Origin of the sequence: Pseudonocardia kunmingensis (genome assembly GCF_006716445.1) — a bacterium.
Classification (GTDB): Bacteria; Actinomycetota; Actinomycetes; order Mycobacteriales; family Pseudonocardiaceae; genus Pseudonocardia; species Pseudonocardia kunmingensis.
In genome coordinates this window covers 2,723,833-2,780,446 of sequence record NZ_VFPA01000001.1, presented here as the reverse complement: position 1 = coordinate 2,780,446, position 56,614 = coordinate 2,723,833, and the positions used below count along the sequence as shown (strand labels likewise).

General features: G+C 74.8%; 51 protein-coding genes (1 of these 51 cut by a window edge). 24 read left to right on the top strand and 27 right to left on the bottom strand.

Annotated features, from left to right (window positions below):
- Positions 1-1,008 (bottom strand): LacI family DNA-binding transcriptional regulator, encoded by a 1,008-nt coding sequence (locus FB558_RS13235; protein WP_142052347.1) that lies wholly within the window; start codon positions 1,006-1,008, stop codon positions 1-3.
- 134 nt (positions 1,009-1,142) lie between these two features.
- Here FB558_RS13235 and FB558_RS13230 point away from each other — a divergent pair, with 134 nt between their 5' ends.
- Positions 1,143-3,467 carry a beta-xylosidase/alpha-l-arabinosidase gene (locus FB558_RS13230; protein WP_142052345.1) on the top strand — a complete coding sequence of 775 codons (2,325 nt, stop codon included), beginning with the start codon at positions 1,143-1,145 and terminating at the stop codon, positions 3,465-3,467.
- 24 nt (positions 3,468-3,491) lie between these two features.
- On the opposite strand, the gene FB558_RS13225 is transcribed toward FB558_RS13230, so the two are convergent.
- Positions 3,492-5,414, bottom strand: a complete 1,923-nt coding sequence (locus tag FB558_RS13225) for a TPM domain-containing protein (RefSeq protein WP_211366358.1) — start codon at positions 5,412-5,414, stop codon at positions 3,492-3,494.
- Positions 5,415-5,519: 105 nt separating this feature from the next.
- Between FB558_RS13225 and yczE the strand changes: the two genes are divergently transcribed.
- Positions 5,520-6,143, top strand: coding sequence for a membrane protein YczE (yczE, locus tag FB558_RS13220; protein WP_142052342.1), 624 nt, complete (start codon positions 5,520-5,522; stop codon positions 6,141-6,143).
- A gap of 179 nt (positions 6,144-6,322) precedes the next feature.
- Here yczE and FB558_RS13215 read toward each other — a convergent pair whose 3' ends face one another.
- Positions 6,323-7,594 carry a multidrug effflux MFS transporter gene (locus FB558_RS13215; protein ID WP_281288596.1) on the bottom strand — a complete coding sequence of 424 codons (1,272 nt, stop codon included), beginning with the start codon at positions 7,592-7,594 and terminating at the stop codon, positions 6,323-6,325.
- 93 nt (positions 7,595-7,687) lie between these two features.
- Between FB558_RS13215 and FB558_RS13210 the strand changes: the two genes are divergently transcribed.
- On the top strand, positions 7,688-8,680 hold the full coding sequence (locus tag FB558_RS13210) for an alanine racemase (protein ID WP_142052339.1): 993 nt from the start codon (positions 7,688-7,690) through the stop codon (positions 8,678-8,680).
- A 10-nt stretch (positions 8,681-8,690) separates the two neighbouring features.
- On the opposite strand, the gene FB558_RS13205 is transcribed toward FB558_RS13210, so the two are convergent.
- Positions 8,691-9,116 (bottom strand): pyridoxamine 5'-phosphate oxidase family protein, encoded by a 426-nt coding sequence (locus FB558_RS13205; RefSeq protein ID WP_142052336.1) that lies wholly within the window; start codon positions 9,114-9,116, stop codon positions 8,691-8,693.
- A 50-nt stretch (positions 9,117-9,166) separates the two neighbouring features.
- Here FB558_RS13205 and FB558_RS13200 point away from each other — a divergent pair, with 50 nt between their 5' ends.
- Positions 9,167-10,318, top strand: coding sequence for a pyridoxal phosphate-dependent aminotransferase (locus tag FB558_RS13200; RefSeq protein WP_142052333.1), 1,152 nt, complete (start codon positions 9,167-9,169; stop codon positions 10,316-10,318).
- Between the two features lie 102 nt (positions 10,319-10,420).
- Here the strand turns inward: FB558_RS13200 and FB558_RS13195 are convergent, their stop codons facing one another.
- Positions 10,421-11,398, bottom strand: a complete 978-nt coding sequence (locus FB558_RS13195) for a zinc-binding dehydrogenase (protein WP_142052330.1) — start codon at positions 11,396-11,398, stop codon at positions 10,421-10,423.
- Between the two features lie 146 nt (positions 11,399-11,544).
- Positions 11,545-11,799: a helix-turn-helix domain-containing protein gene (locus tag FB558_RS13190; protein WP_142052327.1), complete on the bottom strand. Its 255-nt coding sequence runs from the start codon at positions 11,797-11,799 to the stop codon at positions 11,545-11,547.
- 33 nt (positions 11,800-11,832) lie between these two features.
- Between FB558_RS13190 and map the strand changes: the two genes are divergently transcribed.
- Both map and FB558_RS13180 read left to right on the top strand, forming a co-directional pair.
- Positions 11,833-12,612, top strand: coding sequence for a type I methionyl aminopeptidase (gene map / locus FB558_RS13185; protein WP_142052325.1), 780 nt, complete (start codon positions 11,833-11,835; stop codon positions 12,610-12,612).
- A 39-nt stretch (positions 12,613-12,651) separates the two neighbouring features.
- Positions 12,652-13,530: an MOSC domain-containing protein gene (locus FB558_RS13180; protein WP_142052322.1), complete on the top strand. Its 879-nt coding sequence runs from the start codon at positions 12,652-12,654 to the stop codon at positions 13,528-13,530.
- A gap of 49 nt (positions 13,531-13,579) precedes the next feature.
- On the opposite strand, the gene FB558_RS13175 is transcribed toward FB558_RS13180, so the two are convergent.
- Entirely contained in the window at positions 13,580-14,842 is a 1,263-nt protein-coding gene (locus FB558_RS13175; RefSeq protein WP_211366355.1) for an amidase, read from the bottom strand.
- A gap of 321 nt (positions 14,843-15,163) precedes the next feature.
- Here FB558_RS13175 and FB558_RS13170 point away from each other — a divergent pair, with 321 nt between their 5' ends.
- Positions 15,164-16,759, top strand: a complete 1,596-nt coding sequence (locus tag FB558_RS13170; RefSeq protein ID WP_142052319.1) for an acyl-CoA synthetase — start codon at positions 15,164-15,166, stop codon at positions 16,757-16,759.
- A gap of 203 nt (positions 16,760-16,962) precedes the next feature.
- On the opposite strand, the gene FB558_RS13165 is transcribed toward FB558_RS13170, so the two are convergent.
- The gene (locus FB558_RS13165; RefSeq protein WP_142052316.1) at positions 16,963-17,778 is read right to left on the bottom strand and encodes an NAD(P)H-binding protein; all 816 of its coding nucleotides are present in this window, start codon (positions 17,776-17,778) and stop codon (positions 16,963-16,965) included.
- A gap of 159 nt (positions 17,779-17,937) precedes the next feature.
- Between FB558_RS13165 and FB558_RS13160 the strand changes: the two genes are divergently transcribed.
- Positions 17,938-18,246 carry a winged helix-turn-helix transcriptional regulator gene (locus FB558_RS13160; RefSeq protein ID WP_142054126.1) on the top strand — a complete coding sequence of 103 codons (309 nt, stop codon included), beginning with the start codon at positions 17,938-17,940 and terminating at the stop codon, positions 18,244-18,246.
- Positions 18,247-18,269: 23 nt separating this feature from the next.
- Here the strand turns inward: FB558_RS13160 and FB558_RS45500 are convergent, their stop codons facing one another.
- On the bottom strand, positions 18,270-18,671 hold the full coding sequence (locus FB558_RS45500) for a VOC family protein (protein WP_342787305.1): 402 nt from the start codon (positions 18,669-18,671) through the stop codon (positions 18,270-18,272).
- Between the two features lie 135 nt (positions 18,672-18,806).
- On the opposite strand from FB558_RS45500, the gene FB558_RS13150 reads away from it, so the two are divergent.
- Positions 18,807-19,406 (top strand): hypothetical protein, encoded by a 600-nt coding sequence (locus tag FB558_RS13150; RefSeq protein WP_246106399.1) that lies wholly within the window; start codon positions 18,807-18,809, stop codon positions 19,404-19,406.
- Entirely contained in the window at positions 19,406-22,540 is a 3,135-nt protein-coding gene (locus tag FB558_RS13145; RefSeq protein WP_142052311.1) for an ATP-binding protein, read from the top strand. The genes FB558_RS13150 and FB558_RS13145 overlap by 1 nt, the downstream gene beginning before the upstream one ends.
- 43 nt (positions 22,541-22,583) lie before the next feature.
- On the opposite strand, the gene FB558_RS13140 is transcribed toward FB558_RS13145, so the two are convergent.
- The gene (locus FB558_RS13140) at positions 22,584-24,533 is read right to left on the bottom strand and encodes an acyl-CoA dehydrogenase family protein (RefSeq protein ID WP_142052309.1); all 1,950 of its coding nucleotides are present in this window, start codon (positions 24,531-24,533) and stop codon (positions 22,584-22,586) included.
- Complete coding sequence (locus FB558_RS13135; RefSeq protein ID WP_142052307.1) at positions 24,530-25,171, bottom strand: TetR/AcrR family transcriptional regulator; 642 nt, start codon at positions 25,169-25,171, stop codon at positions 24,530-24,532. Before FB558_RS13135 ends, FB558_RS13140 begins: the two co-directional genes overlap by 4 nt.
- A gap of 56 nt (positions 25,172-25,227) precedes the next feature.
- Here FB558_RS13135 and FB558_RS13130 point away from each other — a divergent pair, with 56 nt between their 5' ends.
- The 4 genes from FB558_RS13130 to FB558_RS13115 all read left to right on the top strand — a co-directional run bounded on the left by FB558_RS13130 (position 25,228) and on the right by FB558_RS13115 (position 30,457).
- Positions 25,228-26,511, top strand: coding sequence for an acetyl-CoA C-acetyltransferase (locus tag FB558_RS13130; RefSeq protein ID WP_142052306.1), 1,284 nt, complete (start codon positions 25,228-25,230; stop codon positions 26,509-26,511).
- Positions 26,512-26,647: 136 nt separating this feature from the next.
- The gene (locus tag FB558_RS13125) at positions 26,648-27,973 is read left to right on the top strand and encodes a 3-oxoacyl-ACP reductase (RefSeq protein WP_142052303.1); all 1,326 of its coding nucleotides are present in this window, start codon (positions 26,648-26,650) and stop codon (positions 27,971-27,973) included.
- Entirely contained in the window at positions 27,973-28,800 is an 828-nt protein-coding gene (locus tag FB558_RS13120; RefSeq protein ID WP_142052301.1) for a MaoC family dehydratase, read from the top strand. Before FB558_RS13125 ends, FB558_RS13120 begins: the two co-directional genes overlap by 1 nt.
- A gap of 76 nt (positions 28,801-28,876) precedes the next feature.
- A complete protein-coding gene (locus FB558_RS13115; RefSeq protein ID WP_142052299.1) occupies positions 28,877-30,457 on the top strand; it encodes an adenylate/guanylate cyclase domain-containing protein in 1,581 nt (526 codons plus the stop codon).
- A 51-nt stretch (positions 30,458-30,508) separates the two neighbouring features.
- Here the strand turns inward: FB558_RS13115 and FB558_RS13110 are convergent, their stop codons facing one another.
- Positions 30,509-31,240 carry an alpha/beta hydrolase gene (locus FB558_RS13110; RefSeq protein ID WP_142052297.1) on the bottom strand — a complete coding sequence of 244 codons (732 nt, stop codon included), beginning with the start codon at positions 31,238-31,240 and terminating at the stop codon, positions 30,509-30,511.
- Positions 31,241-31,520: 280 nt separating this feature from the next.
- Between FB558_RS13110 and FB558_RS13100 the strand changes: the two genes are divergently transcribed.
- Positions 31,521-32,420, top strand: a complete 900-nt coding sequence (locus tag FB558_RS13100) for a DMT family transporter (RefSeq protein ID WP_142052293.1) — start codon at positions 31,521-31,523, stop codon at positions 32,418-32,420.
- 7 nt (positions 32,421-32,427) lie between these two features.
- Here the strand turns inward: FB558_RS13100 and FB558_RS13095 are convergent, their stop codons facing one another.
- The 8 genes from FB558_RS13095 to FB558_RS13060 form a co-directional block, all read right to left on the bottom strand.
- Entirely contained in the window at positions 32,428-33,576 is a 1,149-nt protein-coding gene (locus FB558_RS13095) for an epoxide hydrolase family protein (protein ID WP_142052291.1), read from the bottom strand.
- Between the two features lie 37 nt (positions 33,577-33,613).
- A complete protein-coding gene (locus FB558_RS13090) occupies positions 33,614-34,384 on the bottom strand; it encodes a putative hydro-lyase (protein ID WP_142052289.1) in 771 nt (256 codons plus the stop codon).
- The gene (locus FB558_RS13085) at positions 34,381-35,259 is read right to left on the bottom strand and encodes a 5-oxoprolinase subunit C family protein (protein WP_142052287.1); all 879 of its coding nucleotides are present in this window, start codon (positions 35,257-35,259) and stop codon (positions 34,381-34,383) included. Before FB558_RS13085 ends, FB558_RS13090 begins: the two co-directional genes overlap by 4 nt.
- Positions 35,260-35,272: 13 nt before the next feature.
- On the bottom strand, positions 35,273-35,878 hold the full coding sequence (locus tag FB558_RS13080; RefSeq protein WP_142052284.1) for a 5-oxoprolinase subunit B family protein: 606 nt from the start codon (positions 35,876-35,878) through the stop codon (positions 35,273-35,275).
- Positions 35,875-36,651, bottom strand: a complete 777-nt coding sequence (locus FB558_RS13075; RefSeq protein WP_142052281.1) for a LamB/YcsF family protein — start codon at positions 36,649-36,651, stop codon at positions 35,875-35,877. The genes FB558_RS13080 and FB558_RS13075 overlap by 4 nt, the downstream gene beginning before the upstream one ends.
- 11 nt (positions 36,652-36,662) lie before the next feature.
- Positions 36,663-37,874 carry an NRAMP family divalent metal transporter gene (locus tag FB558_RS13070; RefSeq protein WP_142052278.1) on the bottom strand — a complete coding sequence of 404 codons (1,212 nt, stop codon included), beginning with the start codon at positions 37,872-37,874 and terminating at the stop codon, positions 36,663-36,665.
- Positions 37,875-38,194: 320 nt separating this feature from the next.
- Positions 38,195-39,313 carry a serine hydrolase domain-containing protein gene (locus FB558_RS13065; RefSeq protein ID WP_211366350.1) on the bottom strand — a complete coding sequence of 373 codons (1,119 nt, stop codon included), beginning with the start codon at positions 39,311-39,313 and terminating at the stop codon, positions 38,195-38,197.
- 97 nt (positions 39,314-39,410) lie between these two features.
- On the bottom strand, positions 39,411-39,983 hold the full coding sequence (locus tag FB558_RS13060) for an SACE_7040 family transcriptional regulator (RefSeq protein WP_142052275.1): 573 nt from the start codon (positions 39,981-39,983) through the stop codon (positions 39,411-39,413).
- A gap of 132 nt (positions 39,984-40,115) precedes the next feature.
- Here FB558_RS13060 and FB558_RS13055 point away from each other — a divergent pair, with 132 nt between their 5' ends.
- Entirely contained in the window at positions 40,116-42,689 is a 2,574-nt protein-coding gene (locus FB558_RS13055; protein WP_142052272.1) for an ATP-binding protein, read from the top strand.
- On the opposite strand, the gene FB558_RS13050 is transcribed toward FB558_RS13055, so the two are convergent.
- From FB558_RS13050 to FB558_RS13040, 3 genes are read right to left on the bottom strand one after another with little or no spacing between them, the layout of a single operon-like run.
- Positions 42,665-43,339, bottom strand: coding sequence for a response regulator transcription factor (locus tag FB558_RS13050; protein ID WP_142052269.1), 675 nt, complete (start codon positions 43,337-43,339; stop codon positions 42,665-42,667). The two genes, FB558_RS13055 and FB558_RS13050, sit on opposite strands and share 25 nt — an antisense overlap.
- Positions 43,340-43,341: 2 nt before the next feature.
- Complete coding sequence (locus FB558_RS13045; RefSeq protein WP_170231287.1) at positions 43,342-44,169, bottom strand: amidohydrolase family protein; 828 nt, start codon at positions 44,167-44,169, stop codon at positions 43,342-43,344.
- Complete coding sequence (locus FB558_RS13040) at positions 44,166-45,422, bottom strand: MFS transporter (RefSeq protein WP_142052263.1); 1,257 nt, start codon at positions 45,420-45,422, stop codon at positions 44,166-44,168. Before FB558_RS13040 ends, FB558_RS13045 begins: the two co-directional genes overlap by 4 nt.
- Positions 45,423-45,528: 106 nt before the next feature.
- Here FB558_RS13040 and FB558_RS13035 point away from each other — a divergent pair, with 106 nt between their 5' ends.
- Positions 45,529-45,960, top strand: a complete 432-nt coding sequence (locus FB558_RS13035; RefSeq protein ID WP_142052260.1) for a hypothetical protein — start codon at positions 45,529-45,531, stop codon at positions 45,958-45,960.
- 13 nt (positions 45,961-45,973) lie between these two features.
- On the opposite strand, the gene FB558_RS13030 is transcribed toward FB558_RS13035, so the two are convergent.
- The gene (locus FB558_RS13030) at positions 45,974-46,519 is read right to left on the bottom strand and encodes a three-helix bundle dimerization domain-containing protein (RefSeq protein ID WP_142052257.1); all 546 of its coding nucleotides are present in this window, start codon (positions 46,517-46,519) and stop codon (positions 45,974-45,976) included.
- Between the two features lie 169 nt (positions 46,520-46,688).
- Here FB558_RS13030 and FB558_RS13025 point away from each other — a divergent pair, with 169 nt between their 5' ends.
- The 5 genes from FB558_RS13025 to FB558_RS13005 all read left to right on the top strand — a co-directional run bounded on the left by FB558_RS13025 (position 46,689) and on the right by FB558_RS13005 (position 53,432).
- Positions 46,689-48,269 carry a carboxyl transferase domain-containing protein gene (locus FB558_RS13025; RefSeq protein ID WP_142052254.1) on the top strand — a complete coding sequence of 527 codons (1,581 nt, stop codon included), beginning with the start codon at positions 46,689-46,691 and terminating at the stop codon, positions 48,267-48,269.
- Positions 48,270-48,371: 102 nt separating this feature from the next.
- Entirely contained in the window at positions 48,372-50,354 is a 1,983-nt protein-coding gene (locus FB558_RS13020; RefSeq protein WP_142052251.1) for an ATP-binding protein, read from the top strand.
- On the top strand, positions 50,354-51,502 hold the full coding sequence (locus tag FB558_RS13015; protein WP_211366347.1) for an acyl-CoA dehydrogenase family protein: 1,149 nt from the start codon (positions 50,354-50,356) through the stop codon (positions 51,500-51,502). The genes FB558_RS13020 and FB558_RS13015 overlap by 1 nt, the downstream gene beginning before the upstream one ends.
- 58 nt (positions 51,503-51,560) lie before the next feature.
- Positions 51,561-53,009: a fused MFS/spermidine synthase gene (locus tag FB558_RS13010; RefSeq protein WP_142052248.1), complete on the top strand. Its 1,449-nt coding sequence runs from the start codon at positions 51,561-51,563 to the stop codon at positions 53,007-53,009.
- Positions 53,010-53,042: 33 nt separating this feature from the next.
- Positions 53,043-53,432: a hypothetical protein gene (locus tag FB558_RS13005; protein WP_142052245.1), complete on the top strand. Its 390-nt coding sequence runs from the start codon at positions 53,043-53,045 to the stop codon at positions 53,430-53,432.
- Positions 53,433-53,444: 12 nt separating this feature from the next.
- Here the strand turns inward: FB558_RS13005 and FB558_RS43235 are convergent, their stop codons facing one another.
- Both FB558_RS43235 and surE read right to left on the bottom strand, forming a co-directional pair.
- Positions 53,445-53,615: a hypothetical protein gene (locus FB558_RS43235; RefSeq protein ID WP_170231286.1), complete on the bottom strand. Its 171-nt coding sequence runs from the start codon at positions 53,613-53,615 to the stop codon at positions 53,445-53,447.
- A 63-nt stretch (positions 53,616-53,678) separates the two neighbouring features.
- On the bottom strand, positions 53,679-54,491 hold the full coding sequence (gene surE / locus FB558_RS13000) for a 5'/3'-nucleotidase SurE (RefSeq protein WP_142052243.1): 813 nt from the start codon (positions 54,489-54,491) through the stop codon (positions 53,679-53,681).
- Positions 54,492-54,636: 145 nt separating this feature from the next.
- Between surE and FB558_RS12995 the strand changes: the two genes are divergently transcribed.
- On the top strand, positions 54,637-55,605 hold the full coding sequence (locus tag FB558_RS12995; RefSeq protein WP_211366344.1) for a ferritin family protein: 969 nt from the start codon (positions 54,637-54,639) through the stop codon (positions 55,603-55,605).
- Positions 55,602-56,039, top strand: a complete 438-nt coding sequence (locus FB558_RS12990; RefSeq protein ID WP_142052241.1) for a hypothetical protein — start codon at positions 55,602-55,604, stop codon at positions 56,037-56,039. Before FB558_RS12995 ends, FB558_RS12990 begins: the two co-directional genes overlap by 4 nt.
- Positions 56,040-56,072: 33 nt before the next feature.
- Here FB558_RS12990 and FB558_RS12985 read toward each other — a convergent pair whose 3' ends face one another.
- Positions 56,073-56,614, bottom strand: partial view of an MFS transporter gene (locus FB558_RS12985; RefSeq protein ID WP_142052239.1) — the 3' portion only. 769 nt of this gene lie beyond the right edge of the window; the window shows 542 of its 1,311 coding nt (coding positions 770-1,311); the start codon falls outside the window, past its right edge; it ends in the stop codon at positions 56,073-56,075.

The following is a 56,614-nucleotide window of genomic DNA, read 5'->3' as shown; positions in this document are numbered from 1 at the left end:
TCACGCCGGGCCGGTGCTCCCCCGCACGACGAGGTGGGTGGCCAGCTCCAGGCGCGGCGGCGGGTCGGGGATGCCGTCCTCGCCCGCGGCCAGCAGCAGCCGCACGGACTCGGCCGCCATCCGGGCCAGCGGCTGGCGCACGGTGGTGAGCTGCGGGGCCATCAGCTCGCTGAAGGCGATGTCGTCGAAGCCGACGACGCTGAGGTCCTCCGGGATGCGCAGCCCTCGCTCGGCGGCCTCCTGGTAGACGCCGAACGCCTGCATGTCGGAGCCCGCGAAGATCGCGGTCGGCGGGTCGGGCAGGTCGAGCACCGCGCGGGTGCCCGCCCGGCCGCCGCTGGGCCGGAAGTCGCCGAAGTGCACGAGCCGCTCGTCGACCGCGATGCCGGCGCGGCCCAGTGCGGCGCGGTATCCCTCGACGCGCTCCTGGCTGCACACGAGCTGCGGTCGTCCGGAGAGGACGGCGATCCGCCGGTGCCCGAGCGCGACGAGGTGCTCCACCGCGCTCACCCCACCCGCCCAGTTCGTGGCGCCCACCGTGGCGAACTCGGGTGCGCTCCCGCCGACCGGGTCGAGCAGCACGACCGGTGTGTGCAGCGCGGCCAGCTGCTCGACGGCCTCCGGCGCGGCCTCGCTGACCACCAGGACCAGGCCGTCGGAGCGGCGCGTGGCCAGCCGGTCCAACCACCGGCGCTCGCCCGCGGGCTCCCCGTCCGCCGAGGTCACCGCGATCTGCGTGCCCGACCGGCGGGCCTCGGCCTCGGCGCCGCGCAGCACCTCGACCACCCACGGCGAGTCGAGGCTCGGCAGCACCATGTCGACCAGGCCGACCCGACGGCTGCCGCCCGATGCACGGCGGCGGTAGCCCCGCTCGGCCATGATCTGCTGCACGCGCTTGCGGGTGGCCTCCGCGACGTCCGAGCGACCGTTGAGGACCTTGGACACGGTCGGCACCGAGACGCCTGCGGAAGCGGCGATCTCCGCGATCGTCACGCGACGGCTGGGCATGGGCCCTCCTCCGACCGAAAGTTTCGGGAGCGATGAGCTTCAGGCGGACGTGCTTGACGGGCGTTTGGGCCGCAACTTACCGTCAGCGCCGCAAGTCGCAAGTATTCGAAACTTTCGACCACCGGAAGGGCTCCATGAGCACCGACGCGTCCCCGCGTGCCACCGTCGGCGAGCCGTCGCGGATCGACCGGCTCATCGCGGGCATGAGCCTGGAGGAGAAGCTCGCTCAGCTCGTCGGGCTGTGGGAGGGCCGCGGCGGCTCGGGCGAGGGCGGTGACGTCGCGCCGATGCAGGACGCGATGCAGGCGGAGGAGAGCGGGTTCGCGGCGTTCGCCGCGCACGGGCTCGGGCAGCTCACCCGCCCCTTCGGCACCGCCCCGGTCGACCCCGTCGAGGGGGTGAGGGCGCTGGCCGAGAAGCAGCGCCTGCTCACCGCGGACACCCGGCTCGGGATCCCCGCCCTCGTCCACGAGGAATGCCTCACCGGCCTCGCCGCGTGGAAGGCGACGACCTTCCCCGCGCCGCTCGCCTGGGGCGCGAGCTTCGACCCGGCGCTCGTCGAGGCGATGGGCGCGGCGATCGGCGCGTCGATGCGCAGCCTCGGCGTCCACCAGGGCCTCGCCCCGGTGCTCGACGTCGTGCGCGACGCCCGCTGGGGCCGGGTGGAGGAGTGCATCTCCGAGGACCCCTACGTCGTCGGCACCATCGCCACCGCCTACGTCCGGGGCGTGCAGTCCAGCGGCGTCCTGGCCACGTTGAAGCACTTCGTGGGCTACTCGAACTCGCGGGCCGGGCGCAACCTCGCCCCGGTGCACGCCGGACCCCGCGAGGTGGCCGACGTGCTCCTGCCGCCGTTCGAGATGGCCGTGCTGGACGGTGGCGTCGCCTCGGTCATGAACTCCTACGCCGAGATCGACGGCCTCCCGGTCGCGGCCGACGCCGCCCTGCTGACCGGCGTGCTGCGGGACCGGTGGGGCTTCACCGGCACCGTCGTGGCCGACTACTTCTCCGTCGCGTTCCTGCACACCCTGCACCGGGTCGCCACCGACCTCGGCGACGCCGCCGCGCAGGCGCTCGCGGCCGGGATCGACGTGGAGCTGCCCACCGGCACCGCCTACCTCGAGCCGCTGGCCGAGCGGGTGCGCTCGGGCGCGCTGCCGGAGGAGGTCGTCGACCGCGCGTGCGCCCGGGTGCTGGCGCAGAAGGAGCAGCTCGGACTGCTCGACCGGACACCGCAGGACTACACGGGAGTCGACGCCGAGGCCATCGACCTGGACCCGCCCGCCCACCGGGCGCTGGCCGCCCGGTTGGCGCAGGAGTCGGTCGTGCTGCTCTCCAACGACGGCGTCCTGCCGCTCGCGGCACCGGCCCGCGTGGCGGTGGTGGGGCCGAACGCCGACGACACCGCCGCCTTGTTCGGTTGCTACAGCTTCGCCAACCACGTGCTGCCCCAGCACCCCGGCGTCGAGCTGGGCCTCGACGTGGCCAGCGTGCTCGGCGCGCTCCGCGCTGAGCTGCCCGCCGCCGCCGTGACGCACGCGCGCGGTGCGGACGTCGACACCGACGACACCACCGGCTTCGCCGCCGCCGTCGCCGCGGCCCGGGAGGCGCAGGTGTGCGTGGCGGTCGTCGGCGACCGGGCCGGGCTGTTCGGCCGCGGTACCTCCGGTGAGGGCTGCGACGCCGACTCGCTCGACCTGCCCGGTGTGCAGCGCGGCCTCGTCGAGGCCGTGCTGGAGACCGGCACGCCCGTCGTGCTCGTGCTGCTCACCGGCCGTCCCTACGTGCTGGACTGGGCACTGGCCCGCTGCGCCGCGGTCGTGCAGGCCTTCTTCCCCGGCCAGGAGGGCGCGGCCGCGGTGGCCGGCGTGCTCTCCGGGCGGATCAACCCCTCGGGCCGGCTGCCGGTCAGCCTGCCGCGCTCGGTCGGCGCCCAGCCCTACAGCTACCTGCACCCGGCACTGGGCGGGGCGAGCTCGGTGAGCAACCTCGACACCGCGCCCGTGCGCCCGTTCGGGCACGGGCTGTCCTACACCACGGTCGCCCTCGACGACCTGCGCATCGACCGGGCCCGCGTGCCCACCGACGGCGCGATCGTGGCCCGCTGCCGCGTCACCAACACCGGCGACCGCGCGGGCGCCGAGGTCGTCCAGCTCTACGCCCGCGACGTCGTCGCCTCCGTGACGCGCCCGGTCGTGCAGCTGCTCGGCTACGCCCGCGTGGACCTCGAGCCCGGCCAGAGCGCCGAGGTGGTGCTCGACGTGCCGACCCACCGGCTGGCCTTCACCGACCGGCGCATGATCCGGGTGGTCGAGCCGGGCAGGGTGCCGCTGTTCGTCGGCCGCAGCTGCGCCGACCCCGTGCTCACGGCCGAGGTGGAGCTGACGGGCCCGGTGCACGAGATCTCGACGGCGGACCGGCGCGTGGTGCGGGTGCAGGTCATCCCCGCACGACCATGATCTCGGTACTTCGGATCTTCGCGCTCAGAAGCGGCCGCCGCCGCCCCGCCGCCCGCGCCGGGAGGAGCCGCCGAAGCTGCCCGGCGAGCGGTGGAACCCGCCGCCCCGCCGATGCCCGCCACTGCGGTACCCGCCTGCTGCGCCGGAGAGGATCCCGCCGAGGACCAGGCTGCCCAGGTCCACCCCGGTGCTCGACGCCGGGCGCGACCACTGCGTCACGTCCGTGCGGGCGAGCCGCAGGGCCTCCTGGGCGAGCGCGTCGGCCTGCTGCGCCTCGCGCAGCGCGACGACGGGGTCCGGCCCGCCGGCCCGCTGGAGGTGGCGGCGGGCCTCGGCCAGCCGGGTGCGGGCCTGCGGGCCGACGGCCCCGCGGCGCGTGGCGACGAAGTCCTCCGCGGCCGCGACCGTCGAACGGGCGGTGAGCAACGCCTCCTCGAGCGCGGCGGCCGCGCGGCGTTCGCGGTCGGCGGCGGCCCGGGCCTCCGCGATGCCCGCGTCGAGGGCGCTGCCGGCCTCGACGAGCAGCCGCAGGGCCGCGATCGGGTCCGGCTGCGTACCGCCCGCGGCCTCGCCTGCCGCGGTGATCGCGGCGGTCGCCCGCGCCACCACCGGGGCGAGCGCGTCGCCGCCGGTCGCGCGCGCCTCCGCGAGGTCCTGCTCGGCCTCGGCCTTCGCGGCCGGGATCCGGGCGGCGGCGTCGGCCAGCTCGGACTCGCGGCGGGCGATGCCGTCGAGCAGGGTCTCGGCCTGCGTGAGCGCGTCCTCGGCGGCCCTTCCGTCGACGACGGCGGCCGTCGTCCCCGGAACCACGCCCGCAGGTGAGGTGGCCGAGCCGGCGACACCCAGCTCGCGCCGTGCCTCCCCGAGCTCGGCGTCCGCCGCGGCGAGCAGCTCCCGTGCCTGGTCGAGGTCGCCGTCCACGGGTTCCAGCGCGGTGGCCGCGTATTGGGCGCGCAACGCCGCCCACGCCGTCTCGACCTGCGGGAGCCGCGCCACGACCGCGTCGAGCCGGGTCTGCAGCCCGGCGACGTACTCGGGCGCCCGCGCCTCCAGGCCGCGCATGGCGTCGAACGCGTCGACGTGCGCGTCCAGCCGGTCGTCGGCCGCCGCGGCGATCGCGATGATCTCGCCGTGCAGCGCCCGCCGTGCCCCCTCGTCCTCGGGCTCGTCGTCGTCGAGCCGCTGGCGCAGCGCGAACGCGCGCAGCATGTCGGCCCGCGACTGCTCCAGAGCCGCCGCGAACTCCGCCACCGCCTCGTCGCCGAAGTGGGCACGGGCGGCGGCGAGCTCCTGTTCCGACGTGCGGACGGCGTCGTCGACCTCGATCAGCGCGGCGCTGGCGCGGTAGGCGAGGTCCTCGCCTGCCCGGTCACCGGGCTCGTCGGGCGGCGCGCTCGCCCCCGCACGCCTGCGCCGGCGCAGCACGTAGGCGCCCGCGGCGACCACGACCACGCCCCCGACCACCACCAGCCCCGTCGGGAACCCGCTTCCGCCGCCGGTGCGCAGCCCGTCGGCCATCGCGACGGCGGCGCCGGCCCAGTCGTCCGCGCCGAGCCGCGGTTCCACCTGCTCCGTGCGGATGTCGTCAAGGGCGGCGTCGGAGAGCGGGAAGCCCTCCGCGACCGAGACGCCGTACGCGCGGTCGCGCACCGCCACCGCGAGCAGGGCGTCCTCGTCGCCGAGCTGGGACGCCACCGCGGTGTCGTCGGCCCACTCCTGACCGCCGGCCCCGTCGAAGGACTCGACGAAGACCACGAAGAGGTCCACGCCGTCCTCGGCGCGCAACCGCTGGATCGCCGCCTCGATCTCCGCCGCCTGGCCGGGCGTCAGCACGCCGGCCCGGTCCGTGACGTGGTCGTCGAGGCGGGTGGGCGGCTCCGCGGTCGCGGTGTCGGCGGACAGCACCAGCGCGGCCAGCACCCCGAGCAGCACGGACGAGCAGCGCACCAGGACCTCCGGTGATCGGCGACGTGCGCCCATCATCGCGCCTGAGGGGCCAGGCTTCCCCGATTGGCCATCGGCACCCGCGCGTCGGGGGCCGAGGATGGTGGCATGGCCGCCGTCGATCTCCGTCCCATCCCCGTCACCCGCGACCCCGGCAGGCGGCTCGCCCAGCTGATCGGCGGCCTCGCGCTGTACGGGGTGAGCATGGCGATGCAGATCCGCAGCGGCCTGGGCCTCAACCCGTGGGACGTGCTGCACGAGGGCATCGCCGTCCAGACGCCGCTCACCTTCGGCACGATCACCGCGATCACCGGGATCGTGGTGCTGCTGCTGTGGATCCCGCTGCGGCAGCGTCCCGGGATCGGCACGGTGGCCAACGTCGCGGTGATCGCGGTGGTCGTCGACCTCGCGCTCGCGGCCTTCCCCGCACCCGATGCGCTGCCGGCGCGGATCGCGCTGCTCGTCGGCGGCGTCGCGCTGAACGGGCTCGCGACGGCGGCCTACGTCGGTGCGCGCCTCGGCCCCGGCCCGCGGGACGGGCTGATGACCGGCTTCGCGGCCCGGACCGGCCGCTCGGTGCGGCTGGTCCGGACCGTCATCGAGGTGGTGGTGCTCTCCACCGGGTGGCTGCTGGGCGGCACAGTCGGCGTGGGCACCGTGCTCTACGCGGTGGCGATCGGGCCGCTCACGCAGGCGTTCCTCCCGCTGGTCGCCGTGCGCGAGCGCAGCTAGTGTCCCCCACCGGAAGTCCGCCGAATAATTCGGCGGCCCAGCTCCACGCTGCGCGCACCGGTCGACGAGCCGAGTACGCCCGGTACGAGGCCCGCCGCCCGGCACACGCAGCGAGAACCTGGATCCACCGACTTACCCAGCGAACTTCCGGCGGGGGACACTAGCGATCCACCAGCCGCTCAGTCCGCGACGGCGGCCACGAGCGCGGCGGGCGCCGGTTCGAGGTCGGCGAGCCGCCACGGCCGCACGACCAGGACGAGCACGAGCAGCGACAGCACGACGCCGCCCGCCATCGTGGTCGCCATCGCGGTGGCGTCGTTGCCCAGCACGCCGACCAGCGGCGAGACGAGCGCGCCGACGCCGAACTGCACCGCGCCGAGCAGTGCGGCCGCCGTACCCGCGGTCTCGCCGTGGCGGGAGAGGGCGAGCGCGGGCGCGTTCGGCAGCGCGAGCCCGACCGAGAGCAGCACCAGCCAGAGCGGCACCAGCACCCCGAACAGCCCGCCGAGGCCCGAGCCCGCGACCGCGAGCAGCAGCAGGCCGGCCGTGGCGCCGGCGATGATCGCGCCGAGCAGCAGCTGCCGCGGCTCGAAGCGGCGCAGGAGCACGGGGTTGAGCTGGCTGGCGATGATCATCCAGATCGCACCGCTGCTGAACGCGAGCCCGAACTGCTGCTGGTTGAGCCCGAACTGCTCCTGGAACACGAACGAGGCGCCGGAGACGTAGCTCATCACGGCGGACATCGCCAGGCCCGCCACCAGGATCAGGCCGACGAAGGTGCGGTCGCGCAGCAGGCTGCCGTAGGTGCGCAGCGTCCCCAGCGCGCCCGAGGTCTGGCGGCGCTGCGGCGGCAGCGTCTCCGGGAGCATCCGGGCGGCGACCGGCAGGAGCACCAGGCTGTAGAGCGCGAGGACGCCGAAGACCCCGCGCCACGAGGTGAACTCCAGCACCTGGGCGCCGAGCGTCGGCGCGAGCACCGGCGCCGCGCCCATCACGAGGATCAGGCGGGAGAGGAGCGTGGCCGCGGCCCGCCCGGTGTAGAGGTCGCGCACGATCGCCATCGCGATCACCGCGCCTGCCGCGGCGCCGAGGCCCTGCAGCACCCGGAGGCCGCCGAGCACGGCGACGTTCGGGGCGACGATGCACAGCAGCGAGGCGAACACGTGCACGGCCGCGCCCGCGAGGAGCGGCCGCTTGCGTCCCAGCCGGTCGGAGAGCGGGCCGATCACCAGCTGGCCGATCGCGAGCCCGAGGAGCGTGCCGGTCAGCGTCAGCTGCACCGTCGCCGACGTCGTGAGCAGCTCGGTGGTGATCGTCGGGAGGGCGGGGAGGTAGAGGTCGATGGTCAGGGGACCCAGCGCGATGAGCGAGCCGAGCACCAGGACCAGCCGGAGGCGATCCCCCCGGGTGTCCGGTACGGCCAGTGGGACACGATCGGGAGTCAACGTCACTGGTCGCTCAAGGCGACACGCGGCCGTCCAGATTCCCGCCCCTGACGATCTGTGGGGCAGGACACGTTTGGCCGGGCGGTAGCGTGGCCGGGCGTGCGAACCTCCGAGCTGACCACCCCTGCCCTGATCGTGGAACGGGACGTCCTGGACGCCAACCTCGCGACGATGAGCGCCGCGTTGCCGGGCGCCCGGCTGCGCCCGCACGTCAAGGCGCACAAGACCACCGCGCTCGCACGGCGTCAGCAGGCACTCGGGCACCCGGGCTTCACCTGCGCCACGGTGCGCGAGTGCGAGGTGATGGCGGCCGCCGGGCTGGGTGCGGACCTGCTGCTCGCCAACGAGGTGCTCGACACCCGCCGCCTCGGCGCGCTCGTGGCCGGCGGCGCGCGGGTGACGGTGGCCGTGGACTCCCCCGAGACGGTGGCGGCCGCGGCAGCGGGCGGCGTGCGCGAGGTGCTGGTGGACGTCAACGTCGGGCTGGACCGCTGCGGCTGCGCCCCGGAGCGCGCCGGCGAGCTGGCGGGGGCGGCGCGGCGGGCGGGCCTCGAGGTGCGCGGGGTGATGGGCTACGAGGGCCACCTGCAGTTGGTGACCGACCCGGACGAGCGGAAGCGCCGGACCGGCGAGGCGATGGCGCTGCTGCAGGCGGCGGCGGGCGACGTGGGCGGCGAGATCATCAGCGCCGGCGGCACGGGGACCCACCGCGACAACACCTGGGCCACGGAGATCCAGGCGGGCTCCTACGCGTTGATGGACACCGCCTACGGCTCGGTGGGCCACCCGTTCGGGCAGGCGCTGTCGGTGCTCGGCACGGTGGTCTCGGTGTCGGCGGGGCGCGCCGTGGCCGACGTCGGCCTCAAGGCGCTCGGCATGGACCACGGCCTGCCGGCGATCGCGGGTGCCGAGGTGCGGCGCTGCGCCGACGAGCACACCACCTTCGTGCCTGACGCGCCCGTGCGGGTGGGCGACCGCGTACGCGTGCTGCCCGCCCACATCGACCCCACGGTGGTGCTCCACGAGCGGATGCACCTCGTGGACGGCGACACCGTGCTCGAGACGTGGCCGGTGGACATGCGCGGCTGGTGAGGGACCGGCGTCACCAGCTCCCCATGTCGGCCGAGAGCCACCGCTCGGGCCGCATGGTCACGACGACGTGATCGCCCAGCTCGGCCTTGTGGAACTCGACGTAGGCGCGCGCCTTCTCCTCCGGCAGGTACCGGGCCGCGATCTCCCACACCTGCTCGTCGGTGGCCGGGGCCGCGCCCGCGACCGGGCCCTCCACCGAGACGTACCGCGTGGTGGGCTCGAGCCGTTCGACCATCAGTGTGAAGCGTCCGGCGGCCTCCACGAGCTCCCACTTGCGGGACCGGGTGCCGGTGAGGATCCACGCCGTTCCACCCGGTGCGTACTGGTACCAGATCGGCACGGTCAGCGGCGCGCGCTGCGGCCCGGCGGCCACCGACAGCGCCGCGATGTGCGGCTCGGCGAGGAACTGCTCGCGTTCTTCCTTCGACAGCGGCATGACCGGGAGGCTAGGTGGGAGCACCGACAGTTCCGCCGTACCGTGCACGCATGCTGGTCGAACGCATGCGCGCCCACTCGTCGACGATCTTCGCCGAGATGTCGGCGCTCGCCCTGCGCACCGGTGCGATCAACCTCGGCCAGGGCTTCCCGGACACCGACGGCCCGGCCTCGCTGCTCAGCGACGCCGCGGCGAACATCCAGGGCGGGATCAACCAGTACCCGCCCGGCATCGGCATCCCCGAGCTGCGCGCCGCCGTGGCCGAGCACCAGCGCCGCTTCTACGGCCTCGACGTCGACCCGGACACCGTGCTGGTCACCACCGGGGCCACCGAGGCCATCGCCTCGGCGGTGCTCGCGCTGTGCGAGGCAGGCGACGAGGTGGTCACCTTCCAGCCCTACTACGACTCCTACGCCGCCACGATCGCGCTGGCGGGCGCGCAGATCCGCCCGGTCCCGCTGCGCCCGGACGGCACCTCGTTCGCGTTCGACCCCGACGAGCTGCGCGCCGCGTTCTCCGCCCGCACCCGCGTGGTGCTGGTCAACACCCCGCACAACCCCACCGGCACGGTGCTCGACCGGGAGCAGCTCACGCTGATCGGCGAGCTGGCGGCCGAGCACGACGCCGTGGTCGTCACCGACGAGGTGTACGAGCACATGCTCTACGACGGGCGCCCGCACATCCCGATGGCGAGCCTGCCCGGGATGGCCGAGCGCACGCTCACGATCTCCTCGGTCGGCAAGACGTTCTCGGTCACCGGCTGGAAGGTGGGCTGGGTGCACGGGCCCGGTGAGCTCGTGGCGGCCGTCCGCGCGGTGAAGCAGTTCCTCACCTACGTCAGCGGGGCCCCGTTCCAGCCGGCGCTGGCCGCCGCGCTCGGCCTGCCCGACGCGTTCTACGCCGAGCTGGCAGGCGATCTGCAGCGCAAGCGCGACCTGCTCTCGAAGGGGCTGCGAGAGGCCGGCCTGCAGGTGTTCGACACAGCAGGCACCTACTTCGTGGTCACCGACGTCACGCCGCTGGGCTTCACCGACGGCGCCGAGTTCTGCTGGAGCCTGCCCGAGCGGGCCGGCGTGGCCGCGGTGCCGGTGTCGGTGTTCTGCGCCGACCCCGAGCTGGGCCGCTCGCTGGTCCGCTTCGCCTTCTGCAAGAAGGACGAGGTGCTCGCCGAGGCGGTGTCCCGGCTGGTCGCGGCCGGCTGACAACGCCGCCGCGCCACTCACACACCGACATCTGCGCTCGCACACCGACTGCAGTCGGTGTGGGAGACCAGGAGTCGGTGTGTGAGCGACCGGCGGCGGGGCTCAGGGTTCGACGGTGAGCAGGGTCTTGCCGAACACCGTGCGCGCCTCGATCCCCGCGTGCGCGTCGGCGGCCTCGGCCAGCGGGTGGGTCTGGCCGACCACCGGGACGATCCGGCCGGCCGCCGCCTCGGCCAGCGCCCGTGCCGTGAGCCGGCGGACGTCCTCGTCGGAGAGCTGCACCTCGCCGATCCCGGTGAGCGTGACGCCGCGGCGCTGCGCCTCGGCCGGGTCGGCCTCGGCGAACCCGCCGCTCGGGGTGCCGTGCGCGGAGAAGCGGCCACTCGGGGAGACCAGGGCGAACGCCGCCTCGCCGACGGCGCCGCCGATGTTGTCCAGCACCACGGTGGCACCCGTGCCGCCGAGCGCGGCGCGGGCCTGCTCGACCCAGTCCGGCGCCTCGCTGTCGATGACCGCGTCCGGGCCCAGCTCCCGCACGCGGGCGATCTTGCGCTCGTCGCGGGCGGTCGCGACGACCGTGGCGCCGCGCGCCTTCGCCAGCTGGACAGAGGCGATGCCCAGCCCGCCGCTCGCGCCGACCACCAGGACCCGGTCCCCTGCGGTGATCCGCGTGACCTCGAGCAGGGCCAGCGCGGTGACGCCGTCGTGCAGCAGTGCCGCCGCGACCTGCAGGTCCACGTCGTCCGGCACCGGGACCAGCTCCGTCGCCGGCACCGCCACCCGCTCGGCGTAACCGCCGGTGCCGCCGGTGCGCGCCACGACCGCACGGCCGACCCAGCCCGGGTCCACGCCGTCCCCGACGGATACGACCTGCCCGGCCACCGCATTGCCCGGCACGTACGGCGGCGTCTGGGGCCAGAAGCCCCGTCCGTCGCCGCGCCGGACCATCGTCTCGACCCAGAGGGTGTCGGCCACCCGCACCCCGACGACCACCTCACCCGGTCCGGCCACCGGATCCGGTGCCTCCCGCGCGACCAGGACCTCGGGTCCGCCGAACCGCTCCACCACTACCTGCTGCATGACTCCGGCTCCTCGTCGCTCGGGTACGGGTCAGAGCTTGCAACCTGAAGTCAACTTCAGAGCAATGGGCGGTGACGGGCGGCACGCGCGGTGGCGCCGCGGTCCGTCGAGGTTCGCACGCACGACGTGGGTGTGGACGTCGCGAGCTACGGCACGGCGCTGGGGCGGGTCGCTCCGGCGAGGGTGTCGAGGGAGAGGTCGAGGGTCGCGGCGAGCGCCGACACCGTGAAGAAGGCAGGTGTGGGGATGCGGCCGGTCTCGATCTTGCGGAGCGTTTCGGCGGAGATGCCGGCGGCCGTCGCGACGTCGGTGAGGCTGCGCTCGCCCCGGGCCTCGCGCAGCAGCACGCCGAGCCGTTCGCCGCGCTGGCGGTCGGCCGGGGTGAGGGGGACGCGCACCATGGCGTCGATAGTAATACCGGTATAGTTATCTTCATGATCGAGCTGAAGTCCGCCGCGGAGGTGGACGCCTGCGCCGCGGCCGGGAAGATCGTCGCGGACGTGCTCACGGCGGTGCGCGGCCACGCCGCGCCCGGCGTCCCCACGGCCGAGCTCGACGCGCTCGCCGCCGACCTGATCGCCGACGCCGGCGCGCGCCCGAGCTTCCTCGGCTACCACCCGTCGTGGGCGCCGGTGCCCTACCCCGGCGTGATCATCACGAGCGTCAACGACGCGGTGGTGCACGGCATCCCGGGCCGGCGGCGGCTGCGGGCCGGTGACCTGCTGAGCGTCGACCTCGCCGTGCACCTCGACGGCTGGTGCGCCGACGCCGCCTTCAGCACGCTGGTGGGCGGCGGCGCCCCGCACGACGCCGCGCTGATCGAGACGACCGAGCGCGCGCTCGCCGCGGGCGTCGCGGCTGCGGTCGCCGGGGCGCGGATGGGCGACGTCGCCCACGCGATCGGCCGGGTCGCCCGCGGTGCTGGCTACGGGCTGCTCGCCCACCACGGCGGCCACGGCGTCGGCCGGTCGATGCACGAGGCGCCGAGCGTGCCCAACGAGGGCAGGCCGGGCCGGGGCCTGCCGCTGCGGCCGGGGCTGGTCCTCGCGCTCGAGCCGATGCTCCTCGCCGGGGGCGCCGACGCGTACCGCCACGACGGCGACGGCTGGACGATCCGCTCCGCCGACGGCAGCCGTGCTGCGCACGCCGAGCACACGATCGCGATCACCGAGGACGCCCCGCGGGTACTCACGGCGGGCCGCCCCTCCGACTGACCAGGTGTGCTGCGCGGCGCGTCCTGCTAGAACCGGGTGATGCTCGTCACCGCGCTCTACCGCTACCCGGTCAAATCGATGCTCGGCGAGCCGCTGGAGCGGTGCCGGATCGACGCGCGAGGCGTGGTCGGCGACCGCGCCTACGCACTGGTCGACGTCGAGACCGGCACCGTCGCCAGCGCGAAGGTGCCGCTCCGGTGGGCAGGACTGCTCGACTTCTCGGCCCGCTGCGTCGGCGAGCCCGAACCCGGCACGCCACCCGACGTCGAGATCACCTTCCCGGACGGATCGGTGCACCGCAGCGGCGACGCCGACATCGACGACGCGCTCAGCGCCGCCGTCGGCCGCCGGGTGCACCTGACCGCCACCCCGCCCGCCGGTGCCGCCTTCGAGGAGGTGTGGCCCGACATCGACGGGCTCGCGCCCGCGGCCGTCATCGCCGCCACCCGCGTCCGCGAGGAGGAGACCGGCGAGGTGGTCAGCCGGTTCGACCTCGCGGCCATGGCGTCGCAGCCCTCGTTCGTCGACCTCGCGGCGCTGCACCTGCTCACGGCGGCGACCCTGGACCGGCTGCGCGAGCTCGCGCCCGGGGCCGACTTCGACGTGCGGCGCTACCGGCCCAACGTCGTGCTCGACACCGACGGGAGCGGCTTCGTGGAGAACGGCTGGCCCGGGCGCGCGATCGCGTTCGGCGGCGGCGCGACCGTCACCGTCTCGATCCCCACGATGCGCTGCGTCATGACCACCCTCGCCCAGGGCGGCGGGCTCCCGCGGGACGCGGCGACGCTGCGCACGATCGCCAAGCACAACCGCGTCGACATCCCGGAGCTGGGCACCTGGGCCTGCGCGGGCGCCTACGCGGACGTGACGACGCCGGGCGACCTGGCGGTCGGCGACCCCTGTGAGCTGCGATCCTGACTGACGAACGGCACCTTCGTCGGCTAGGTACCGACGAGAGTGCCGTTCGTCAGGCGGGGCGCGCGCGGAGCGCGTCGACGAAGCCCGGCGCCCAGGCGAGCAGCTGCTCGTCGGCGCCCGGACGGGCGACGCACTGCAGGCCGACCGGCAGCGCAGGGCCACCCGGTTCGCGCGCGACCACCCCGGCCGGCAGGGACAGGGCCGGGAGCCCGGCCTGGGTCCAGGGCACGTTCATCACCGGGTCACCGGTGGCGTCGAGCCCGCGGGGGGCCGGGCCGGTGGCCGACGGGCAGATCCAGACGTCGGTCCTCGTAGCGTCCATCCGCGCCGGGACCGCCCGCCGGAAGGCGTGCACCCCGTCGAGCGCCGCCGTGTAGGTCGCGGCGTCGATCGCGCGGCCCTCGCGGATCGCGGCGGCGGACTGCGGCCGGTACCGATCGGCGTACCGGTCGAACCAGGCGTCGTGGCTGCGGGCGAGCTCCACGAGGTTCACCACGCGCTGCCGCCGGTTGACCTCGGCGACGTCGTCGAGCGCCGCGACCTCCCGCACCTCGTAGCCCGCCTCTCGCAACGCGGTGATCTGCGCGGCGAACGCCCCGCACGCGCCGAGGTCGGCCTGGTCGAGGTAGGGGCCGGTGGGCACGCCGAGCACCGGCCGTGCGGACGGTGCGGCCGGTGCCCAGCCGTCGCACAGCGCCGCGGTCGCCGCGGCGGCGAGCGCCGGGTCGGCGGCGAAGAAGCCGACCGTGTCGAACGTCGGCGCGTTGGCGACCACCCCGTCGCAGGGGATCCGCCCGTACGTGGGCTTGAAGCCGATGCACCCGCAGTAGGCCGCCGGCCGGACCACCGACCCGACGGTCTGCGTGCCGAGGGCCAGCGGGACCAGCCCGGCGGCCACCGCGGCCGCCGACCCGCTGCTCGACCCGCCCGGCGTGTGCTCCGGGTGGTGCGGGTTGCGCGTGGGACCCGGGGCGAAGTAGGCGAACTCGGCGGTGACCGTCTTCCCGGCGACCACGGCCCCGGCTGCGCGCAGCCGCGTCACCGCGGTGGCCTCGGGCCCGGCGAACACGTCCGCGGGCAGCGCGGACCCGGCCAGCGTGGGCAGCCCGTCCACCCGGAACACGTCCTTGACGCCCAGCGCCACGCCGTAGAGCGCGGGACGGCGCGCCGGGTCGGGCCAGCGCGCCGCCAGCTCCTCGTGGGCGGCGCGGACCCGCTCGGCGCGGCCCGGCTCGTCGACGAAGGAGTGCAGATCCCGGTCGGCGTGCGCGATGCGGTCGACGGCGGCGGCGAGCTCAGCGGCGGTGGACACCCGCTCACCGTAGGCGCCGGGCCGGGCCGGAGCAGCTGATCGTTCCGACCCGTGCGCCATGGCTGCCATTTCCGCGACGGCAGCCGGGAACGAGACCGCCTCCTGATCGATCCGAGCCGTACGTCCCGTGCGTCCGGCAGTCGCTGGTGTGCGGTTCGGATGGATCGAGGGTGGTTGATCGGTGCGAGCCGTACTCGGAGGTGGTGGTCGGGTCGGTGGTGTACGGCTCGGACCGATCTCGAGGGCGGTGATCGATCTGAGGCGCGCACCCGCGCGTTCGGACAGGTGCGCCGCGGGCCCGGGGTCCGGCATCATCCGGGCATGCCCGACGCCGCGCCGTTCACCGCCGACACCGAAGCCGCGATCGCCCGCGCCCGCCAGCACGGCGTCGGTGACCTGCTGCGGCGCACCGCGCTGCGCTACCCGGACAAGCTCGCGGTGGTGGCGGGCGAGCGGCGGGCCACGTACGCCGAGTTCGACGCGGCGGTGAACCGGACCGCGAACGCGCTCGGCGCCCGTGGCGTCGGCAAGGGCGACCGGCTCGCGCTGCTGTCGCGCAACTGCTGGGAGTTCGCGGTGGTGGCGTTCGCGACCGCGAAGCTCGGCGTCGTCCTGGTGCCCGTGAACTTCATGCTCGGGGCCGCCGAGATCGGCTACATCCTGCGGCACTCGGGAGCGACCGGGATGGTCGCGCAGGCCGAGCTCGTCGACACCGCCGAGCAGGCGCTGGCGGACGCGGGCGTCACCGGGGGCGTGCGCGGGCGCATCGGCGGGGCCGCCGAGGGCTGGGAGGACGTCGCGGACTGGTGGACGGCGGGCCCGGACCACGACCCCGAGGTGGCCGTGGCCGACGACGACCCGCTGCGGCTGATGTACACCTCCGGCACCGAGTCCCGGCCGAAGGGCGTGCTGCTGTCGAGCCGCTCGCTGATCGGCCAGTACGTGTCGTGCGTGATCGACGGCGGGATGGAGGCCGACGACGTCGAGGTGCACTCGCTGCCCATGTACCACTGCGCGCAGCTGGACTGCTTCTTCTCCGTGGACGTCTACCTCGGCGCCACGAGCATCGTGCTGCCCGGCCCGGACCCGGCCGCGCTGCTCGCGACGATCGAGGCCGAGGGGGCCACGAAGCTGTTCTGCCCGCCGACGGTCTGGATCTCGCTGCTGCGCCACCCCGACTTCGACACCCGCGACCTGTCCAGCCTGCGCAAGGGCTACTACGGCGCGTCGGCGATGCCGGTGGAGGTGCTCAAGGAGCTGCAGCGGCGGCTGCCCGACGTCCGGTTCTGGAACTTCTACGGGCAGACCGAGATGGCGCCGCTCGCCACGATCCTGCGCCCGGACGAGCAGCTGCCGAAGGCGGGTTCGGCCGGCCGGGCCGCGATCAACGTCGAGACGATGCTGGTCGACGACGCGGGTGAGCCGGTGCCGCCGGGGGAAGTCGGCGAGATCGTGCACCGCAGCCCGCACGCCGCGCTGGGCTACTACGCGGACGAGGAGAAGACGGCAGAGGCCTTCCGCGGCGGCTGGTTCCACTCGGGCGACCTCGGGATCATGGACTCCGACGGCTACCTCTCGGTGGTGGACCGCAAGAAGGACATGATCAAGACCGGTGGGGAGAACGTGGCCAGCCGGGAGGTCGAGGAGGCGATCTACCTCCTCGACGGCGTGGCCGAGGTGGCCGTGTTCGGGATCAGCCACCCGCACTGGATCGAGGCCGTCACGGCGGTCGTCGTGCCGAAGCCGGACGCGCAGCTCACCGCCGAGGCCGTCCAGGCGCACGCCCGCGGGTACCTCGCGGGCTACAAGTGCCCCAAGTACGTCGTGTTCGCCGACGCGCTGCCGAAGAACCCGAGCGGCAAGATCCTCAAGCGGGACCTGCGCGCCCGCCACGCCGACCTCGCCGCCGAGGCCTGAGGCGCACCGCGGCCGATCAGCGGGGTCCGACGACCGGCTGCCAGATGTGATCGGTCCGAGAAGCACAACCGGGTGCCGACGACAGCGCCGGCGTGCTGCTCGGGTCGATCACACCCTCCTGATCGCGACGAGTCGAACGCTGTGGAGGTGGGAACCGCGCGGATGTGAGGCTCGGACCGATCACGGCCGGGCGGCACCGGCCCTCACGACCGCAGCACTGCCTCCACCGCGGCGCGCAGGCCCACCGGCGGTCGCCCGAGCAGCTTCTCCAGGTCCGCGGCGGGCTCGGAGAACAGCCCGGACGCGATGAGATCGTGGACGAACGCGATCGGGCCGAGGTCCGCGGCGGGCACCGCACGGTAGGCGACCGGTCGGCCGGAGACCTCGGTGAGCGCCCGCGCGAGGTCTGCGACGGTCCACAGCGGCCCGCGCAGCTCGTAGACCTGCCCCGCGTGCTCGTCGCCGACGAGCGTGGCGGCCGCCGCGCGGCCCAGGTCGTCGATCGTCGCGAAGTTGACGGGGACGCCGCCGTCGGCACCGGGGAGCTCGCCCGCCTGGACGGCCGCGTGCAGCCCCGGGTTCACCAGGACCTCCGTGTAGAAGGTGTTGCGCAGCACCGTGTGCGGCACGGCGGAGTCGCGCAGCAGGCCCTCGGTGATCGTGTGGTCGGCCAGGAAGCCCGGCCCGTCGTCGGCGCCGATCGCGCTGGTGTAGACGATCCGGCCGACGCCGGCCGCGCGGGCGGCGTCGATCGCGTTGCCGTGCTGGCGGGGCCGGGTGCCGGGAGAGATGTCGGGCGAGGAGACGAGCAGCACGACGTCCGCACCCGCGAACGCCGACCGCAGCGACTCCGGGTCCTCGTAGTCGCCCGCGCGGACGTCGACGCCTCGCGCGGCCAGGTCGGTGGCCTTGCGCGGGTCCCGCGCGAGCGCCGCCACCTCCGTCGCGGGCACCCGCTCCAACAGGTCCTCGACGGCCGCGCGCCCCAGCTTGCCGGTGATCCCGGTGACGATGATCATGGCGCCGACGCTAGGCGGGCTACTCTCTTCCGGTAAGTACGTACCTTCCAGTAAGTGCCGGAGGTGGACGTGAGCACGCAGCTACTGGGGGCCGTCGAGGGCGGTCGGGGTGACGTGTTCGACAGTGCCTGCCCCGCTCGCACCGTGCTCGACCACGTCATGGGCAAGTGGGCGGTGCTCGTGCTGGTGGCGCTGCGGGCCCGCCCGCTGCGGTTCAGCGCGCTGCGCCGGGCCGTCGGCGGCGTGAGCGAGAAGATGCTCGCCCAGACCCTGCGCACCCTCGAGGCCGACGGGTTCGTGCACCGCGAGGTCGCCCCCACCACGCCCCCGCAGGTGACCTACAGCCTCACCGGGCTCGGGCACGAGCTCACCGGTCACCTCACCGGGCTGCTCGACTGGATCGACACCCGGCTGCCCGACGTGCAGGCCGCGCGCGCCGAGCGGGCGGCGGTCCGGGCCGGAACCTGAACCGCCGCCCGCCCGGGCAGGACTCAGCCCTCGAAGCCCTTCGGGTCCATCCACATGATCTCCCAGTGGTGGCCGTCGGGGTCGAGGAACGAGCGGCCGTACATGAAGCCCATGTCCTGCGGGTCCTTGGCCTTCGCGCCGCCGTTCGCGAGAGCGGCGTCGGCGATGCGGTCGACGTCCTCGCGGTTGTCCACGCCGAGGGCGATGATCGCCTCGGTGCTGGTGCCGTCGGACGTCGGCTTGACCGTGAAGTCCGCGAAGCGCTCCGGGGACAGCAGCATCGCGAAGAGCGAGTCGCCCAGGACGAGGTTGAGCGCGTTCTCGTCGCTGAACGCCTCGTTGAAGGTGAATCCGAGCGCGCCGAAGAACGCCCTCGTGCGCGCCTGGTCGGCGATGGGCAGGTTGACGAAGATCTGGCTGGCCATGTGGCCCCCTCCCGGTGTCGGTTCGAGTAGTGGACCAGTGGCGCGCGCAGAAGTCATCGGTCCCCCGAGCACGCGTTTGTGACGTCCGGCCCGCCACCGACGATTCCCGGGTGGACCCGAGACCGGAGGACGACCGTGCCCGATGATCAGCTGACCCTGCGCGAGCGGGCTGCCCTGCTCGCCCTCATGGCCGAGGCGCGGGAGCTGACGAACGCCGAGCTGCGCGCCGTGGCGGGCTTCCCCCTCGACGGCCGCCCGCGGCGGCGGTTGAACGAGCGGAAGCTGGTGGTGTCGCGCAGGACCGGGCGGAGCTTCACCCACGAGCTGACCGACGACGGTTGGGCCTGGTGCCGCGCCGAGCTGGGCGCGCGGCGGCCGGAGCGGGCCGGCTACGGCGGGGGCGCGCTGTACGCGCTGCTGGCCGGGCTGGACCGGTACCTGTCGCGCAGCGGCCTGCAGCTCTCGGACGCGTTCCACCCGGACGTGGAGAAGCAGGTCCGGGCCGCCTACCGCAGGCTCGGGCGGCCCGGCGACTGGGTCGCCGTCGCCGCGCTGCGCGAGGAGCTCCCCGACGTGCCCCGCGACGCCGTCGACGCCGAGCTGGAACGGCTCGCGGCCACCCCCGGCGTGCACGTGCGGGCGGCGTCGGACCAGAAGGCGCTCACCGCGGCCGACCGCGCCGCCGCCGTGCGGTTCGGCGGCGACGACCGGCACCTGCTGATGATCGAGGGCTGATGGACACCGACGAGCGGGCGGCGCTGGAGGCCGTCCAGTTCAACTCCGCCCTGACCCCGGACGACATCTGGAGCCCGGTCCGCAACCACGTCGAGGGCCTGCACCCGCGCGTCGCGTCGGCGCTGCTGCGCGACGTGCAGGCGGCGCGGCGCAGCAGCGGTGCCAGCCCGATCGGGGTGGCGCTGCAGGGTGAGCGGGGCGTGGGCAAGACCCACATGCTCCGGTGGGTGCGCCAGCAGGTGCAGGAGCAGGACGGCTACTTCTTCCTGATCAAGCTGTTTGACTCGGAGGACTTCTGGTCCAGCGCAGTGCGCGGGATCGTCGACGGTTTCGACGGCGGGCAGGTCGACCAGCTCGGCCCGCTGCTGCGCCGCCTCGCGGTGCGCGCGGGACTGGCGGCCGAGCAGCAGGGCCGCATCGCCGGAATGATCCCCGTGTTCCGCAAGGACCTGGACGACCTGCTCGCCGGGCTGCGGGAGGTCGACCGGCAGGTGTGGGCGGACTGCCAGAACACGCTGCGGGCGCTGGTGCTGTTCCGCGCGGCGGAGCCCGAGGTGCAGGAGGTGGGCTACAACTACCTCAACCTCGACGGCGACGTCGAGGACACCGCCCGGCAGGCGTGGGGCTTCCGGCCGGGCGCGCGCCCGAAGCAGGTGGTGCTGCGCGACATCTCCCGGCTGCTGGCGCTCACCGGTCCGACCGTCGTCGCGGTGGACCAGATCGACGGGTTGCTGAACCTGCGTTCCGGGCCGGAGGCGCCCGACGCGGTCACCGCACGCCGGCAGGCCGACGCCGTGGGCCGGATCGCGGACGGGCTGATGGAGCTGCGCGACGCCGCGCGCCGCACCCTCACGGTCGTCGCCTGCCTGCCCGAGACCTGGGAGATGATCGCGACCCGGGCGGCGATCTCCGCCGCCGACCGCTTCCACCCCGCGGTCCTGCAGGGCGCGCTCCCCGACGCCGAGGTGGCGCGCGCGATCGTCGAGCAGCACCTCGGTGGCCTGTACGGCGAGGCGGGCTTCACGCCGCCGTACCCGTCGTGGCCGGTGCTGCCCGCGGCCTTCGGCAGGCCCGCCGTCCGCACGTTCACCCCGCGCAAGCTGCTGCAGCAGGTCGACGCGCACGTGCGCCGCTGCCTGGATGCGGGCGAGCTGCGCGAGCTCGCCGACTTCGCCGACCCGGTGGGCCCCGGTGGCGGCGGCACGGGTCCGGACGCCGGGGCGCTGCGGGGCCTCGACGAGCGGTTCGCGCAGCTGCGGGCGGAGGCGGACGTCGCCGCCCCGCTCGACCCGGACACGGAGGACCAGCGGATGCCGGCGCTGCTCGCGGCCGGTCTCAAGTCCTACGTCGCCGAGCTCGGTGAGGACGGGCAGGTGCTCGCCGTCGACCAGGTGCGGGGCAAGAAGCCGGCGTTGCACGCCCGGCTGCGCCGCACCGTCGACGAGCGCACCGAGGACGAGGTGCACGTCGCCTTCCGCGCGATCGCGCCCGCGCACCACCGTGCGGTGCAGAGCCGGCTCGCCACGGCCGTGACCGAGGCCGGGCTGCGCGCGGGCGCGGACCGGCGCCGGCTGGTGCTGATCCGCAACATCGCATGGCCATCGGGCCCGAAGACGGCGGCGGCGATCGCCGACGTCCACGACCTCGGCGGGCACACCGTGGCCGTCGACGAGGACGACCTGCGCACGCTCGCCGCCCTCGAGGTCATGCAGCGCCCGCCGCTGCCCGGGCTGCTCGAGTGGCTCGCCGCGCGGAAGCCCGCCGGCAGCACCGGGCTGTTCCGGCGCACCCTGGGGGACGTGGCGCCGCCCTCCCGGGAGGGCGCGCCGAGCCCGTCGTCGGCCCGGCCCGCGGAGCAGGCGCCGCCGCGACCCGAGCGCGCGCGGCGGCCGAGCCCGTTCCCGCGCCCGCGCGTCCCCTCGGTCCCGGTGGGCCGCTCGGCGTCGGGGCAGGACGTCCTCGTCCCGTTGGAGGGGCTGCGCAAGCACACGGTGGTCTTCGCCGGCTCCGGCTCGGGCAAGACCGTGCTGCTGCGCAGGCTCGTGGAGGAGTGCGCGCTCCAGGGCGTGTCCGCGATCGTGCTCGACCCGAACAACGACCTGGCACGGCTCGGCGACGCCTGGCCCGCGCCGCCCGAGGGCTGGTACGACGGCGATGCCGCCCGCGCCGAGGCCTACCTCGAGGAGACCGACGTCGCGATCTGGACGCCCGGCCGGACGAAGGGCCGTCCGCTGGCGTTCCAGCCGCTGCCCGACTTCGGGGCGGTGCTCGACGACGAGGACGAGCTCCGGCTGGCCGTCGACTCGGCCGTCGCGAGCCTGGCGCCGCGCACGCGGCTCACCCCGCGCAAGCTCGGGCAGGGGCAGGCGGTGCTGCGGGAGGCGTTGGAGGCATTCGCCCGCTCCGGCGGCTCCGCACTCGCCGCGTTCGTGGAGTTCCTCGCCGACCTGCCCGACGGGACCAGCGCCCTGCGCAACGGGCCGAAGCTGGCCGGGGAGATGGCCGAGGAGCTCCACGCGGCGACGATCAACGATCCCCTGTTCGGCGGCGCGGGCCAGACCGTGGACCCGACGGTGCTGCTCACGCCGCCGCCGGGGAAGAAGGCGCGCATCTCGGTGATCAGCTTCGTCGGGCTGCCCGCCGACGACCAGCGGCAGAGCTTCGTCAACCAGCTGCAGATGGCGTTGTTCTCCTGGGTGAAGGCCAACCCGGCGGGCGACCGACCGCTCGGCGGGCTCTTCGTGATGGACGAGGCGCAGACGTTCGCGCCGTCGGGCGCGCTCACCGCGTGCACGCAGAGCACGATCTCCCTCGCGTCACAGGCCCGGAAGTACGGGCTGGGGCTGGTCTTCGCGACGCAGGCGCCGAAGGGCCTGCACAACCGCATCCCCGGCAACGCCGCCACCCAGTTCTTCGGCTTCCTGAACTCGGTCGCCCAGATCAACACCGCCACCGAGCTGGCCAGGGCGAAGGGCGGCCGCGTGGACGACATCTCCCGCCTGGGGACCGGTCGGTTCTACGTGGCGGGCGAGGGCCTCGCGTTCGAGCAGATCCGCACGCCGATGTGCCTCAGCTTCCACCCGTCGAGCCCGCCCTCGGCGGAGGAGGTGATCCGGCGCGCCGCCGAGTCGTGAGTGGATACGAGTGCGGGAGCACTCGTATCCACTCACGGCCTGATCAGCCGACCGACGCCAGGTCCGTGGGCTCCTCGCGCGAGGGGGAGGGATCGGTCATGCCGGCGGTGGCGTCCCGCTCGCCGGCCAGCAGCGGGCAGGCGAGCCAGGGCTCCGGGATGCCGAACGCGTCGACCAGCGTCCGGGCGTGCGGGCGCAGCGTGCCGCAGAGCGCGTTGACCGCCTGCGTGACCGCCTTGGCGCGGCCGGCGGTGAGGTAGGCGTGCTCGATGAAGAACGCGCGGTCGCCCTCGATCACCGTGAGCGCGTGCAGCGCGAGGACGTCGGCGAGCAGCGCGCGCACCGGCGCGTCCTCGACCCGGTCGACGGCCGCGGCGAACGCGTCGAACACCAGCCGGTCGACGTGGGCGCGGGCCGCGGCGAGCAGGTGGTCCTGGGCCCCGTTGAAGATCCCGAACTGGTCCGCGCCGGGCTTGAGGGCCTTGCGCATCCGCTGCGCCGCATTGGCGAGCAGGTGCTCCTCGCGCTCGGCCAACAGCCACCGCTGGTAGGCGCGGTCGCGGACGTCGCCGCGGCGCACGAGCGCGCGCACCCCGGTCTTCTCGGCGACGGTGCCCGCGACGAGGTCGGCGGCGAAGCGTGCCTTGCCGGCCAGGTCGAGCTTCCCGACGCGTCGGCCGTAGTCCGACAGCAGGGTCTTGGCGACCAGCTGCAGCAGCACCGTGTTGTCGCCCTCGAACGTGGTGAACACGTCGGTGTCGGCCTTGAGCTGCGGCAGCAGGTTGGCCGCGAGGTAGCCGGCGCCGCCGCACGCCTCGCGGCAGGTCTGGATCGTCGAGGTTGCGTGCCAGGTGCCCACGGCCTTGATCCCGGCCGCGCGGGTCTCCAGCTCGCGCTGGCGCCGCTCGTCGATCTCGGCGCCGGGGTTCTGGAGGTCGTGCATGTCGGAGACCAGGTCGCTCTGCGCGAAGTGCAGCGCGTACGCGGTGGCGAGCGCGGGCAGCAGCTTGCGCTGGTGCACGAGGTAGTCCAGGACCACGACCTCCTCGCCGGTGGCCGGGTCCGCGAACTGGCGACGGGTGGCGCCGTAGCGGATCGCGAGCGCGAGCGCCTTCTCCGTGGCGGTGACCGCGCCGCCCGCCACGCTGATCCGCCCGCGGACGAGCGTGCCGAGCATCGTGAAGAACCGGCGGGTCTCATTGGCGATCGAGCTGGTGTAGGTGCCGTCCTCGGCCACGTCGGCGAACCGGTTGAGCAGGGCCTCGCGCGGCACGCGCACGTGGTCGAAGGTCAGCCGCCCGTTGTCGACGCCGTTGAGACCCGCCTTGACCCCGCAGTCCCCGATCGTGACGCCCGGCTGCGCGCCGCCCGCCTCGTCCCGGACGGGGACGAGCAGGGCGTGCACCCCGTGCTTCTCCCCACCCGTCACCAGCTGTGCGAAGACCACCGCCATCCGACCGTCGCGGGCGGCGTTGCCGATGTAGTCCTTGCGGGCGCCCTCGTCCGGGGTGTGGACCACGAACTCGCGGGTCGCCGCGTCGTAGGTGGCGGTGGTGCGCAGGTGCTGGACGTCGGACCCGTGGCCGGTCTCGGTCATCGCGAAGCAGCCGAGCAGCTCGCCGTCCATGATCTGCTTCAGGTACCGGTCGTGGTGCTGCGCGGTGCCGAGCACCTGCACCGCGCCCCCGAACAGCCCCCACTGGACGCCGGCCTTGACCAGCAGCGACAGGTCGCCGTAGCCGAGCATCGCGAACGCGGTGACCACGCCGCCGACGTCGCCCCCGCCGCCGTATGCCGGGTCGAAGCCCTGGTGGGGGCGGCCGCTCTCGGCCAGGCGGTGCAGGTTCTCGGTGGTGAGCGCGCGGTAGTCGGCGGTGCTCAGGTCCGGGTCGGGGTGCACCGACAGCGCGCCCATCTGGGTGCGGACGTCGTCCCGGACGGCGGCCCAGCGCCCGTCGAGGACGCTCTGCAGCGTGCGCGGGTCGACGGTCATGACGTTCCCTCCTCGGTGCGGTCGACCACCCCGGACAGCCCGGTCCACGCCAGGGCCGTGAGGTGATCGGCCAACTGCTCCTTGGTCGTACCCGCCGAACGGGCGATCCAGTTGTCCGCCGCGGCGCGGACCATGCCCACCACGCCGTGGCCCCACGGCACGGCGGGCGCGGGGTCGGCGCCGACGGCGACCAGCTGCTCGGCGATGACCTCGGCGACCTGGTCGCCCACGAGGGACACGAGGTCGGCCACCGGGTCGGCGCGCAGCTCGCGCTCGACCAGCGGGCGGTGCACGACGAACCGGTACACCTCCGGGTCGTGCTCGATCAGCCGCAGGTAGGCGGCGATGGCCGCGGCGGTCCGGGCGCGCGGTCCGGTGGCCCCGTCGATCGCGGTGCGCACCTGGCCGAGCAGGACGTGCGCCACCCGCTCGCAGACGGCGACGTAGAGCTCGGTGCGGTCGGCGAAGTGCCGGTAGACGGCGGTCTTGCTGGTGCCCGCCGCGGCGGCGACCTCGTCCATGCCGACGCCCGCGCCGTGCGTGCGGATCGCGGCGATCGCGGCGTCGGTGAGCTCGGCGCGGCGGGTGCGCCGGTGGGCGTCCCACCGGCTGGCGCGCCGATCCCGTGCCACCTTCACGGCACCGACGGTACCGGGTACGTTGAGTACCGGCTACCCGTGGGTAAGGAGACGCCATGCCGGACACCCGGAGGAAGGCCGCCGTCATCGGCGGCAACCGCATCCCGTTCGCCCGCGCGAACGGCGCCTACGCCCGCGCGTCCAACCTGGACATGCTCACCGCGACGCTGGACGGGCTCGCGGCCCGGTTCGGGCTGGCGGGCGAGCGGATCGGCGAGGTGGCAGGCGGCGCGGTGCTCAAGCACAGCCGCGACCGCGATCTCACCCGCGAGGCCGTGCTCGGCAGCTCGCTCTCGCCCTACACCCCCGCCTACGACGTCCAGCAGGCCTGCGGCACCGGCCTGGAGACGGCGGTGCTCGTCGCGAACAAGATCGCGCTCGGGCAGGTGGAGAGCGGCATAGCCGCCGGTGTCGACACCGCGAGCGACGCACCGGTCGCGCTGAACGACGACCTGCGGCGGGTGCTGATGGCGCTGAACGGCGCGAAGACGCTGGGAGCCCGGCTCGTCGCGCTGCGCGGGCTGCGACCCGGCCAGATCGTGCCGGAGGTCCCCCGCAACGCCGAGCCCCGCACCGGGCTCTCGATGGGCGAGCACGCCGCGCGCACCGCGCTGGAGCGGCAGGTGAGCCGCGAGGCGCAGGACGAGCTCACCGTCGCGAGCCACCGCAACCTCGCCGCCGCCTACGACCGCGGGTTCTTCGACGACCTGGTCACGCCCTACCTCGGGCTCACCCGCGACCAGAACCTGCGCCCCGACTCGTCGGTCGAGAAGCTCGCGAAGCTCAAGCCGGTGTTCGGCAGGGGCGAGGGGGCGACGATGACGGCGGGGAACTCCACCCCGCTCACCGACGGCGCCTCGGCCGTGCTGCTCGGTTCCGACGAGTGGGCCACCGCGCACCGGCTGCCGGTGCTCGCGCACGTGGTCGACGCCGAGACCGCGGCCGTCGACTTCGTACACGGTCCCGACGGGCTGCTCACCGCGCCCGTGTACGCCGTGCCGCGGCTGCTCGAGCGCAACGGCCTGACGCTGCAGGACTTCGACTTCTACGAGATCCACGAGGCGTTCGCCTCCACCGTGCTCGCCACCTTGGCGGCGTGGGAGGACCCGGCGTTCGCGAAGGAGCGCCTCGGCCTGGACGCCCCGCTGGGGTCGATCGACCGCGCGAAGCTCAACGTCGCCGGCTCGTCCCTGGCCACCGGGCACCCGTTCGCGGCCACCGGCGGCCGGATCGTCGCGACGCTGGCGAAGCTGCTGCACGAGAAGGGGTCCGGCCGCGGCCTGATCAGCATCTGCGCGGCAGGAGGCCAGGGCGTGGTGGCGATCCTGGAGGCGGCGTGACGACGACGACCCCCGCGCACCTTGGAGCCACGATGCACACTTTCGGCCCCCAGAACCGGCACCTTGGAGCCAACGTGCGGATTTTTGGGCCGCTGAAGTGCGACCTTGGAGCCAACGTGCGGGTGGGGGGTCGGTGATGAGCAACGACACGCTGCGCGATCTCTCGCAGAACCGGCTCGTCCAGCGGCTCGGGGTGCCGCGCATCCCGGTGCTGCGCCGTTACTCCCCGGGCCAGCCGCTGCTCGACGGCCCCGCGCTCGTCGGTGCGGTCGGCGGGGGCGGGCTCGCCGACGGCGTCCGCGCGCTCCTCGCCGACGCCGGCGCCCCCGAGGCGGGCGAGGAGGGGAAGGTCGCCGCCGCGGTGCTGGACGCCACCGGCGCGCGCACCCTCGACGACCTCGCCGCGGCGCAGCAGTTCCTGACGCCGGCCGTGCGGCGGCTCGCCCCGTCCGGGCGCCTGCTCGTGCTCGGCCCGGTCGCCGACCCCGAGGACGTCGAGGCGTCGGCCGTCGCCCAGGCGTTCGAGGGGCTGGTCCGGTCCGCGGGCAAGGAGGTGCGGGCAGGGGCCACGGCGAACCTGCTGGTCGCCGCGCCCGACGCGGGAGCCGACGCGCTCGCTTCGACGCTGCGGTTCTTCCTGTCCACCCGTTCGGCGTTCGTGTCCGGGCAGGTCGTGCGGGTCGCCGCCCCGGTCGGTCCGGTCGAGCCGGGCGAGGGGGCCGCGCCGCTCGCCGGGCGGATCGCCGTGGTCACCGGCGCCGCGCGGGGCATCGGCGAGGCCATCGCCGACACCCTGGCCCGCGACGGGGCCACGATCGTCGCCGTCGACGTCCCGGCCGCGGGCGACGCGCTGGCCAGGGTCGCCAACCGCACCGGGGGCACCGCGTTGCAGCTCGACATCACCGCTCCCGACGCACCCGCCCGGCTGCTCGCGCACCTGCGGGAGCGGCACGGGCGCGTCGACGTGGTGGTGCACAACGCCGGCATCACCCGCGACAAGCTGCTCGCCAACATGGACGCCGACCGCTGGAACGCCGTCCTCGCGGTCAACCTGCGCTCCCAGCTCGCGATCAACGCGGCGCTGCTGGCCGACGCCGCCCTGCTCGGTGCCGCCGCGCGGATCGTCTGCATCTCGTCGATGAGCGGGATCGCGGGCAACCGCGGGCAGACCAACTACGCGGCCAGCAAGGCGGGCGTGATCGGGATGGTCCGCGCGCTCGCCCCGCGCCTGGCCGAGCGGGGGGCCACGATCAACGCGATCGCGCCCGGGTTCATCGAGACCGCGATGACGGCGAAGATGCCGCTCGGCACCCGCGAAGCGGGCCGGCGGGTCAGCAGCCTGCGCCAGGGCGGGCTGCCGGTGGACGTCGCCGAGGCGGTGGGCTGGCTCGGCCGGGCCGCGTCGGGCGGTGTCACCGGGCAGGTCGTGCGCGTCGACGGCCAGAACATGCTGGGGGCCTGATGCCGACGCTCGGCCCGCTGTACGTCAAGGCCGCGCTCGGGACGGTCGGGCGCCGGGGCGCCGATCTGCCCGAGACGGTGCTCGCGCGCGAGGGCGTCACCGTCGACCGGGACCGCCTCGCGGAGTACGCCCGCGTGTGCGGACTCCCGGTGGCGGATGCGCTCCCGGCGACCTACCCGCACGTGCTGGCCTTCCCGCTGCAGGTGGAGCTGATGGCGCAGCGGTCGTTCCCGCTGCCGCTGCCCGGGCTCGTGCACGTCCGCAACGGGATCACGCTGCACCGGGCGGTCGACGCGGCCGAGCCCCTCGCCGTGCGCGTGCACGCTGAAGGGCTGCGCGCGCACCCGAAGGGCGCCCAGGTCGACCTCGTCGCGCGGGTCGACGCCGGCGGCGAGGCCGTGTGGGAGGGCCGCAGCACCTACCTCGCGCGCGGCGCGACCGCCACCGAAGGTGCGGCGGACACGCCCGCGCCGCCCGGCGTCGACGCCGGGGCACCGGCCGCCACCTGGCGCGTCGACGCGGGCACCGGCCGCCGCTACGCGCGCGTGAGCGGCGACGTCAACCCCATCCACCTGAGCAAGTGGACGGCGAAGGCGTTCGGCTTCCCCCGGGCGATCGCGCACGGCATGTGGACGGCCGCCCGGGTGCTCGCCGCGCTGCAGGGCCGGCTGCCGGAGGCGCTGACCTACGACGTGGCGTTCGGCAGGCCGCTGCTGCTCCCGTCGATGGTGGAGCTGCGCACGGCCCGCTCCGGAGACGGCTGGGACGTGGAGGTCCGCGGCCGCAAGGGTCCGCACCTCACGGCCACGCTCCGCCCCACTCCCTGACGAACGGCACCTTCGTCGGCCAGGCACCGACGGAAGTGCCGTTCGTCGAGATCGCGCGTCACTAGACTCGCTGCTCATGGCACGTCCCAGGCGGGTTCGGCGGTGGGTCATCGACTGGCCCGCCCGGATCGCGCTGGCGGTCGTCGTCGTGTTCGCGAACGTCGCGGGCGCCGTCGTCGTGTTCGTGCTCGCCGCGTGGGTGCTGCCGGAGGGCCCGCTCGCCGACCCCGTCCGGGTCCGCGCGCTGAACATGATCGCGCTCGGGGGGTACCTGCTGGTGGCGCTGCCCGTCGGGCTGCTGTGGGGTGGCAGGCGGTTCCGGTTGCGCCCCGGCGAGGCGGACGCCGAGCAGCGCCGGGAGCGGCGGATGGTGCTCTACGGGCCGCTGCGGCTCGTCACCGTCCAGGCGGTGCTCTGGGCATTGGCGGTGGCGGTGTTCGTGCTGCTCAACCTGCCCTACTCGGTGCGGCTGGCGGTCTCGGTGGGCGAGACGATCCTGCTCGGCGGCATCACCACGTGCGCGCTGGCCTACCTGCTCAGCGAGCGCATCCTGCGGCGCACGGCGGCTCGCGTGCTGGCCGCGCGCCCCCCGAAGCCGCGGCCCGGCCTGCCGGGGATCGTCGTGCGCTCGTTGCTGTTCTGGGCGCTCGGCACCGGCGTGCCGGTGGTCGGCCTCATGCTGACGGCCGTCTCGGCGCTGGTGTACGGCGACGTGCCGGCCACCCGCCTCGCCGTGATCGTGCTGGCCATCGGGGGTGTCGCGCTCGGCGCGGGCCTGCTCGTGAACGTGGGGGCCGCCCGGGCGGTGGCCGACCCGGTCAACGCGGTGCGCCGCGCGATGCGCCGCGTCGAGCGCGGCGAGCTCGACGCGGGCGTCACCGTCTACGACGGCACCGAGCTGGGCCAGCTGCAGTCCGGCTTCAACACGATGGTCGCCGGCCTGCGGGAGCGGGAGCGGATCCACGACCTGTTCGGCCGGCAGGTCGGCCGCGACGTCGCGCGGGCGGCCGCGGCGGCACAGGAGGTCCGGCTCGGCGGGGAGGTCCGCTGCGTCGGCGTCCTGTTCGTGGACCTCGTCGGGTCGACGGCGCTGACCGCGCAGCGACCGCCCGAGGAGGTCGTCGAGCTGCTCAACCGCTTCTTCGCGGTCGTCGTCGAGGTGGTCGAGGAGCACGACGGCTGGATCAACAAGTTCGAGGGCGACGCCGCGCTCGCGGTGTTCGGGGCGCCCGTGGACGGGGAGGACCCGGCAGGCTGCGCCCTCGCGGCCGGGCGCGTCCTGGCGGCGCGGCTCGCGTCCGAGCTGCCGGACGTCACCGCGGGGATCGGGATCTCGGCCGGGGACGCCGTCGCGGGCAACGTCGGGGACGTGCGGCGCTACGAGTACACCGTGATCGGCGACCCGGTGAACGAGGCCGCGCGGCTCACCGACCTGGCGAAGTCGGTGCCGGGCCGTGTGCTGGCCGCGGCGGACGCCGTCGCGATGGCCGCTCCCGAGGAGGCCGCCCGCTGGGAGCTCGGCGACCCGACCCGGCTCCGCGGCCGCCCGGCGCCCACGAGGCTCGCCACGCCCGTGGAGCGGACGAGGGCGGCGGCGGGCGAGCCGGAGGAGCCGGCAGCGCCATTCGTCGGCGGGCACCCGGGCAACGCCGGATGACCGCCGGTGACCGGGCCGCCTACCGGCTGCTGCCGGCCGGACGACCCGGCCTCACCTCAGGTGCCGGGCGAAGAACCGGCTCGCGTCCTCGCCCGCGAACCGCGGGACGCCGGTGTGCCCGCCCGTGTTGGCGTGCAGCGTCTTCTCCGTGGAGCCGAAGGCGTCGAACAGGTCCAGGGCCATCTGCCGGTCGTTCCCTTCGTCGTCCCACTGCAGCAGGACATGCAGGGGGATGGTGACCCGTCGGGCCTCCTCGAACACGGTGCGGGGCACGAAGCTCCCGGCGAAGAGACCGGCGGCCGAGATGCGCGGCTCGACCACCGCCAGCCGGACGCCGATGGCGATCACCCCTCCCGAGTACCCGACCGGGCCGCCGATCCCGGGCAGCGCGAGGAGGGCGTCCAGGGCGGCCCGCCACTCCGGGACCGCCTGGTCGACCAGCGGGAGGACGAGCCGGTCGACGATCTCGTCGTCGACCGGCCCGCCGGCCTCCAGCGCCCGGCGCAGGTCGGCGCGGGCCTGCTCGGCGGCGGCGGAACGCGGCCGGTCACCGCTCCAGGGGAGCTCGATGGTGGCCGCGGCGAAGCCGTCCGCCGCACAACGCCGGGCCCGGGCGGCCAGCCGGGGGTACATCGTGCGCAGCCCGCCGGGGTGACCGAGCAGGATCAGCGGGGCCGGTGCGGCTGCAGATCCGGGCGTCCACAGGATGCCGGGGACCTCGCCGAGGGTGAACCCGCGTTCGAGGACGCCGTCGTCGAGGCGCTGTTCAGAGGTGAGTTCCATGGTCGTGCCTTTCGGGAGCGCTCGTGAACGGCGCTCCCGGACGACCTATCGCCCGACCGTGACCCCGGAGAGGAGCACCCATGTCGACACTGCGTTCACGGGTACCACCTCCTCGTTCTCCCGCACGGCCTCCGGGAAGCTAGCAGCGGCCACCGTGGTCCGCCACCGGGTTCTCGCTCCGGCTGCACGGCGACCGCACGGGCCGGAACGGCGGGATCTTGGCGCTCCGTGTCCGGAAACCGCGCGCTCCTCGTCGGTGGGCGGAACTAGCGTCGGGGCCATGAGCTCCTCGACCACCCCGGTCGTCGCCCCGGCCTCCCGCCACCGGTGGAGCGCGCTCGCGGCCGTCTCGGTCACCGTGCTCGCGTGGGCGTCCGCGTTCGTGGCCATCCGCGCGGTCGGGGAGGTCTACCAGCCGGGCCCGCTGACACTGGGCCGCCTGCTCGTCGGCTCCCTCGCGCTCGGCGCCGGGCTGCTCGTCACCCGCCGCTGGGTGTGGCCGACGCGCCGGGAGTGGGCGCTGGTCGCGCTCTGCGGGCTCTCGTGGTTCACCGTCTACAACATCGCCCTGAACGCCGCGGAGCAGAGCGTCGACGCGGGCACCACGGCGATGCTGGTGAACGTCGGCCCGATCCTGATCGCGCTGTTCGCCGGGCTGTGGCTCGGCGAGGGCTTCCCGCGCTGGCTGGTGATCGGGGCGCTGGTCGCGTTCGGCGGCGCGGTGCTCGTCGGTGCGGCCACCTCGAACGCCGAGCGGGCCGACCTGCTCGGTGTGCTGCTCTGCCTCGTCGCGGCCGTCACGTACGCGATCGGGGTACTGGCGCAGAAGCCGGTGCTGCGCCGGCTGCCCGCACTGCAGGTCACGTGGCTGGCCTGCACGATCGGCGCCGTCGTCTGCCTGCCGTTCGCCCCGGCACTGGCCACCGAGCTGGCCGCGGCCCCGGCCGCGGCGACGGCCGGTCTCGTCTACCTCGGTGCCGTGCCCACGGCGCTGGCGTTCAGCACCTGGGCCTACGCGCTGGCCCGCATGGATGCCGGGCGGCTCGGCGTCACCACCTATGTCGTGCCGCCGATCACCGTCGTCATGTCGGCCGTGCTGCTGGGCGAGCTGCCGGCGTTCCTCGCGATCGTCGGCGGGGCGGTCTGCCTGGTGGGTGTCGCGCTCTCCCGCCGTCGCTGACCCGGCCCTACCGCAGCTCCCCGAAGAACTCCCGGATGTCGGCCACGAGCGTCTCCGCGTCGACCATCGCCACCATGTGGCTCGCGGCCTCGCGGCCCGACCAGTGCACGATGTCGTTGCCCCGCGAGGCGATCCGGCGGAAGGCGTCGGGGCCGCCGTGGGACACGCCCGTGGGGACGAGTGCCTGGTCGACCGGCATGCCCGCGGCGCCGTCGTAGTACGTCCAGGACGACGTGCCGCCGGTGCCGGTGAACCAGTACAGCGACGCCGTGGTGAGCAGCTGGTCGCGGTCGAGGTGGGGCAGCAGCGCCGCCGCGCCGTCGGGCCAGCCGTCGAACTCGGCGAGCCGCTCCACCAGGTAGGCCAGCTGCGCGACGGGCGAGTCCAGCCAGCCGTAGGCCAGCGTCTGCGGCCGGTTCGCCAGGTAGGGCGCATAGCCGCTGCCGTCGGAGAACAGGGACGCCGGCCGCTCCAGCCCTGCGCGGTCGTCGTCGGTCAGGCCCTCCAGCTCGTCCGGGTCACCGGTCGGGATGCCCAGCCCGCCGGTGATGTGCACCCCGACGAGGTGCTCCGCGTCGACGAGCGCCAGCTGCGGGGACACCAGTGCACCGGCGTCGTTGCCGTGCGCGCCGTAGCGCTCGTGGCCCAGCCGCGCCATCAGCTCGGCCCAGATCCGCGCGACGCGTTCCGCCGTCCACGGCCGCTCGTCGGCGGGCTCGGGGAAGGGCGAGAACCCGAACCCGGGCAGCGACGGCACCACCACGTGGAACGCCCGGTCCGGGTCGCCCCCGTGGGCCCGCGGGTCGGTGAGCGGGCCGATCAGGCCCATTAGCTCGGCGACCGAGTTCGGCCAGCTGTGCGTGAGCACCAGCGGGAGGGCGCCGGGCTCGGGTGAGCGGAGGTGCAGGAAGTGGACCAGCTGCCCGTCGATCTCCGTGCGGAACTGCGGGAACGCGTTCAGCCGGGCCTCCTGCGCCCGCCAGTCGAACCCGGTGCGCCAGTGCTCGGCCAGCTCACGCAGCTGCGCGACCGGCACCCCCCGGCTCCAGCCGCCGGGCAGCTGCCGCGGCCAGCGGGTGCGGCCGAGGCGGTCGACCAGGTCGTCCAGGTCGGCCTGCGGAACGTCGATGCGGAAGGGGCGGATGTCCTCGGTCATGCCCGGGGACGGTAGGAGGCATGTAGGTCAAGGATCGTCATACATCGGGGACGCGGTAGTCCTCGTCCCGCGCGTCGGTGATCAGCATGTGCCCCGGCGCGTGCGCGATGGCGAGCGCCGGCCGGGACTCGACGACCGCGGCCTGCGGGGTGACGCCGCACCCCCAGAACACGGGCACGTCACCCGGCTCGAACCGCACCGGGTCGCCGTAGTCGGGGGCGTCGATGTCGTGGATCCCGAGCTCGCGCGGATCGCCGACGTGCACCGGAGCGCCGTGCACCGCCGGGTAGGCCGCCGTGACGCGCACGGCCGTCCCGACGAGCGCCTCCGGCACCGGGCGCATCGACACGACCAGCGGGCCGCTCACGGCCCCTGCCGACCGGCAGCGTCGCGACGTCCGGTACATCGGCACGTTGACGCCCTGCTCCACGTGCCGGACCGGCACACCCTCCGCGGCCAGCGCGCGCTCGAAGGTGAAGCTGCAGCCGATCAGGAAGCTGACCAGGTCGTCGCGCCACCACTCGCGCACGTCGGTGGGTTCGGCGGCCAGCTCCCCGTCGACGTAGACGCGGTAGCGCGGGATGTCGGTACGGATGTCGCCGTCGAGCAGCGGCCCGGCGACCGCGCCCGCCTCCAGCACGTCGAGCACCGGGCAGGGTTGCGGGTTGCGCTGGGCGAACAGCAGGAAGTCCCAGGCCAGCTCCCGCGGCACCGTGATCAGGTTGGCCTGCGTGTACCCGTCGCACCAGCCTGCCGTCGGGGTGACGAGGCCGGCGCGGAACCGGTTGCGGGCTTCGGAGGGTCTCACGCGTTCTCCTTCCAGGGCGGGGCGACGAACCGGAAGCGCACCCGCTGGCCGGGCCGCACCTGGGCGACGCGGTCGACGTCGGCGTCCAGGACGACGGCGACCACCGGGTAGCCGCCCGTCACCGGGTGGTCGGCGAGGAACAGCACCGGCTCCCCGCCGGGTGGCACCTGCACCGCGCCGCGGACGATCCCCTCGCTGGGCAGCTCCTGCGACCCGGCCCGTTCCAGGGAGGCGCCCTCCAGCCGCATGCCCACCCGGTCGCTGCGGCTGGACGCGGTCCAGGTCGTGCGGGCCGGTGCGGTGGGGTCGGTGAGGAAGTCCGCCCGCGGGCCGGGGACGGCGCGGAGCACGACCTCGCCGTCGGGCGGGACCGCCACCGGGGCGACGTCGAGCAGCGGCACCGCGTCCGGCTCCGGCCCCACCGGCAGCACCGTCCCGGGCGCGAGCTTCTCGGGCCCGAGCCCGGAGAGGACGTCGGTGCTGCGCGACCCGAGCACCGGCGGCACCGCGATGCCGCCACGTACCGCGAGGTAGGTGCGCAGGCCGGTCGGCGGTGTTCCCAGCCGCAGCACCTGGCCGTCGCGGAGGCGGACCACCGCGTGGTGGCCGACGGGCGTGCCGTCGACGTCGGCGGGCGCCGGGGCGCCGGAGAGCGCCACGGTGAGCCGGCCCCGGGCCCGCACGGCGAGCCCGCCGAACACCACCTCGATGCCCGCCGCGCCCTCGTCGTTGGCGACGAGCCGGTTGGCCAGCCGCAGCGCGGCGCGATCGGCCGCCCCCGAACGCCCGACCCCGGTGGCGGCGAGCCCGGGCCGCCCGAGGTCCTCGACGAGGGCGAGCGCCCCGGTCGCGAGCACGTCCAGCGCGCGGCTCACGGCTGCGACCCGGTCACCGGATCTCCCGGAAGACCACCGTGCAGCCCGGCTGCAGGAGCGCGCCCCGGTCCAGGTTCCACAGCTCCGCCCCGGTGCGCCCGATCAGCTGCCAGCCGCCGGGGGACGAGCGCGGGTAGATGCCGCTGAACTCCCCGGCGAGCCCGACCGACCCTGCAGGCACCGAGGTGCGCGACTCCGAGCGGCGGGCGACCTCCAGCCGCGGGTCGCCGCCGACCAGGTAGGCGAACCCCGGTGCGAACCCGCCGAAGGCGGCCCGCCACGGCGTGCCGGTGTGCGCCGCGACGACCCCGTCGGCGCCGAGCCCGGTGAGCTCGCCGACCTCCTCCAGGTCGGGCCCGTCGTAGACGACCCCGATCTCCACCCGCTCCCCGTCCGGCGGCGCCGCGCCCGGCTGCACGTCCAGCTCCAGGACAGCGCGGCGCACGGCGGCGAGGTCCGTGCCGGGGCGGACGCACAGCAGCACGGTGCGGGCGGCCGCGACGACGTCCAGGACGCCGTCCGGCGGCGCCGCGCGCACGGCGTCGGCGAGCGCGAGCACCTCGGGCAGCCCGTCGACCTCGACGAGCAGCCCGGCGTCCCCGCAGGGGAGCACCTTCACCCCGGCTCCTCCGCGAACGCGCGCAGCCCGACGCCGGCCGCGTCCAGCCCGGCGCGCACCGCGGTGGCCATGGCGACCGCGCCCGGGGAGTCGCCGTGCACGCACGCCGACTCCGCCCGCACCCGCACGTCGCTGCCGTCGACCGCGGTGACGACGCCCTCGGTGACCATCCGCAGGACGCGTGCCGTGACCTCGGCCGGGTCGTGCAGCAGGGCTCCCGGCTGCGACCGCGGCACCAGGGTGGCGTCCGGCGTGTAGCCGCGGTCGACGAAGAACTCGCGGACGGTGCGCAGACCCGCCGCCTCGGCGGCGTCGAGGAACTCCGAGCCCGGCAGGCCGAGCACGGGCAGCGCGGGGTCGTAGGCCCGCACGGCGGCGACCACCGCCTGGGCCTGCGCCTCGTGGTGCACGATCGCGTTGTAGAGCGCGCCGTGCGGCTTCACGTACCGCACGCGGGTGCCCGCCGCACGGCACATCCCCTCGAGCGCCCCGATCTGGTAGAGGACGTCGTCGGCGAGCTCCTGCGGCGACACGTCGAGGAACCGCCGGCCGAAGCCGGCGAGGTCGCGGTAGCCGACCTGCGCCCCGACCGCGACCCCTCGTTGCGCGGCCAGGGTGCAGGTCCTCCGGAGAGTCGTGGGGTCGCCCGCGTGGAAGCCGCACGCCACGTTGGCGGAGGTGACGATGGCCAGCATCGCCGCGTCGTCACCGAGCTCCCAGCGGCCGAAGGACTCACCGACGTCGGAGTTGAGGTCGATGGTGTTCGGGTGCATGCCCTGCATGCTCACAGCTTCGCGAGCGCCGTGAGGGACGCGTAGCCCATGTAGAGGGTGAGCAGCCAGGCGAGGACGCCGATGCCGAGCAGCCACGCCGGGTAGCGGTAGCCGCCGAGCAGGTCGCGGCGCCGCCACGCGACCCAGAGGATCACCGTGAAGCCGATCGGCAGGATCAGCCCGTTGAACGCGCCGGCGAACACCAGCAGCGTGGCCGGGGCCGTCCCGAGCACCAGGTAGATCACCGCCGACAGCGCGATGAACGCCACGGTGAGCAGGTTGCGCCGCCGGTCGCTGGTGTTCCGGGAGGTCAGGAACGACACCGACGTGTAGGCGGCGCCGATCACCGAGGTGATGCTCGCGGCCCACAGGATGATGCCGAACAGCCGCAGGCCGACCTGCCCGGCGGCGGCCTCGAACGCGCTGCCGGCCGGGTCGTTCGAGGCCAACGTGACCCCGCCCGCCACCACGCCGAGCACGGCGAGGAAGAGCACGACCCGCATCACGCCGGTGACCAGGATGCCGATCACCGAGCTGCGGGCGATGCCCCGGGCGTGCTCCGGGCCGGTGAGGCCGGAGTCGAGCAGCCGGTGCGCCCCCGCGTAGGTGATGTAGCCGCCGACGGTGCCGCCGATCAGCGTGGTGATGACGAGGAAGCTCACGGTGTCGGGGAGCACGGCGTTGCGCAGTGCCTCGCCGACCGGCGGCCCGGAGACCACCGCGACGTACGTCGTCAAGATGATCATCACCCCGCCGAGGACCACGACGATGCGGTCGAGCGCCACGCCGGCCCGCTTGCTCAGGAAGATCGCGATGGCGATCGCCGCGGAGATGCCGCCGCCGATCTTGACGTCGACGCCGAGCATGGCGTCGAGGCCGAGCCCGGTGCCGCCGACGTTGCCGATGTTGAAGACGAGCCCGCCGATCACGACGAGCCCGGCGAGGACGTATCCGACGCCCCGCGCGACCTCGTTGCCCAGCTCGTGACCGCGTCGGCCGGACACCCCGATCACGCGCCAGACGTTCAGCTGGACCGCGATGTCCACCAGGATCGAGGCCACGATCGCGAACGCGAACGCCGCGCCGAGCTGCGCGGTGAACGTGGCGGTCTGGGTGATGAAGCCCGGACCGATCGCGCTCGTCGCCATCAGGAACATCGCGCCGATCACCGCACCGCGGCTCGTGGCCGAGCTGACGGCGGCCACCGCCTTCGCGTCGCTCATGAGTTGCCTCCCGGCGGGACGTGACCGGCGGCACAGCACGCGCCGGTGGGAGGCAGCGTAAGGATCGTTCAACGATCCGGCAATACTTTCCGCGAGTTTTCCGCGCCACCCCCGACGAACGGCACTTTCGTCGGCTAGGTGCCGACGAGAGTGCCGTTCGTCGCCTGGAGGTTGTGCTGTACACGGGCGGGGGACGGGCGGACACTGAGCGCGACCGCGTGGGAGACCGCCGGCGCCGGGTGTGCCCGCCCGGACCGGTGCGCGGTCAGGGCCGTCGACCGACACCCCCTCCTCGGTCGACGGCCGCCTCCCACCTGCCGTCAGCTCCCCTGCGCCGGCGGGCAGAAGGCCGTGGCGAACAGACCGACGACCGTCTCGGTCGTGCTCCCCCCGCGCTCGAGCGGGCTGTAGGAGAGGGTCAGCTGCCGCCCGGAATCCGTGGTCATGGCGTAAGTGAGGTACCCGAGCAGCTCGCCACCGTGCCCGACGACCGTGACGCCGCACGGGAGGTCGAACTCCTGGAGCCCGAGCCCGTACCGGAACCCCTGGCCGCCGGTGTCGACCGTGTCGCGCATCGCGGCGAGCGCGCCTCCGCTGATCAGCTCACCACCGAGCAGGGCCGCGAGGAAGCGGTTCAGGTCGCTCGTCGTCGAGATCATCTCCCCCGCTGCCCAGTCCAGCGACGGGTCCATCTCGGTGACGTCGACCATCCCCACCCCGTCGACCTCGACGACGGCGCGCACGTGCGGCTCGGGCAGGTGCGGGTCGGAACCGGGGACGGTGGTGTGGTTCAGCTTGAGCGGCCGGAGGATCCGGTCGGTGATCGCCACGCCGTAGGGCTGTCCGGTGAGCCGCTCGACGAGCAGACCGGCGATGACGTAGTTGGTGTTCGAGTAGTGCCAGCCCTGCCCCGGAGCGAAGTACGGCGGCGTCGCGAACGCCACGTCGAGCAGCTCCTGCGGCCGGTAGGTGCGGAACCGGGCCTCGCCCCGCCAGCGGTTCGTGGACCAGTCGCGTTCGTGCGCGTAGTCGTAGATGCCGCTGGTGTGGTCGAGGACCTGCCGGACCGTGATGGCGTCGCCGCCGGGCACCAGGCCGGGAAGGTGCCGGGCGATCGGGTCGTCCAGGGCGAGCCGGCCCTCGTCGACCAGCTGCAGGACCACGGTGGCCACGAACGTCTTCGTCACGCTGCCGATCCGGAACCGGCCGGATGCGTTGGCCGCGACGGACGAGGAGGGCTCCTGCGGGCCGGCGCTCGCCGCCCACTCGTGGTCCCCCTCCTCGATCCGCAGCAGGGCCGCTGACGCAGCCCGCGTCTCGACCAGGCGGTCGAGTGCGGACTGCAGCGCAGAACGGGGGAAGGGGTCGGGGACCGGGAGGGAGCACGCGGCTACGGCGATGCCGGCGAGCAGCGCGACGAGGACGGACGTCGATCTCACGGGAGCGACGCTAGGAACAGGGGGTGCCCGAGCCCATGGGGTGTTCGGCGCCGCGCAGTTGTGGTTCTCCACAGGGCGCGGCGGTGGCCCGCCGGAGTCAGGGCAGGTCGCGCAGCGCGGCCAGCGCCATGCGGCGCAGGAGCGCCGCCGCCTCGGGGGTGCGCCCGGCGTGCGGCGTCGAGTTCAGCAGCCCGAACGCGCCGTGGGCCGCGGTGCGGGCGGCGTCCACCGGCAGGCCGGGGTGGGCCCGGCGCAGCGCCTGCACCCAGATCTCGACGTAGGTGCGCTGCAGGCGGCGCACCTGCCGGCGTTCGGTCGCGGGGAGGTTCGCGAGGTCGCGGTCCTGCACGACGATGAGCTCCGGCTCGCGGCGGGCGAAGTCGGCCTGGAACTCCACCAGTGACGTGAGCAGCTCGTGCGGATCGGTCGTGGCCACGGCGAGCGCCTGCCCGCCCGCGAGCAGGTGCTCGCTGATCCCGACGAGCATCTCCGCGAGCAGGGCCTCCTTGCCGGGGAAGTGGCGGTAGAGGGCCGGGCCGCTGACGCCGACGGCGGCACCGAGCTCGGCGATGCTGACCCCGTGGAACCCGCGCCGGGCGAACAGCTGCGCGGCCACCGCCAGGATCTGCTCCCGCCTGCTTCCGGCGGGGGGTGCGGCAGGGGTGGCCATGGGCGCAGCCTAGCCATCGGTTAACGCCCGCTAACCCTCCCCGCGGCGCTCGCCGCCGTCGGGGCGACGACGGCTGGCAGGCCGTTGATCGTGCTCAGCGCGGGCACAGGCTCGCTCGCCTACCCTGTGGGGATGCCACGGCCGCTGGGATGGCTGCGCGCGCGCATGGGCGTGCGCGCCGTCTCGGCGTTGTCCGCGGCCGTCGTGGTCGCACTCGCGCTGCTCGTCGCGGGCGCCGCGCTGCTGCTGCTCGTGCAGCAGTCGTTGCGCGCGTCGGTGCAGGCGGAGGCCGAGCAGCAGGCCGGGCTGATCGCCACCAGGCTCGACCAGAACTGGCAGGGCGAGGCCAACGAGAACGCGCGCGAGGCGCTGAGCGCCCTCACCCGGGAGTCCGACGACCTCGCGCAGGTGGTCGTCGAGTACGGCGACACGCCGCAGCGGACCCTCGAGGCGGGCACGGACCCGTTGGGTGGCTACCGGGACGGCACCCCGATGTCCGACATCCGGCCCGACGACGGCGAGACCGTCGTCCGGACCGACGTTCCCGTCCGCAAGGTCGACGGCAGCGTGGTGGACACCGTGCTCGTGGCGATCGCGGGCCAGTCGGCAGGCAACGACGTGGTCGTGCTGTACGCGGCGCCGCTGACCGTCGTCGACCACACGACCGGCACGCTGCTGTTCTACCTGCTCTGCGGCGTCCCGCTGCTCATCGTCGTCGCCGGCCTCACCACCTACCTGTTCTCCGGCCGCGCGCTGCGCCCCGTGGAGGCGATCCGGGCGCAGGTCGCGGAGATGACGGAGAAGGACCTGGGGCAGCGCGTGCCGGTGCCGCGCGCACGCGACGAGGTGGGCAGGCTCGCCGAGACGATGAACGCGATGATCGCCCGGCTGCAGGACGCGCAGGGGGTGCAGCGGCGGTTCGTCGCCGACGCCAGCCACGAGCTGCGCAGCCCGCTCGCCACGATCGCCACGGGCCTCGAGCTGATGCAGAGCGGCACGGTCGACCGCAGCACGATCACCGCGCTGCGGGGCGAGACCACGCGGCTCAACAAGCTCGTCGAGGCCTTGATCCTGCTCGCCCGCGCCGACGAGCGCGGGCTGCAGCCCCGCCGCGAGGAGGTGGACCTCGACGAGGTCGCCGAGGGCGAGCGCGGCCGGCCCGCCGACGGGAAGGTGGTCGCCGAGGTGCGCACCGTCCCGGTGCGCGTGGTCGGCGACCGCGGCCAGCTGGCCAGGGTCGTCCGCAACCTGGTCGACAACGCGCGCCGGCACGCCCGCTCCCGCGTCCTCGTCACCGTCCGGCAGGACGCCGACGCCGCGGTCCTCGAGGTCTCCGACGACGGTCCCGGCGTGCCGCCCGCCGACCGCGCCCGCGTCTTCGAGCGGTTCGTCCGCCTCGACGACGCCCGCGCCCGTGCCGACGGCGGCTCCGGGCTCGGGCTGGCGATCGTCGCCGAGGTCGTGGCGGCGCACGGTGGTCGGGTCGAGGTCACCGACGCCCCGGGCGGTGGCGCGCTGTTCCGGGTCCGGTTGCCGGTCGCTGCCGCGCCCGAGCCGCAGCCGGACGAGCCGCCCGCCCCGGCGGCTGCGTCCGCCGGCCCGGCGGCCACCACCCGACCGGCCCCGGCCACGCGGCCCGTCACTGCGGGTCCGCCGTCCGCCGCGACGCCGGGCCCGGCCGGTCCGGGGGCGCCGGCGCCGTCCCCGGCACCCACCGGGAAACCGGTGCCCGCCGCGGCTCCGCCCGCGACCGCCGGCGCCGGGGGGAAGTCCGGTCCCGCCGCAGGCCCGGCCGGGGCGGGGACGCCGCGACCCGCCGCGGATCCGGGATCTCCGGGCCAGACGGGGACGCCGGTCTCCTCGCAGGCGTCCGACCGCGCCGGGGCGCCCGCCGCCGAGGACCGGCCGGCCGGCCCCGCGGACCCCGCACCGGGCTCCGCCCCGGCAGCAGGCGACCGGGAGCCGGGCCGCGACGAGCCCGCGCGGCCCACCCGCCCGGGTGCGGAGGGGGCTCCGGACGGCGGCGCCCGGTCCGGGGACGGCCGTGCAGCCGAGCGACCGAGCCGCGGTCCTGATCGCGTTCGCCGTCCTCGGCCCGTCATGCCGACACGGCCCCTGCCGTTGCCCCGTCCCGCGTCGCCCCGCGCCGAGGCGCCGCAGGGCACGCCGCCGCAGGGCACGCCACCGCAGGGCACGCCGTCCCCGGGCACGCCGCCGCGGGGCGTTCCGTCCCGGCCGGATCCCGCCGGCGCCGCGCCGCCCGCCCCCCGCCCCGGCGGCACGCGGCCCGTCACCCGGTGGTCCGCGCCGCCGTGGTCCGGGTCGCCGCGGCCCGCGTCCCCCTGGTTCGCGTCTCCGCGGCCCGGGAACGGTCGCCCGGCCACCGAGCCGGGATCTCCGCGGCCCGCGAACGCGGAGCGGCGTTCACCGGACGGGTCCGGATCCGGCAGCGATCGCCCTGCGCCGGAGAACGGCCGAGCATCCGGGGTGCAGGCGGGCGGGCACCCCGGTCCCGCGCCCCGGCCGCGCGGCGGCGGGCAGCGCCCGGTGCGCGACGACGAGGCCCGCCGCGACCCGGTCACCGCCCCTTACGGCGTCCCGGCCGTGCCGCCCGCCGAGCCCGGCCCCGACGACGAGCACCGCCCCGACGACGAGCGCCGGACCTCACCCGTGCCCCGGCCTCAGCCCGGCTCGGCCATCCGGTAGCCGACCCCGCGCAGCGTCTCGATGCTGGCGGTGCCGAACGGGGCGTCGATCTTGCGACGCAGGTAGCCGACGTACACCTCGACGACGTTGACCTCGCCCTCGTAGTGGGCGTCCCACACGGCGCGCAGGATGTCGGTCTTCGTGACGACCTCGCCCGCGTGGCGCATGAGGTGCTCGAGCACGCCGAACTCGCGGGGCGTCAGGGTGATCTCGACGTCGCCGCGGTGCACGCGGTGGCGGGCCGGGTCGAGGCTGAGGTCGCCGACGGTCAGCACGGTGGGGCGGGCCTCGCCCGCACGGCGCAGCAGCGCCCGCAGCCGGGCGAGCAGCACGACGAACGAGAACGGCTTGACCAGGTAGTCGTCGGCGCCCAGGTCGAACGCGTCGGCCTCGTCGTACTCGCCGTCCTTGGCCGTGAGCATGAGCACCGGCGTCCAGACCTCGGCCGCGCGCAGGCGCTGCAGGATCCGGTAGCCGGACAGGCCCGGCAGCATGATGTCGAGCACCACGACGTCGTGCTCACCGGTGCTGGCCGCGGCGAGACCCGAGATGCCGTCGTGCACGACCTGCACCGAGTGCCCCTCGGCGGCGAGCCCGCGCCGCACCATCTCCGCGAGTGGAACCTCGTCCTCGACCAGCAGTACGCGCACCCCTAGACGTTATCCGCCCACCCGTAGAGCCGTGCGGGGTTGTCGACCAGCACCCGGCGGCGCAGCTCGGCGTCCGGCAGCCAGTCGGCGAGCACCGCGCGATGGTCGGCGGGGGTCGGGACGGGACCGGGCGGGGCGACGTAGGGCCAGTCGGTGCCCCACACCACCCGGTCCGGTGCCGCGGCGAGCACCGCCGCCACGCGCTCGCGCAGGGCCGGCGCGGCGGCGGCCTCGGCCGTGCCCGGCACCAGCCGGTAGGCCCCGGACAGCGTCACCCACGCGTCACCTGCGTCGAGCAGTTCGCGCAGCAGCGGCACGGCGGGGTCCGGCTCGCCCGGCGGCGGGGCGGGGAGCAGGCCGAGGTGGTCGAGCACGACCCGGCCGCGCGTGGCGGCCTCCCGCAGCAGCGCCCGGTGCTCGCGCGGGTCCGTCCACACCTCGACGTGCCAGCCGAGACCCGCCACCCGCTCCTGCAACGCGGGCAGCGCCGTGACGGGGGTGCCGCCGGCGAACCGGTCCTGGACGCGGCACCCCCGCACCCCGGCCGCGGCCAGCGCCGCGAGCTCGTCGTCGCTGGCGTCCGGCCCGACCACGGCGACGCCGCGCAGCCGGTCGGGTGCGGCCGCCAGCGCGGCGCGCAGCACCCCGTTGGCCCTGCCGTACGCGCTCGGCGTGACCAGCACGCCGCGGGCGAGGCCGAGGTCGTCGAGGTGGGCGAGGTAGCGCTCGACGGGCGCCTCGAACGGCGCGTACACGGCGCCGGGGACGCCGCCGCCCGGCCCGGTCATCACGTGCGCGTGCACGTCGGTGGCGCCGGTGGGGAGGGTCACGACGCGGATCCGGTGAGCTCGGCCCCGCGGGTCTCGGGCAGCAGGAGGGCGCATCCGGCCATCACCAGGTAGGCGATGCCGGCGAACAGCGCGATCGCCACCCCGATGGAGATCGCGTCCGCCAGCAGGCCGACGAGCAGCGGGAACAGCGCGCCGATGCCGCGGCCGAAGTTGTAGCAGAAGCCCTGGCCGGAGCCGCGCAGCTCGGTGGGGTACTGCTCGGTGAGCAGCGGGCCGAGCCCGCTGAAGTAGGCCGAGGAGACGAAGCCGAGCGGCAGCGCCAGCGCCGTGAACACCGGGGTGGGCAGGTCCAGCAGCGTGAACGGCAGGACGATCACGAACGCCGCGACCGCGCACACGACCAGTGCGGGGCGCCTGCCCAGCCGGTCGGTGAGCCAGGCGCCGAACAGGTACCCGGCCAACGCGCCGACGATCACCAGCAGCAGCGTGCCGCCGAGGCCGAGTACGTCCAGACCGCGGGCGGTGCGCAGGAACTGCGGGAGGAACGTGGTCAGGGCGTAGTAGCCGCCCTGCGCCCCGGTGCACAGCAACGCGCAGACGAGCGTGGTGCGCAGCAGGCCGCCCCGGAAGATGCCGAGGAACGACGGGCGGTCCTCGCGCCGGTCCGCGTGCCGCACGTACACGTCGGGCTCGGGGACGTGGCGCCGGATCCAGAACACGCCCAGCGCGGGGAGCACGCCGAGCGCGAACAGCACCCGCCATGCGGTCTCGGGCGGGAGCAGGGTCTGCGTCAGCACGAACAGCGCGACCGCGAGGCCCCACCCGACGGCCCACCCGCTCTGGACCGTGCCCACGGCGCGGCCGCGGAAGCGGGCCCGGACCGTCTCGCCCATGAGGATCGCCCCGACCGCCCACTCGCCGCCGAAGCCGAACCCCATCAGCCCTCGGAACACGAGCAGCTGCGTGGCGTCCTGGGCGAACGCGCAGAGCAGCGTGAACACCGAGAACCACAGCACGGTGACCTGCAGCATCAGCGCCCGGCCGAACCGGTCGGCGAGCACCCCACCCGCCCAGCCGCCGACCGCGGAGCACAGCAGCGTGACGGTGCCGATCAGCCCGGCCTCGGCGTTGGACGACAGCACCCCGACGGTGAGCAGGACCGGGATCAGCAGGCTGTAGATCTGCACGTCCATCGCGTCCGTGGCCCAGCCGCCGAAGCAGGCCCAGAACGTGCGCCGCTCGCGCGGCACCATCGACCGGTACCAGTGCTCGTCCGCACGCGGTTCCGCCATCAGCACCTCGTAGCACCCGGGCGATCGACCGGCAACCCGGAGGCGGGGCGAGGAGGCCCCTATGATCATCCGGTAGTAGTCCGATCGGGTGAACGGGGGGTTAACGATGGGTTGGGACGAGATCCGGGACCTGCACGTCGAGTTCCTGGCTGAGCAGGGGTTCCGGCCGAAGGTCGACGACGAGGGCGACATCCACTTCCGGTACGAGGGCCGGCACCACTTCATCATGGAGACGCAGGACGAGCAGTACTTCCACCTGCTGTTCCCGAACTTCTTCCCGCTGGCGGGCGAGACGGAGGTCGCGGAGGCCGCGCTCGCCGCGTCGGTCGCCTCGCGGGCCACGAAGGTCGCGAAGGTCTACCTCAACCCGGCGCTGGACAACGTGAGCGCGTCGGTCGAGCTGCTCGTGGCGCAGCCGGCCGACGTCCACGCCCACCTCCTGCGCTCGCTGGGCATCCTCGGCACGGCGACCGGCAAGTTCCTCGAGGAGATGAGCGTCCGGTTGGCCGCCGCCGCACCGGCCGACGCCGCCGTCTGACGCCGCGGAGCCCTTAGCCCCCGGCTGCCTCGTCGGGATCGAGGAGGCGGCGGACCGCCCGGTCCACGAGGACCGGCAGGTAGTCCCGGACGGTCGCCGAGTCGAGGAGCCTGCGCTGCTGCGCGATGTGCTGCAGCACCACCTCGACCTCGGCTCCGCCGGTCGGCGCGAAGTCCCGGACGAGGCGGGCGGTCACGTCCTCCCACTGCTTCGCCATCCGCTCCTCCCACGCCCGGGCGAGGACGTCGTCGTCCGCGCCGCCCGGGGGCGTCGCGGGGTCGGCGGCGACCGCGGACCCGGTGGAGGCCTCCGGGTGCGCGGATCCGGGCGTGGCGGGCTGGGCCACCCGGGCCATCAGGCTGGGCGCGCCCGGGAGGTGCACCCGCGCGGACCGAGGACCGGGTCGCGGTCCGTTGTCCACGAGCGGCCCGGCCTTCAGGTTCGGGTCGATCTTGCGGTGGACGTGCTTGAGGTTCTCGTCGGTCCGGGACGGCGCGGGCTGCGTCCACCGGGACGAGGGAGCGGGGCGCCCGGGCGTGGCTCCGGTCGGCGAGGTCACGGGTGCGGTCCTCCGGTCGGTCGGGGCGGCGCGGCGCTCGCCGCGGCCGACGATGATCAAGCCTGGTGGAGGCTATCGGAAGCGGCTCCCGCCGCCTCACCCGAACGAGGGCTGTGGCGCAGCCGGTTAATGACCGTTAACATCGCGACTCCCCGACGGAGGAGGTCCGATGCCGGTCAGCACGTCCGGGACCGTGGTGCGCACGGCCGCCGACACGACGGGCGACGGTGCGGAGCGCAACGCGGCCGCCCACCGCGAACTGGTCGCGGACCTGCGCGCGCGGCTCGCCACCGCCGCCCGCGGGGGCCCGGAGCGAGCGCGCACGCGCCACGTCGAGCGCGGGAAGCTGCTGCCCCGCGACCGCGTGGACGCGCTCCTCGACGCGTCGAGCCCGTTCCTCGAGCTCTCCCCGCTCGCCGCGGGCGGCATGTACGGCGACGAGGCGCCGGGAGCGGGAGTGATCACCGGCGTCGGGCGGGTGGCCGGGCGCGAGGTGGTCGTCGTCGCGAACGACGCCACCGTCAAGGGCGGCACCTACTACCCGATGACGGTCAAGAAGCACCTGCGCGCCCAGGAGGTGGCGCTGCACAACCGGCTGCCGTGCGTCTACCTCGTCGACTCCGGCGGCGCCTACCTGCCCGAGCAGGACTCGGTGTTCCCGGACCGCGAGCACTTCGGCCGGATCTTCTACAACCAGGCGCAGATGTCCGCGCAGGGCATCCCGCAGATCGCGGCCGTCCTCGGTTCCTGCACGGCGGGCGGGGCGTACGTGCCGGCCATGAGCGACGAGGCCGTGATCGTGCGCGACCAGGGCACGATCTTCCTCGGCGGCCCGCCGCTGGTGAAGGCGGCCACCGGCGAGGTCGTCACGGCCGAGGAGCTGGGTGGGGGCGACCTGCACTCGCGCGTCTCGGGCGTCACCGACCACCTCGCCGAGGACGACGCGCACGCGCTGCAGATCGTCCGTTCGATCGTCGGCACGCTCGGCCCGCGCGCCCCGCGGCCGTGGGACGTGCTGCCCACGCAAGCGCCGCTGGCCGACCCCGAGGAGCTGTACGCGACCGTCCCCACCGACTCGCGCACCCCCTACGACGTGCGCGAGGTGATCGCGCGGGTGGTCGACGGGTCCCGGTTCCACGAGTTCAAGGCCGAGTACGGCGCCACCCTCGTCACCGGCTTCGCCCGCATCCACGGCCACCCGGTCGGCATCGTGGCGAACAACGGGATCCTGTTCTCCGAGTCGGCGCAGAAGGGCGCGCACTTCATCGAGCTGTGCGACCAGCGCGGGGTCCCGCTGGTGTTCCTGCAGAACATCTCCGGTTTCATGGTCGGGCGCGAGTACGAGGCGGGCGGCATCGCCAAGCACGGCGCGAAGATGGTCACCGCCGTGGCCACGACGCGCGTCCCGAAGTTCACCGTGATCATCGGCGGCTCGTTCGGGGCCGGGAACTACTCGATGTGCGGGCGGGCGTACTCGCCCCGGTTCCTGTTCATGTGGCCGAACGCCCGGATCTCGGTGATGGGCGGTGAGCAGGCCGCCACGGTGCTCGCGACGGTCGGCTCCGGCGCCGACCCGGACGCCGTCCGCGCCCAGTACGAGACGCAGGGCCACCCGTACTACTCCACGGCGAGGCTCTGGGACGACGGCGTGATCGACCCCAAGGACACGAGGACCGTGCTGGGCCTCGCGCTCTCGGCGGCGGCGAACGCGCCGCTGGCGGAGCCCGGCTTCGGCGTCTTCCGGATGTGAGCGCGATGCCTCAGAACCCGCAACCCCGCGACGAACGGCACGTTCGTCGGCTAGGTACCGACGAGAGTGCCGTTCGTCGCCAGGTCGGATCTGGAGGGTCCTGTGTTTGACACCGTGCTCGTCGCCAACCGGGGCGAGATCGCCGTGCGCGTGCTGCGCACATTGCGGCTGCTGGGCATGCGGTCCGTTGCCGTCTTCTCCGACGCCGATGACTCCGCGCCGCACGTTCGGCTCGCCGACGTCGCCGTCCGGATCGGGCCCGCCCCCGCCGCGCAGAGCTACCTCTCCATCCCGGCCGTGCTCGAGGCCGCCGCGGCGACCGGGGCCCAGGCCATCCACCCGGGGTACGGGTTCCTGTCGGAGAACACCGCGTTCGCGGCGGCGTGCGCCGACGCGGGCGTCGTCTTCGTGGGGCCGCCGGCGTCGGCGATCGAGGCGATGGGCGACAAGATCGCGGCGAAGGCCACCGTCGCGAAGGCGGGCGTGCCGGTCGTCCCCGGCTCGGACAGCGCGGGGCTCACCGACGACGAGCTCGCCGCCGCGGTCGAGGACGTCGGCTACCCGGTGCTGCTCAAGCCGAGCGCGGGCGGTGGCGGCAAGGGCATGCGCGAGGTGCACCGGCCCGAGGACCTGCGTGAGGCGATCGCGTCGGCCCGACGAGAAGCGCGCGGCTCCTTCGGCGACGACACGCTGCTGGTGGAGCGCCTGGTCACGACGCCGCGGCACATCGAGATCCAGGTGCTCGCCGACGCGCACGGCAACGTCGTGCACCTGGGTGAGCGCGAGTGCAGCCTGCAGCGGCGGCACCAGAAGATCGTGGAGGAGGCGCCGTCGGCGCTGCTCACGCCCGCGCAACGCGCGGCGATGGGGTCGGCGGCCGTCGAGGCGGCGCGCGCGGTCGGCTACACCGGCGCGGGCACCGTCGAGTTCATCGTCGGCGCCGACGACCCCGACCGGTTCTACTTCATGGAGATGAACACCCGGCTGCAGGTGGAGCACCCGGTCACCGAGCTGGTCACCGGGCTAGACCTGGTGGAGCTGCAGCTGCGGGTGGCCGCCGGGGAGCCGCTGCCGATCGACCAGGACGCCGTGCGCCTCACCGGCCACGCCGTCGAGGCGCGCGTCTACGCCGAGGACCCCGCAGCCGGGTTCCTGCCCACCGGGGGGCGGATCCTCGCCCTGCGCGAGCCGGCCGGAGCGGGCGTGCGGGTCGACTCCGGGGTCGCCGACGGCACCGTCGTCGGCAGCGACTACGACCCGATGCTCGCCAAGGTGATCGCCCACGGCGCCGACCGCGCCGAGGCGCTGCGCCGGCTCGACGCCGCGCTGCGCGACACCGTGCTGCTCGGCCTCGACACCAACACCGGCTTCCTGCGCGCCCTGCTCGCCGACCCGGACGTGCGCGCCGCCCGGTTGGACACCGGCCTCGTCGGGCGCAGGCTCGCCGACTGGACGGCCGCCGAGCTGCCCGACGACGTGCTCGCCGCCGCCGCGGCGCACGCGCTGCTGGCGCTGGAGCCGGCCGGTCCCGTCGTCGACCCGTTCGACGTGCCCGGCGGGTGGCGCGTCGGCGAGCCCGCGTGGACGACCTGGCGGATGTCGGTGTCCGGGCACGACCCGGTCGGCGTCCGCATCCGCGGTCGCGCGGCCGCCGCCGAGGTGGCGGTCGGGGACGCCGAGCCGCAGCCGTGCACCGCGGCGCGGGACGGTGACGCGCTGGTCGTCGCGGTCGCCGGGGTCACGCGCCGCTACGCCTGTGCCCAGGACGGCGACACCCTGTGGCTCGGCCGCGACGGGCGCGCCTGGGGGATCCGGGAGCAGGCCCCGCTGGAGGCCGCCACGGCCGCCGACGCCGGCGCGGGCGGGCCGGTGCTCTCGCCGATGCCCGGCACCGTCACGGCCGTCGAGGTCGCCGACGGGCAGGAGGTCGACGCCGGAGCCCGGCTGGTCGTCGTGGAGGCCATGAAGATGGAGCACGTGCTCACCGCCCCGGTCGCCGGGGTGGTCCGCGAGCTGCGCGCCCGCCCGGGCGAGGCGGTCGCGAAGGACGCCGTGCTGCTGGTCGTCGAACCCGAGGGGAACTGATGGACCTCACCTTGTCCGAGGAGCACGAGGCGCTGCGCACAGGAGTCGAGGACTTCGCGCGCAAGGAGGTCGCGCCCGTCATCGGCGAGCTCTACGAACGCGGCGAGTTCCCGTACGCGCTGGTGGCGCGGATGGGCGCGATGGGCCTGTTCGGCCTGCCGATCAGCGAGGAGCACGGCGGCATGGGCGGCGACTACTTCGCGCTCTGCCTCGCGCTGGAGGAGCTCGCGCGCGTCGACTCGTCGGTGGCGATCACGCTCGAGGCCGGCGTCTCGCTGGGCGCCATGCCGCTGTACCGCTTCGGGACCGCGGAGCAGAAGCGCCGGTGGCTGCCGGACCTCGCGGCCGGGAAGAAGCTCGGCGCGTTCGGCCTCACCGAGCCCGGCGGCGGCTCGGACGCGGGCGCCACCCGCACCACCGCCCGGCTGGACGGCGACGAGTGGGTGATCAACGGGTCGAAGGCGTTCATCACGAACGCGGGCACCGACGTCACCTCGATCGTCACCGTCACGGCGATCACAGGCACCCAGGGCGACGGCCGCAAGGAGATCTCCGCGATCGTCGTGCCGGCGGGCACCCCGGGGTTCCGCGTCTCGCAGAAGTACTCGAAGGTCGGCTGGTCCGCGTCCGACACCCGCGAGCTGTTCTTCGACGACTGCCGCGTCCCGGCCGAGAACCTGCTCGGCGAGCGCGGCCGCGGGTACGCGCAGTTCCTGTCCATCCTCGACGAGGGGCGCGTCGCGATCGCCGCGCTCTCGGTGGGCCTCGCGCAGGGCTGCGTGGACGAGTCGGTGCGCTACGCCCGCGAGCGCGAGGCGTTCGGCGCGCCGATCGGCAGCTACCAGGCGATCCAGTTCAAGATCGCCGACATGGAGGCCCGCGCCCACACCGCGCGGCTGGCCTACTACGCGGCCGCGGCGAAGATGCTGCGCGGCGAGCCGTTCAAGAAGGAGGCGGCGATCGCCAAGCTCGTCGCGTCCAACGCGGCGATGGACAACGCCCGCGACGCCACCCAGGTCTTCGGCGGCTACGGCTTCATGAACGAGTACCCGGTGGGCCGCTTCTACCGCGACGCCAAGATCCTGGAGATCGGCGAGGGCACGAGCGAGGTGCAGCGCATGCTGATCGCCCGCCAGCTCGGCCTGTAGACCCCACCCAACGGGGCCCCGGGATCGACCACCCCGGGGCGGGCGCGAGGATGGTGGGGTGAACGCCCTGTTCGCCCGGATCGTCGTACTCGTGAGCGGTGCCGCGATCCTGGTGGTCGAGACGCTGGCGACGCGGCTGGTCGCCCCGTACGTCGGGCTGACCCTCGAGTCGACCTCGGCGGTCATCGGGGTGGCGCTCGCCGGCATCGCGGCCGGCGCGTCGCTGGGCGGGCGGTGGGCCGACGTGCTGCCGCCCCGGCGGGTGGCGGCCGGCGCGCTGGCCGTGGGCGGGCTGGGCGTGCTCGCGGTCCGGCCGCTGGTGCGGGTGCTCGGGCCGGCGCTGGGTCCCGGACCGCTCGCCGCGGTCCTGCTGGTGGCGGCGTCCACGCTGGTGTCGGTCACGGCGCTCGCGATGGTGACGCCCGCGGTCACGCGCGCCCGGCTCGCGCAGGTGGACGGCGCGGGCGCGGTGATCGGCGGGCTGTCCGCCGCCGGAACGGTCGGGTCGCTCGCGGGCGTGTTCCTCACGGGTTTCGTCCTGGTGGCGCTGCTGCCCGTGGCGGTGATCCTGCTGGTCACGGCCGCGGCGTGCCTGCTGGCCGCCGCCCTCACGGCCGTCGAGCGCACGCGGGCGGCCGTCACCGCCACCGCGGTCACCGCCGCCGTGCTGGCCGCCGCGCTCGTGGCCGTTCCCGGGCGCTGCGACGTCGACACCGTCTACTACTGCGCCAGCGTGCAGACCGACCCGGCCGACCCGGACGTGCGGGTGCTCGTCCTGGACGACCTGCGCCACTCCGCGGTCGACCTCGCCGATCCGGCGCACCTCGAGTTCGCCTACACGCAGCGCTTCGCCGACGCGATCGACGCGGCGTTCGCGCCGGGCGTGCCGCTCGACGCGGTGCACGTCGGCGGTGGCGGCTTCACGATGCCCCGCTGGCTGGCCGCCACGCGCCCCGGCTCGGCGTCCACGGTGCTGGAGGTCGACGCGGGAGTCGTCGAGCTGGGCCGCCGGGAGCTGGGCGTCGCGGAGATCCCGGGTGTCGACACCCGGATCGGCGACGCGCGCAGCCTGCTCGCCGCGCTGCCGTCGGCGTCGGCGGACGTGGTGGTGGGGGACGCCTTCGGCGCCCGTTCGACGCCATGGCACCTGGCCACCGCCGAGTTCGCCGCGGACGTGCACCGGGTGCTGCGCCACGACGGGATCTACGTGCTCAACGTGATCGACCACGATCCGTGGGGCCTGCTCGCGGCCGAGGTCGCCACGCTCGCCGCGCGCTTCCCGCACGTCGCGCTGCTCGCGCGCCCCGAGCAGCTCGCGCCCGGCGGCGGGGGCAACGCGGTCGTCGTGGCCTCGGACCTGCCGATCGACGCCGCCGCGCTCGCGGCCGGGGCGGCGGCGCGCGGCGAGCCGGGCTCGGTGCTCGGGGACGAGGAGGCCCGTCGTTTCGCGCGGGACGCACCGGTGCTGACCGACGACCGGGCACCGGTCGACCAGCTCATGAGCTGATCCCGGTACGGTCCGCGGGAGGGAGGTGGCGGGGTGGCGGAATGGGACGACCTCGTGGCGTTCGTGCGGGTGCGCTACGAGATCATGAGACAGGTCGGCGGCGAGCTGTGGTTCCGGCTGCCCACGCGCGACGACCGCACGCAGATCGTGGCCGTCCGGCCGGTGACCGGCGAGGACGACCACCCGTGGGCGCAGATCACCTCGCCGGTCGGTCGCGCGGCCGACATCGATCTCGCCCGGATGCTCGAGCTCGCCGGTGAGTGCGTGGCCGGCGGTGCCGTCGCCGTGGACGGCCTGGTGCTGTTCCGCCACTCCATCCCGCTCGGCGACACGGCGCTGGACGGCTTCGACCGCTCGTTCCGGCTCGTCGTCGAGGTGGCCGACCGGCTCGAGCACGAGCTCACCGGGTCCGACGAGCACTGATCCGCCGGGCGGTCACGCCCGCGGCGCCCCCAGGCCCTGGTCGAGGAGGACGCGCACGCGGGCGAGCAGCTCCTCCGCCTCGGCCGCGGTGATCGCGCCGGAGCCGATGCCGGCCCGGATCTCCTCGGCCACCGTGCGGGCGAACCGGGCGGCCCATTCCGCCCGCGCGTCGGGATCACGCATCCGCGGATCGTGCCAGGACCGCCCGCTACACGCGGTTGGGGGGTCGGCTGCGGTGCGTGAGCGTCAGCTCGCCCGCCTGGCGGCGGTGGCGCCGTCGAGCAGGCCGGGCCGGTCGGACACCGACTGCAGCTCGGTGATCGTCGGGTGGCCCGCGGCCACGAGCGCGGTGTCGGTGCCCGGCTCCGGCGGCGTCGCGAGCTCCGCGGCGTGCGAGTGCAGGACGTCCGCGTCGTCGTCCGCGTCGTCGCCGGCGATGTGGTCGACGCGCACCTGCACCGAGCCGAACCGGGCGAGCCGCGCCTCCCGCAGCTCCCGCAGCTCGGCGACGGGCACGTCCGGCACGTTCAGCGACAGGACGGTGGCGTCGGGGCTGGCCAGCAGCAGGTCGAGGACGTCGGGCAGCACCTGCAGGGCGCTCTCCCAGTGCGGGCGCTCGGGCGTGACCGCGGGTGTGCCGAGCGAGACGGCCAGCGCGCGCCAGCCGTGCAGGGACGCCGCCAGCGCCGCGCCGATCGTGCCGGAGTGCAGCACCGAGTGCCCCAGGTTCGCGCCGATGTTGATGCCGGACAGCACGACGTCGGGCTCCGGGTCGAGCCAGCCACGGCCCGCCGCGTGGACGATGAACGCCGGGTGGCCCTCCACGGCGAACGCCGGCACCCCCGCCAGCTCGGGCAGCTCGCGGCGCTGCAGCCGGGTGCGGCCGTCCTCCCGCACCGACAGCACCGAACCGCCCACGCCGCTCGCGTCGACGTGCGGGGCGGCGACGACCACGTCGAACCCGGCGTCCCGCGCTCCCGCGGCCAGGGCCCACAGGCCCGGCGAGTCGATGCCGTCGTCGTTGGTGATCAGGGCGCGGAGACGTCGGGAAGAGGCCACCGCTCCACCGTAGGCGAGCGAGGTGGCCACCGGAGGGCGTCGCGATGACGCTCACGGGATCGTCGACGGGGTTCAGCGATGGCGAATCTCGTTCTAGGATCTGAGTCACACCGTGGCCCGGCCTCGACGATGAGGAGTGGCGCTCATGACCACCGAACAGCACACCGTCCCGCGGCAGGAGGCGGTGGACGCGTCCACCCTCGCGCAGATCCGGGACGTCGACATCGACGACGTGCTCGACTACGTGCACGCGGACCTCAAGAAGCTGCCCGGCTACCTCGACCTCTACCGGCGCTACCTGCGCCAGCGCTGGGACGTCTACGAGCTCGACTTCGGCCAGGACGTCCTCGACTGGCACACCCGCATGACGCAGGAGGAGCGCGACGCGTTCGTGGCCATCTCCTCGGGCTTCCACCACGGCGAGCGCCAGGTGGAGGTGGAGCTGCCGGTGTTCATGCTGGCGGGCAGCGAGGAGTCGAAGATCTACATGTCGAGCCAGATCGAGGACGAGGCCCGGCACACCGTGTTCTTCGACCGCTTCTACCGCGAGGTCGTCGGGCTGGCGGGCGAGAGCGTGCAGGACGTGCTCGACGCCTCCTTCCCGCACATCTCGGAGACGTTCGTGGGCCCGTTCGGGCTGCTCGCCTACCAGGCCGACGAGCTGCGGCGCGACCCGGAGGACCCGGCGGCACGCGTCCGCTACGGCACCACCTACTTCCTGTGGATCGAGGGCGTGCTCGCGCTGTCGGTCATGAAGATCACGCTCACCTACTGCCGGGAACGGGGTCTGCTGCCGGCCTACTACGCCGGGTTCACGGCCACCTGCCGCGACGAGGCGCGCCACGTCCAGGGCGGGATGCGGTTCCTGCGCGACGCGGTGCGCGCCGATCCCCCGCTCCTGCGGGAGATCCACGAGACGCTGCGCACGATCCTCGCGATGAACGGCGCCGTGAGCCGCAGGCTCGCCCTCGAGGCGCTCGGCTGGACCCCGGAGGAGGTGCGGCGGCTGATGATCCGGCAGCTGTCGATGAAGCTCTCGGACGTCGGGATCGACCTGCCGCCCGACCTGCAGGAGAAGATCCAGCAGATCGAGCCGGAGGTGGCGGGCGGATGAGCGCCTCGTTGTTCGAGCCCGGGTGGGCCGGGGCCGTCCGCGACGCCGTCGACCGCGGTCCGGACGACGTCGTGCGCGCCGGGAAGCTGCCCACCTACTGGGAGTGGATCGACAACGCCCGCGCCCGCCACGACGGCGTCTGGGCGCTCGTCGCCACCGACCTGCCCGCGCACCTGCTGCTCGAGTGGGAGCAGGGGCGGTGCACGCGCGCCGAGATCGTCGGACCGGACGCCGTCGCCACGGCCACCTACGTCCTCGCGGCGCCGCTCGCGGTCTGGCAGGAGCTGCAGGACGGCGCCGACGCCGGGCGGCTGGTGATGTACCGGCGCATCCGGCTGGAGCGCGGCGACGTCCTCGCGTTCTTCCGGATGATCTACTTCGTGGTGGAGTCGCTGGCGGCGATCGGACGCGTCCCGGCCCCGTCGAGCGCCTGACCTACGCCTGACGAACGGCACTTTCGTCGGTACCTAGCCGACGAGGGTGCCGTTCGTCGCCTGGGGGGTTGCGGCGCGCCGCCACGGCCCCCCGAAGAAGCAGATCGCCACGGCGAACAGGGCCATGCACCCGGCCGTGCACGCCATCCAGAACTGCCAGCTCGTCGCGGCGACGACGTGCGGCACCACGAGCAGCACGACCACGGCCATGCCCTTGACCAGGAACGAGAACATGCCCCACGCCGTGCCCTGCAGGCGCGGGTCGATGTTCTCGGCGTCCTCGGAGAAGTTGGCCATCCACGGTGCGTAGGCCGCGCCGAGCACGCCGCCCAGCACCACGCCGGTGACCATGAGGGCCGGCAGCGACACCGCGGGCTGCCCGAGCAGGAACACGAAGAACAGCAACACGCCCAGGCCCACGATCGTCCCTGCGAGCGCGAACGGGCGGCGCAGCTGCAGCCGGTCGGACCACCGGCCGGCCACGACGAGGGCCACCAGGTCGAGGATCCAGAAGACCGTCATGACCGCGGAGGCCTGCGCGGTGCTCATGTCGAAGGTCTGCACGAGCATCGTCT

Coding starts and splice junctions, on each gene's coding strand:
- FB558_RS13235 (WP_142052347.1), bottom strand. CDS start 1,008: ATGCCCAGCCGTCGCGTGACGATCGCGGAGATCGCCGCTTCCGCAGGC.
- FB558_RS13230 (WP_142052345.1), top strand. CDS start 1,143: ATGAGCACCGACGCGTCCCCGCGTGCCACCGTCGGCGAGCCGTCGCGG.
- yczE (WP_142052342.1), top strand. CDS start 5,520: ATGGCCGCCGTCGATCTCCGTCCCATCCCCGTCACCCGCGACCCCGGC.
- FB558_RS13205 (WP_142052336.1), bottom strand. CDS start 9,116: ATGCCGCTGTCGAAGGAAGAACGCGAGCAGTTCCTCGCCGAGCCGCAC.
- FB558_RS13200 (WP_142052333.1), top strand. CDS start 9,167: ATGCTGGTCGAACGCATGCGCGCCCACTCGTCGACGATCTTCGCCGAG.
- FB558_RS13195 (WP_142052330.1), bottom strand. CDS start 11,398: ATGCAGCAGGTAGTGGTGGAGCGGTTCGGCGGACCCGAGGTCCTGGTC.
- FB558_RS13190 (WP_142052327.1), bottom strand. CDS start 11,799: ATGGTGCGCGTCCCCCTCACCCCGGCCGACCGCCAGCGCGGCGAACGG.
- map (WP_142052325.1), top strand. CDS start 11,833: ATGATCGAGCTGAAGTCCGCCGCGGAGGTGGACGCCTGCGCCGCGGCC.
- FB558_RS13180 (WP_142052322.1), top strand. CDS start 12,652: ATGCTCGTCACCGCGCTCTACCGCTACCCGGTCAAATCGATGCTCGGC.
- FB558_RS13170 (WP_142052319.1), top strand. CDS start 15,164: ATGCCCGACGCCGCGCCGTTCACCGCCGACACCGAAGCCGCGATCGCC.
- FB558_RS13165 (WP_142052316.1), bottom strand. CDS start 17,778: ATGATCATCGTCACCGGGATCACCGGCAAGCTGGGGCGCGCGGCCGTC.
- FB558_RS13160 (WP_142054126.1), top strand. CDS start 17,938: ATGGGCAAGTGGGCGGTGCTCGTGCTGGTGGCGCTGCGGGCCCGCCCG.
- FB558_RS45500 (WP_342787305.1), bottom strand. CDS start 18,671: ATGGCCAGCCAGATCTTCGTCAACCTGCCCATCGCCGACCAGGCGCGC.
- FB558_RS13145 (WP_142052311.1), top strand. CDS start 19,406: ATGGACACCGACGAGCGGGCGGCGCTGGAGGCCGTCCAGTTCAACTCC.
- FB558_RS13140 (WP_142052309.1), bottom strand. CDS start 24,533: ATGACCGTCGACCCGCGCACGCTGCAGAGCGTCCTCGACGGGCGCTGG.
- FB558_RS13130 (WP_142052306.1), top strand. CDS start 25,228: ATGCCGGACACCCGGAGGAAGGCCGCCGTCATCGGCGGCAACCGCATC.
- FB558_RS13125 (WP_142052303.1), top strand. CDS start 26,648: ATGAGCAACGACACGCTGCGCGATCTCTCGCAGAACCGGCTCGTCCAG.
- FB558_RS13120 (WP_142052301.1), top strand. CDS start 27,973: ATGCCGACGCTCGGCCCGCTGTACGTCAAGGCCGCGCTCGGGACGGTC.
- FB558_RS13115 (WP_142052299.1), top strand. CDS start 28,877: ATGGCACGTCCCAGGCGGGTTCGGCGGTGGGTCATCGACTGGCCCGCC.
- FB558_RS13110 (WP_142052297.1), bottom strand. CDS start 31,240: ATGGAACTCACCTCTGAACAGCGCCTCGACGACGGCGTCCTCGAACGC.
- FB558_RS13100 (WP_142052293.1), top strand. CDS start 31,521: ATGAGCTCCTCGACCACCCCGGTCGTCGCCCCGGCCTCCCGCCACCGG.
- FB558_RS13095 (WP_142052291.1), bottom strand. CDS start 33,576: ATGACCGAGGACATCCGCCCCTTCCGCATCGACGTTCCGCAGGCCGAC.
- FB558_RS13075 (WP_142052281.1), bottom strand. CDS start 36,651: ATGCACCCGAACACCATCGACCTCAACTCCGACGTCGGTGAGTCCTTC.
- FB558_RS13070 (WP_142052278.1), bottom strand. CDS start 37,874: ATGAGCGACGCGAAGGCGGTGGCCGCCGTCAGCTCGGCCACGAGCCGC.
- FB558_RS13060 (WP_142052275.1), bottom strand. CDS start 39,983: ATGGCCACCCCTGCCGCACCCCCCGCCGGAAGCAGGCGGGAGCAGATC.
- FB558_RS13055 (WP_142052272.1), top strand. CDS start 40,116: ATGCCACGGCCGCTGGGATGGCTGCGCGCGCGCATGGGCGTGCGCGCC.
- FB558_RS13040 (WP_142052263.1), bottom strand. CDS start 45,422: ATGGCGGAACCGCGTGCGGACGAGCACTGGTACCGGTCGATGGTGCCG.
- FB558_RS13035 (WP_142052260.1), top strand. CDS start 45,529: ATGGGTTGGGACGAGATCCGGGACCTGCACGTCGAGTTCCTGGCTGAG.
- FB558_RS13025 (WP_142052254.1), top strand. CDS start 46,689: ATGCCGGTCAGCACGTCCGGGACCGTGGTGCGCACGGCCGCCGACACG.
- FB558_RS13015 (WP_211366347.1), top strand. CDS start 50,354: ATGGACCTCACCTTGTCCGAGGAGCACGAGGCGCTGCGCACAGGAGTC.
- FB558_RS43235 (WP_170231286.1), bottom strand. CDS start 53,615: ATGCGTGATCCCGACGCGCGGGCGGAATGGGCCGCCCGGTTCGCCCGC.
- FB558_RS12995 (WP_211366344.1), top strand. CDS start 54,637: ATGACCACCGAACAGCACACCGTCCCGCGGCAGGAGGCGGTGGACGCG.
- FB558_RS12990 (WP_142052241.1), top strand. CDS start 55,602: ATGAGCGCCTCGTTGTTCGAGCCCGGGTGGGCCGGGGCCGTCCGCGAC.